The organism is Bacillus sp. MM2020_4 (assembly GCF_011250555.1).
In the GTDB taxonomy this organism is placed as follows: Bacteria; Bacillota; Bacilli; order Bacillales; family Cytobacillaceae; genus Neobacillus.
The window spans coordinates 1-54938 of record NZ_JAANMZ010000023.1 but is presented as its reverse complement, the minus strand read 5'-3'; the positions used below and the strand labels follow the sequence as shown (position 1 = coordinate 54938).

Annotated in this window: 78 protein-coding genes and 1 pseudogene (1 of these 79 running past the window's edge); 70 read left to right on the top strand and 9 right to left on the bottom strand. The window is 37.4% G+C overall.

Annotated elements, in window-relative coordinates; translation table 11 throughout:
• Positions 1-421, top strand: partial view of a hypothetical protein gene (locus tag G6554_RS15065; RefSeq protein ID WP_207343051.1) — the 3' portion only. 152 nt of this gene lie to the left of the window's left edge; 421 of the gene's 573 nt are visible here — the last part of the coding sequence; its start codon lies off the left edge, out of view; the stop codon is at positions 419-421.
• Here G6554_RS15065 and G6554_RS15060 read toward each other — a convergent pair.
• Complete coding sequence (locus G6554_RS15060; RefSeq protein ID WP_166243273.1) at positions 418-1779, bottom strand: recombinase family protein; 1362 nt, start codon at positions 1777-1779, stop codon at positions 418-420. The genes G6554_RS15065 and G6554_RS15060 overlap by 4 nt on opposite strands.
• 58 nt (positions 1780-1837) lie before the next feature.
• Entirely contained in the window at positions 1838-2497 is a 660-nt protein-coding gene (locus tag G6554_RS15055; protein ID WP_242637859.1) for a LexA family protein, read from the bottom strand.
• A 215-nt stretch (positions 2498-2712) separates the two neighbouring features.
• Between G6554_RS15055 and G6554_RS15050 the strand changes: the two genes are divergently transcribed.
• From G6554_RS15050 to G6554_RS14795, 52 genes are all read left to right on the top strand, one after another.
• Positions 2713-2937 (top strand): helix-turn-helix domain-containing protein, encoded by a 225-nt coding sequence (locus G6554_RS15050; RefSeq protein WP_166243271.1) that lies wholly within the window; start codon positions 2713-2715, stop codon positions 2935-2937.
• Between the two features lie 26 nt (positions 2938-2963).
• The gene (locus G6554_RS15045) at positions 2964-3149 is read left to right on the top strand and encodes a hypothetical protein (RefSeq protein ID WP_166243269.1); all 186 of its coding nucleotides are present in this window, start codon (positions 2964-2966) and stop codon (positions 3147-3149) included.
• A gap of 103 nt (positions 3150-3252) precedes the next feature.
• Positions 3253-3630, top strand: coding sequence for a hypothetical protein (locus tag G6554_RS15040; protein WP_166243267.1), 378 nt, complete (start codon positions 3253-3255; stop codon positions 3628-3630).
• Positions 3631-3673: 43 nt separating this feature from the next.
• Positions 3674-3883, top strand: coding sequence for a hypothetical protein (locus G6554_RS15035; RefSeq protein WP_166243265.1), 210 nt, complete (start codon positions 3674-3676; stop codon positions 3881-3883).
• Positions 3884-3992: 109 nt separating this feature from the next.
• The gene (locus G6554_RS15030; RefSeq protein WP_166243263.1) at positions 3993-4304 is read left to right on the top strand and encodes a hypothetical protein; all 312 of its coding nucleotides are present in this window, start codon (positions 3993-3995) and stop codon (positions 4302-4304) included.
• Positions 4304-4483 (top strand): hypothetical protein, encoded by a 180-nt coding sequence (locus G6554_RS15025; RefSeq protein ID WP_166243261.1) that lies wholly within the window; start codon positions 4304-4306, stop codon positions 4481-4483. Before G6554_RS15030 ends, G6554_RS15025 begins: the two co-directional genes overlap by 1 nt.
• Before the next feature lie 4 nt (positions 4484-4487).
• Positions 4488-4739 carry a hypothetical protein gene (locus tag G6554_RS15020; RefSeq protein ID WP_166243259.1) on the top strand — a complete coding sequence of 84 codons (252 nt, stop codon included), beginning with the start codon at positions 4488-4490 and terminating at the stop codon, positions 4737-4739.
• Positions 4740-4746: 7 nt separating this feature from the next.
• Positions 4747-4998 (top strand): hypothetical protein, encoded by a 252-nt coding sequence (locus G6554_RS15015; RefSeq protein ID WP_166243257.1) that lies wholly within the window; start codon positions 4747-4749, stop codon positions 4996-4998.
• A gap of 101 nt (positions 4999-5099) precedes the next feature.
• A complete protein-coding gene (locus G6554_RS15010) occupies positions 5100-5441 on the top strand; it encodes a hypothetical protein (protein WP_166243134.1) in 342 nt (113 codons plus the stop codon).
• An 83-nt stretch (positions 5442-5524) separates the two neighbouring features.
• Positions 5525-5704 carry a hypothetical protein gene (locus G6554_RS15005; protein ID WP_166243255.1) on the top strand — a complete coding sequence of 60 codons (180 nt, stop codon included), beginning with the start codon at positions 5525-5527 and terminating at the stop codon, positions 5702-5704.
• Positions 5705-6040, top strand: a complete 336-nt coding sequence (locus G6554_RS15000; RefSeq protein WP_166243253.1) for a hypothetical protein — start codon at positions 5705-5707, stop codon at positions 6038-6040. It begins immediately after the preceding gene.
• A gap of 16 nt (positions 6041-6056) precedes the next feature.
• Complete coding sequence (locus G6554_RS14995; protein ID WP_166243251.1) at positions 6057-6605, top strand: host-nuclease inhibitor Gam family protein; 549 nt, start codon at positions 6057-6059, stop codon at positions 6603-6605.
• Between the two features lie 2 nt (positions 6606-6607).
• Positions 6608-7195 (top strand): BC1872 family protein, encoded by a 588-nt coding sequence (locus tag G6554_RS14990; RefSeq protein ID WP_166243249.1) that lies wholly within the window; start codon positions 6608-6610, stop codon positions 7193-7195.
• Complete coding sequence (locus G6554_RS14985; RefSeq protein WP_166243312.1) at positions 7192-7899, top strand: AAA family ATPase; 708 nt, start codon at positions 7192-7194, stop codon at positions 7897-7899. The genes G6554_RS14990 and G6554_RS14985 overlap by 4 nt, the downstream gene beginning before the upstream one ends.
• Entirely contained in the window at positions 7899-8375 is a 477-nt protein-coding gene (locus G6554_RS14980; RefSeq protein ID WP_166243246.1) for a DUF669 domain-containing protein, read from the top strand. Before G6554_RS14985 ends, G6554_RS14980 begins: the two co-directional genes overlap by 1 nt.
• Positions 8376-8493: 118 nt before the next feature.
• Positions 8494-8715 (top strand): hypothetical protein, encoded by a 222-nt coding sequence (locus tag G6554_RS14975; protein ID WP_166243244.1) that lies wholly within the window; start codon positions 8494-8496, stop codon positions 8713-8715.
• Position 8716: 1 nt separating this feature from the next.
• Positions 8717-11107 (top strand): phage/plasmid primase, P4 family, encoded by a 2391-nt coding sequence (locus tag G6554_RS14970; RefSeq protein ID WP_166243242.1) that lies wholly within the window; start codon positions 8717-8719, stop codon positions 11105-11107.
• Positions 11108-11345: 238 nt separating this feature from the next.
• Positions 11346-11612, top strand: coding sequence for a primase-like DNA-binding domain-containing protein (locus G6554_RS14965; protein WP_347564317.1), 267 nt, complete (start codon positions 11346-11348; stop codon positions 11610-11612).
• Positions 11600-12028 carry a hypothetical protein gene (locus tag G6554_RS14960; RefSeq protein WP_166243238.1) on the top strand — a complete coding sequence of 143 codons (429 nt, stop codon included), beginning with the start codon at positions 11600-11602 and terminating at the stop codon, positions 12026-12028. The genes G6554_RS14965 and G6554_RS14960 overlap by 13 nt, the downstream gene beginning before the upstream one ends.
• Before the next feature lie 2 nt (positions 12029-12030).
• Positions 12031-12471, top strand: a complete 441-nt coding sequence (locus G6554_RS14955; protein ID WP_166243236.1) for a YopX family protein — start codon at positions 12031-12033, stop codon at positions 12469-12471.
• Positions 12468-13007 carry an ERCC4 domain-containing protein gene (locus G6554_RS14950; protein ID WP_166243234.1) on the top strand — a complete coding sequence of 180 codons (540 nt, stop codon included), beginning with the start codon at positions 12468-12470 and terminating at the stop codon, positions 13005-13007. Before G6554_RS14955 ends, G6554_RS14950 begins: the two co-directional genes overlap by 4 nt.
• A gap of 112 nt (positions 13008-13119) precedes the next feature.
• Entirely contained in the window at positions 13120-13362 is a 243-nt protein-coding gene (locus tag G6554_RS14945; RefSeq protein WP_166243232.1) for a hypothetical protein, read from the top strand.
• 30 nt (positions 13363-13392) lie between these two features.
• A complete protein-coding gene (locus G6554_RS14940; protein WP_166243230.1) occupies positions 13393-13593 on the top strand; it encodes a hypothetical protein in 201 nt (66 codons plus the stop codon).
• A gap of 33 nt (positions 13594-13626) precedes the next feature.
• A complete protein-coding gene (locus G6554_RS14935) occupies positions 13627-13797 on the top strand; it encodes a hypothetical protein (protein WP_166243228.1) in 171 nt (56 codons plus the stop codon).
• A gap of 43 nt (positions 13798-13840) precedes the next feature.
• On the top strand, positions 13841-14149 hold the full coding sequence (locus G6554_RS14930; protein WP_166243226.1) for a hypothetical protein: 309 nt from the start codon (positions 13841-13843) through the stop codon (positions 14147-14149).
• A 44-nt stretch (positions 14150-14193) separates the two neighbouring features.
• Positions 14194-14484: a hypothetical protein gene (locus tag G6554_RS14925; protein ID WP_207343050.1), complete on the top strand. Its 291-nt coding sequence runs from the start codon at positions 14194-14196 to the stop codon at positions 14482-14484.
• Between the two features lie 11 nt (positions 14485-14495).
• Positions 14496-14636: a hypothetical protein gene (locus tag G6554_RS14920; RefSeq protein WP_166243224.1), complete on the top strand. Its 141-nt coding sequence runs from the start codon at positions 14496-14498 to the stop codon at positions 14634-14636.
• A gap of 18 nt (positions 14637-14654) precedes the next feature.
• Positions 14655-14858 carry a hypothetical protein gene (locus tag G6554_RS14915; RefSeq protein ID WP_166243222.1) on the top strand — a complete coding sequence of 68 codons (204 nt, stop codon included), beginning with the start codon at positions 14655-14657 and terminating at the stop codon, positions 14856-14858.
• Between the two features lie 157 nt (positions 14859-15015).
• Positions 15016-15540: a dUTP diphosphatase gene (locus tag G6554_RS14910; protein WP_166243220.1), complete on the top strand. Its 525-nt coding sequence runs from the start codon at positions 15016-15018 to the stop codon at positions 15538-15540.
• Positions 15540-15794 carry a hypothetical protein gene (locus G6554_RS14905; RefSeq protein ID WP_166243310.1) on the top strand — a complete coding sequence of 85 codons (255 nt, stop codon included), beginning with the start codon at positions 15540-15542 and terminating at the stop codon, positions 15792-15794. The genes G6554_RS14910 and G6554_RS14905 overlap by 1 nt, the downstream gene beginning before the upstream one ends.
• A gap of 69 nt (positions 15795-15863) precedes the next feature.
• A complete protein-coding gene (locus G6554_RS14900; RefSeq protein WP_166243218.1) occupies positions 15864-16223 on the top strand; it encodes an organic solvent tolerance protein OstA in 360 nt (119 codons plus the stop codon).
• A gap of 1 nt (position 16224) precedes the next feature.
• Complete coding sequence (locus tag G6554_RS14895) at positions 16225-16587, top strand: hypothetical protein (protein WP_166243216.1); 363 nt, start codon at positions 16225-16227, stop codon at positions 16585-16587.
• A gap of 115 nt (positions 16588-16702) precedes the next feature.
• Positions 16703-17158 carry an ArpU family phage packaging/lysis transcriptional regulator gene (locus tag G6554_RS14890; protein WP_347564316.1) on the top strand — a complete coding sequence of 152 codons (456 nt, stop codon included), beginning with the start codon at positions 16703-16705 and terminating at the stop codon, positions 17156-17158.
• Positions 17159-17186: 28 nt separating this feature from the next.
• Positions 17187-17639: a class I SAM-dependent methyltransferase gene (locus G6554_RS14885; RefSeq protein WP_166243214.1), complete on the top strand. Its 453-nt coding sequence runs from the start codon at positions 17187-17189 to the stop codon at positions 17637-17639.
• 455 nt (positions 17640-18094) lie between these two features.
• A complete protein-coding gene (locus tag G6554_RS14880) occupies positions 18095-18277 on the top strand; it encodes a hypothetical protein (protein ID WP_166243212.1) in 183 nt (60 codons plus the stop codon).
• 313 nt (positions 18278-18590) lie between these two features.
• Positions 18591-18923, top strand: coding sequence for an HNH endonuclease (locus tag G6554_RS14875; protein WP_166243210.1), 333 nt, complete (start codon positions 18591-18593; stop codon positions 18921-18923).
• Positions 18924-18925: 2 nt separating this feature from the next.
• Positions 18926-19180 carry a hypothetical protein gene (locus G6554_RS14870; RefSeq protein WP_166243208.1) on the top strand — a complete coding sequence of 85 codons (255 nt, stop codon included), beginning with the start codon at positions 18926-18928 and terminating at the stop codon, positions 19178-19180.
• A 127-nt stretch (positions 19181-19307) separates the two neighbouring features.
• Positions 19308-19640, top strand: coding sequence for a terminase (locus G6554_RS14865; RefSeq protein WP_166243206.1), 333 nt, complete (start codon positions 19308-19310; stop codon positions 19638-19640).
• Positions 19637-21349: a terminase large subunit domain-containing protein gene (locus tag G6554_RS14860; protein WP_166243204.1), complete on the top strand. Its 1713-nt coding sequence runs from the start codon at positions 19637-19639 to the stop codon at positions 21347-21349. The genes G6554_RS14865 and G6554_RS14860 overlap by 4 nt, the downstream gene beginning before the upstream one ends.
• Positions 21350-21369: 20 nt before the next feature.
• A complete protein-coding gene (locus G6554_RS14855; RefSeq protein WP_166243201.1) occupies positions 21370-22506 on the top strand; it encodes a phage portal protein in 1137 nt (378 codons plus the stop codon).
• Positions 22506-23204 carry a head maturation protease, ClpP-related gene (locus G6554_RS14850; protein WP_166243199.1) on the top strand — a complete coding sequence of 233 codons (699 nt, stop codon included), beginning with the start codon at positions 22506-22508 and terminating at the stop codon, positions 23202-23204. The genes G6554_RS14855 and G6554_RS14850 overlap by 1 nt, the downstream gene beginning before the upstream one ends.
• Positions 23205-23231: 27 nt before the next feature.
• On the top strand, positions 23232-24392 hold the full coding sequence (locus G6554_RS14845) for a phage major capsid protein (protein WP_166243198.1): 1161 nt from the start codon (positions 23232-23234) through the stop codon (positions 24390-24392).
• 12 nt (positions 24393-24404) lie between these two features.
• Positions 24405-24566: a hypothetical protein gene (locus tag G6554_RS14840; protein ID WP_166243196.1), complete on the top strand. Its 162-nt coding sequence runs from the start codon at positions 24405-24407 to the stop codon at positions 24564-24566.
• Positions 24567-24574: 8 nt separating this feature from the next.
• On the top strand, positions 24575-24877 hold the full coding sequence (locus G6554_RS14835; RefSeq protein WP_166243194.1) for a hypothetical protein: 303 nt from the start codon (positions 24575-24577) through the stop codon (positions 24875-24877).
• Complete coding sequence (locus tag G6554_RS14830; RefSeq protein ID WP_166243192.1) at positions 24864-25211, top strand: phage head closure protein; 348 nt, start codon at positions 24864-24866, stop codon at positions 25209-25211. The genes G6554_RS14835 and G6554_RS14830 overlap by 14 nt, the downstream gene beginning before the upstream one ends.
• Position 25212: 1 nt before the next feature.
• Complete coding sequence (locus G6554_RS14825) at positions 25213-25569, top strand: HK97 gp10 family phage protein (RefSeq protein WP_166243190.1); 357 nt, start codon at positions 25213-25215, stop codon at positions 25567-25569.
• On the top strand, positions 25566-25895 hold the full coding sequence (locus tag G6554_RS14820; protein ID WP_166243188.1) for a hypothetical protein: 330 nt from the start codon (positions 25566-25568) through the stop codon (positions 25893-25895). Before G6554_RS14825 ends, G6554_RS14820 begins: the two co-directional genes overlap by 4 nt.
• A 1-nt stretch (position 25896) precedes the next feature.
• A complete protein-coding gene (locus G6554_RS14815) occupies positions 25897-26469 on the top strand; it encodes a major tail protein (RefSeq protein ID WP_166243186.1) in 573 nt (190 codons plus the stop codon).
• 10 nt (positions 26470-26479) lie between these two features.
• Positions 26480-26869 carry a hypothetical protein gene (locus tag G6554_RS14810; protein WP_166243184.1) on the top strand — a complete coding sequence of 130 codons (390 nt, stop codon included), beginning with the start codon at positions 26480-26482 and terminating at the stop codon, positions 26867-26869.
• Positions 26870-27035: 166 nt separating this feature from the next.
• On the top strand, positions 27036-29213 hold the full coding sequence (locus G6554_RS14805; RefSeq protein WP_166243182.1) for a phage tail tape measure protein: 2178 nt from the start codon (positions 27036-27038) through the stop codon (positions 29211-29213).
• Positions 29210-30001, top strand: a complete 792-nt coding sequence (locus tag G6554_RS14800; RefSeq protein ID WP_166243180.1) for a phage tail domain-containing protein — start codon at positions 29210-29212, stop codon at positions 29999-30001. The genes G6554_RS14805 and G6554_RS14800 overlap by 4 nt, the downstream gene beginning before the upstream one ends.
• A gap of 12 nt (positions 30002-30013) precedes the next feature.
• Positions 30014-31669, top strand: a complete 1656-nt coding sequence (locus G6554_RS14795; RefSeq protein ID WP_166243178.1) for a right-handed parallel beta-helix repeat-containing protein — start codon at positions 30014-30016, stop codon at positions 31667-31669.
• Between the two features lie 57 nt (positions 31670-31726).
• Here the strand turns inward: G6554_RS14795 and G6554_RS14790 are convergent, their stop codons facing one another.
• Positions 31727-32437: a hypothetical protein gene (locus G6554_RS14790; RefSeq protein WP_166243176.1), complete on the bottom strand. Its 711-nt coding sequence runs from the start codon at positions 32435-32437 to the stop codon at positions 31727-31729.
• 57 nt (positions 32438-32494) lie between these two features.
• On the opposite strand from G6554_RS14790, the gene G6554_RS14785 reads away from it, so the two are divergent.
• From G6554_RS14785 to G6554_RS14765, 5 genes are all read left to right on the top strand, one after another.
• Complete coding sequence (locus G6554_RS14785) at positions 32495-32668, top strand: hypothetical protein (protein WP_166243174.1); 174 nt, start codon at positions 32495-32497, stop codon at positions 32666-32668.
• A gap of 107 nt (positions 32669-32775) precedes the next feature.
• Positions 32776-34611, top strand: coding sequence for a phage tail spike protein (locus tag G6554_RS14780; protein ID WP_347564315.1), 1836 nt, complete (start codon positions 32776-32778; stop codon positions 34609-34611).
• Positions 34608-34790, top strand: coding sequence for a hypothetical protein (locus G6554_RS14775; protein ID WP_166243172.1), 183 nt, complete (start codon positions 34608-34610; stop codon positions 34788-34790). Before G6554_RS14780 ends, G6554_RS14775 begins: the two co-directional genes overlap by 4 nt.
• 28 nt (positions 34791-34818) lie before the next feature.
• On the top strand, positions 34819-35226 hold the full coding sequence (locus tag G6554_RS14770; RefSeq protein ID WP_166243170.1) for a phage holin family protein: 408 nt from the start codon (positions 34819-34821) through the stop codon (positions 35224-35226).
• On the top strand, positions 35226-36089 hold the full coding sequence (locus tag G6554_RS14765; RefSeq protein ID WP_166243304.1) for a GH25 family lysozyme: 864 nt from the start codon (positions 35226-35228) through the stop codon (positions 36087-36089). The genes G6554_RS14770 and G6554_RS14765 overlap by 1 nt, the downstream gene beginning before the upstream one ends.
• Positions 36090-36506: 417 nt before the next feature.
• Here G6554_RS14765 and G6554_RS14760 read toward each other — a convergent pair whose 3' ends face one another.
• The 5 genes from G6554_RS14760 to G6554_RS14740 form a co-directional block, all read right to left on the bottom strand.
• Complete coding sequence (locus G6554_RS14760; RefSeq protein WP_166243168.1) at positions 36507-36824, bottom strand: helix-turn-helix domain-containing protein; 318 nt, start codon at positions 36822-36824, stop codon at positions 36507-36509.
• Positions 36814-37215: a hypothetical protein gene (locus G6554_RS14755; RefSeq protein ID WP_166243166.1), complete on the bottom strand. Its 402-nt coding sequence runs from the start codon at positions 37213-37215 to the stop codon at positions 36814-36816. Before G6554_RS14755 ends, G6554_RS14760 begins: the two co-directional genes overlap by 11 nt.
• A gap of 319 nt (positions 37216-37534) precedes the next feature.
• The gene (locus tag G6554_RS14750) at positions 37535-37789 is read right to left on the bottom strand and encodes a hypothetical protein (RefSeq protein ID WP_166243164.1); all 255 of its coding nucleotides are present in this window, start codon (positions 37787-37789) and stop codon (positions 37535-37537) included.
• A gap of 11 nt (positions 37790-37800) precedes the next feature.
• Complete coding sequence (locus G6554_RS14745; RefSeq protein ID WP_166243162.1) at positions 37801-38154, bottom strand: hypothetical protein; 354 nt, start codon at positions 38152-38154, stop codon at positions 37801-37803.
• Complete coding sequence (locus G6554_RS14740) at positions 38151-38348, bottom strand: helix-turn-helix transcriptional regulator (RefSeq protein WP_166243159.1); 198 nt, start codon at positions 38346-38348, stop codon at positions 38151-38153. The genes G6554_RS14745 and G6554_RS14740 overlap by 4 nt, the downstream gene beginning before the upstream one ends.
• 335 nt (positions 38349-38683) lie before the next feature.
• Here G6554_RS14740 and G6554_RS14735 point away from each other — a divergent pair, with 335 nt between their 5' ends.
• The 6 genes and pseudogenes from G6554_RS14735 to hpf all read left to right on the top strand — a co-directional run bounded on the left by G6554_RS14735 (position 38684) and on the right by hpf (position 43392).
• A complete protein-coding gene (locus G6554_RS14735) occupies positions 38684-38875 on the top strand; it encodes a hypothetical protein (RefSeq protein ID WP_166243157.1) in 192 nt (63 codons plus the stop codon).
• Positions 38872-40017, top strand: coding sequence for an FtsK/SpoIIIE domain-containing protein (locus G6554_RS14730; RefSeq protein WP_166243155.1), 1146 nt, complete (start codon positions 38872-38874; stop codon positions 40015-40017). The genes G6554_RS14735 and G6554_RS14730 overlap by 4 nt, the downstream gene beginning before the upstream one ends.
• Positions 40001-40651 (top strand): replication-relaxation family protein, encoded by a 651-nt coding sequence (locus G6554_RS14725; RefSeq protein ID WP_166243153.1) that lies wholly within the window; start codon positions 40001-40003, stop codon positions 40649-40651. Before G6554_RS14730 ends, G6554_RS14725 begins: the two co-directional genes overlap by 17 nt.
• Before the next feature lie 159 nt (positions 40652-40810).
• A pseudogene (locus G6554_RS14720) lies at positions 40811-41767 on the top strand (ATP-dependent helicase ComFA); the annotation flags it as partial.
• Between the two features lie 19 nt (positions 41768-41786).
• Positions 41787-42503 (top strand): ComF family protein, encoded by a 717-nt coding sequence (locus G6554_RS14715; RefSeq protein ID WP_166243151.1) that lies wholly within the window; start codon positions 41787-41789, stop codon positions 42501-42503.
• Positions 42504-42843: 340 nt separating this feature from the next.
• Complete coding sequence (gene hpf, locus G6554_RS14710; protein WP_166243149.1) at positions 42844-43392, top strand: ribosome hibernation-promoting factor, HPF/YfiA family; 549 nt, start codon at positions 42844-42846, stop codon at positions 43390-43392.
• A 338-nt stretch (positions 43393-43730) separates the two neighbouring features.
• On the opposite strand, the gene secA is transcribed toward hpf, so the two are convergent.
• Complete coding sequence (secA, locus tag G6554_RS14705; RefSeq protein ID WP_166243147.1) at positions 43731-46244, bottom strand: preprotein translocase subunit SecA; 2514 nt, start codon at positions 46242-46244, stop codon at positions 43731-43733.
• Positions 46245-46763: 519 nt separating this feature from the next.
• Here secA and G6554_RS14700 point away from each other — a divergent pair.
• The 6 genes from G6554_RS14700 to G6554_RS14675 all read left to right on the top strand — a co-directional run bounded on the left by G6554_RS14700 (position 46764) and on the right by G6554_RS14675 (position 54791).
• Positions 46764-48161: a NapC/NirT family cytochrome c gene (locus G6554_RS14700; RefSeq protein WP_166243145.1), complete on the top strand. Its 1398-nt coding sequence runs from the start codon at positions 46764-46766 to the stop codon at positions 48159-48161.
• 27 nt (positions 48162-48188) lie between these two features.
• The gene (locus tag G6554_RS14695; RefSeq protein ID WP_166243143.1) at positions 48189-49358 is read left to right on the top strand and encodes a cytochrome c3 family protein; all 1170 of its coding nucleotides are present in this window, start codon (positions 48189-48191) and stop codon (positions 49356-49358) included.
• Between the two features lie 90 nt (positions 49359-49448).
• Positions 49449-50162, top strand: a complete 714-nt coding sequence (locus tag G6554_RS14690; RefSeq protein ID WP_166243141.1) for a tetratricopeptide repeat protein — start codon at positions 49449-49451, stop codon at positions 50160-50162.
• Between the two features lie 16 nt (positions 50163-50178).
• Positions 50179-51150: a 6-bladed beta-propeller gene (locus G6554_RS14685; RefSeq protein ID WP_166243139.1), complete on the top strand. Its 972-nt coding sequence runs from the start codon at positions 50179-50181 to the stop codon at positions 51148-51150.
• Positions 51151-51265: 115 nt separating this feature from the next.
• Positions 51266-52636, top strand: a complete 1371-nt coding sequence (locus tag G6554_RS14680) for a cytochrome c3 family protein (RefSeq protein WP_166243137.1) — start codon at positions 51266-51268, stop codon at positions 52634-52636.
• A gap of 229 nt (positions 52637-52865) precedes the next feature.
• The gene (locus G6554_RS14675; protein ID WP_166243135.1) at positions 52866-54791 is read left to right on the top strand and encodes a cytochrome c3 family protein; all 1926 of its coding nucleotides are present in this window, start codon (positions 52866-52868) and stop codon (positions 54789-54791) included.
• The last annotated feature ends 147 nt before the right edge of the window (positions 54792-54938 follow it).

The window sequence follows — 54938 nt, the reverse complement described above, 5'->3', positions numbered from 1 at the left end:
GCTCCTCCTTGAAGATATTCCATTCACCCATGAGGAAGTCCAAACACATTATCAAAATGGATATGTTACATACCGTAAAGGAATCGTCTACAATGGAAAACAACCTATTTGCGGACGGTGTGGCAACAAGGACCCAAGGTGGTTTGCCGCCTTTCCATGCTCACGATGTGGCGAAACCTGCCTCTATTGCCGGCATTGCCTCATGATGGGCAGAATCAGTGAATGCACTCCGCTGATGGGCTGGAAGGGCCCGGTGCCTGACACCCTTTCCCCTATGAAGGTATTGGAATGGAAAGGGATACTCTCGGAGGGGCAAAGGGTAGCGTCAAATCATGTGGTGGAGGCCATCCATGCGAATCAGGAGCACCTTATCTGGGCTGTTTGCGTGGCAGGATATGAATACATAATTTTTTTGTATTAAAAATTCCACACGATTTCTACATCTTCATTGTGGATGATAATTTGTTTTATTAACTTTTGAATGACGGCCTGCCTGGTGGGGAAATCCGCAGATTGCAGATCAATCGTATACTGTTTCAATTCTTTATCTGTGAGTTGGATTTCTAATTGTTTTTCTTGTATTTCCTTTTTATTCTGTAGTTGTTTTTTTTCTTGTTCCAGCGCATCGATCTGTTTATTGAGTAATGCAACTGGCATGTTGCCCTCCACATATAAAGCTAAGGTGCGCTCCATTTTTTCATCAACTTTCTTAATCAATTTGTCATAGTTAATTTTTTTTGTTTTACTTTTCTCGGTTTTCTTATCGATTATCGAATTTTGGATTTCATCAATAATTAGTTTTTCTAGCTTATTTCCATTCCAATTTTTATTTGTACATTTTTCAGTGTACTCAGAAGGAAATCTTTTTGCCCTGCATAAATAATAACGGTATTTTTTCTTCTCTCCACTTTTTAGCTTGTCATAATAAAGATATGAAACAAAATTTTCTCCACAGTGCCCACAAATAATTAATCCTGATAACAATGCTTCTTTAGCTTTATGAGCATTATGTCCTTTATGTCTTGATAAAAGCACTTGTACACGGTTAAATTGTTCTTCTGTAACAATCGGATCATGAAGGCCTTTATAATAAGTTCCTGCAAAGCTTACATACCCACAATATAATTTCGCTCTTAATATGTCGTTATAGCGCCTAAATCGCCATACTGGAAACTCTAGTTCCTTTAATATTTCCTGAACCTTAGTAATCGAATGGTATTGTTCATAAAGGTCATAGGTTGTTTTAATATGCAATGCCTCCTCTTCTTTAATAAACAGTTCTCCATTTTCTCCTCTTCCATAACCAGCTGGATCATAATTCCCCCCAGCACTTCTATATCCTTCTTCAGCTCGTTTGATTAACCCCATTCTCATGCGCTCAGCTATCGTCTCACGTTCTAATTGGGCAAATACCGATAATATGCCTATCATTGCTTTCCCAAATGGTGTGGATGTATCGAGAGTTTCTGTGATAGATACAAATTCTACACTGTTTTTTAGAAAATATTCCTCGATTAAATCAAGCGTATCTCTTTGCGAACGAGAGAGACGGTCTAATTTATAAACAACCACTACATCAATATTATTTAAATCAGCTAGCAACCGTTGCAGAGCTGGGCGGTCAGTATTTGAGCCGCTATAGCCTGGATCAATGTAAACATCATAAACTGCCCAACCTTTTGATTTACAATATGCCTCCAAGCGCTCTTTTTGTGATTCTATACTGTAATTTTCAACTTGTTCTTGAGTACTAACTCTAATATATAATGCGGCCCTCATATACAAAATTACCTCCTATTTAATAAAAAAGTTAGTTATCACACCTACCTCTATGTATTTAAAAAGTTAAAACTACTCGTTTTAATTTTCCAATGATGCGGATATTCTTTTTAGGGTCGAGTACAATTGGAGCATAATTAGGGTTTTCACTTTGAAGAATCACATTATCACCAGTTTTGAATACTCTTTTAAGGACAGCTTCATCATCGATTGACACTGCAGCAATCTCGCCGTTTTCTACGTCATATTGTTTTCTAATTAATAACAAATCACCTTCCACAATTCGAGCATTGACCATACTATCTCCCTTAGCTTTAAGATAAAAATATTCGCCGCCATTTAACCATTCTCTTGGTGTAGGTTCGTATCCTTCAATTTCTTCAAACGCAATTGATCCGGCACCACATGAAATTTTTCCAACCACTGGGAGTTTTTTCATAGAATTAGGAGCTGAATATTCACCTTGGTCTTCGTTTACTATATCTTTTGATGATCCAAAACTTGGATCAATATCAGATTTCTCAACTCCAAATGCTTTTGCTAATTTTTCAACATTTCCTGGATGTATTAAAGTTTTACAATTTATGTAATCAGAAAGAGTGCTTTTAGAGATTCCTGAAATCTCACTTGTTTTTATTTGACTCCAATTATTTATTTTCATATAAGTTTTTATATTCTCGGAAATTTTCTTTTTTAGTGGTAAATCACGATCTAACAATTTGGTCCCCTCCACGTATCGTTTCTTATTTATAAGTTACTTAGATTATATCCGAAAAAATACGGAAAGTAAATAAAAAATCCGAAAATAAACGGAATAAATAATACGAAAACTTTATAATATTTATTAAAAATCCGAGAAAATCCGGTTGACATTCCGAAAAATCTCGGATATATTAGATTCAAGCCGAAGTTAACAAGGAGGTGATTACATATATGAAAATCACACTAAGAGCAGCACGGGTGAATGCTGGACTAAAATTAACAGATGCGGCAGCTCTCCTTGGTATTAATAAAGATACACTTTCTAAGTACGAGAAAGATTCAACAAATGTACCAAGAACATTTTTAATAAATGTCGAAAAATTGTATCAGATCCCTCTAGACAATATTTTTTTTGGACCACAATCCGAGTTTTTTCGGAAATTCAAAACTGCATAAGGAGGAGATAGAGAAGGAGGAGCCAAATGATTACAATAACTGAAATGAAAGTGGGTGAATTCCCAGTTCCGGTTCCAGTCGGATTATCAGAGCTACTAAATGGATGTTGGATAAAAGAAAAAAAGCATACAGCTACTGATAACGGCTATGACCGATTGGTTGTGTGCAAAGACGGACAGCTTATTACAAAACTAGTTAAGAGAAAGAATTAACTGTTAACCAAAGCGCTGTTAACCGAGCCAATGACGGTTAGTGATGGAATTGATAGCTAATGAGGCGGTAGCAACGTCAATAAGGATAATGGAGGTCTTAAAAATGAATGATTACATTTTAAAAGCAAGTCGATTGATTGGTGAAATTCAGCAATTGTCCATTTTGGTTCATATGCAAACGGAAATGGGATGTGAAGTTGATTATAGCAGCAACGTTGCAGAAGTAATGTTCTGGTTGGCTCCAACGAAAGAAGCTTTTAAAAAGCGTTTTAAAGATATAGTTCCTGAAGAAATCCTTCACACATCGTTCTATATCAGATATGAAACTTGGAACAATACTGAATCAAAACAACAAAAAACATTAACAAAGCTTTTAAAAATAAAACGCCTGCTGATCAATGCATTGAAAGAAAAAAATATTGATTACGGCACATTGGATTACACGATTGAGACCGTTGAGTATAAGCGGTATGTGATTTGATGCGATTTGGAACCAAATTGTGTCGCAAGAAAGGTGAATCAAAATGGATATAACCAGTTGTCCTCATTGCCATTCTGACGAGGGTTATTATGTAAAAACTCAAATAAAAGGTTTAGCTGAATTTAGATATAAATTCGATGGTAGCTATGACGAGGAACATAATTCTGATATACATGATAGTTTAACTTACACAGATGGTAAGTATGCTTATTGTCGTTCATGTGGAAAAAGACTTTTTAAAGTAAATGATTAATACGGTTTTCGAAACAAAATTAGCCGTAAGGCTTTCCTTTTTACCCACACTGCAGAAATTGGTGAACGAATTTAGGAATAAAAAAATAAAAGAATCATAGGGGGAGAAAATGTTGAAAAAAGTTATGTTGTCGAAAGAAGAAGCTGCCGCATTGGAAAGTGCTCTTGAAGTAAATGGCGGAGAAAAAGGTAGTCTTGTCCACTGGCACGCTCGTGATCTATGGGATGGTGATAGAGCCCCGTTAAATAATTTGGATTTAAATACAGTGTGCTCTGCCTTGTATGTGGGATATGAATTGGAAGAATCGCCGGAAGAAAAGGTTAAGGAGTATTACGACAATCTATTAGTTCCAGATAACAAAATGATAGTCAGGGCAACTTTAACTTTGTTGAATATCAACATCAAAGGAATCAACTGCTAATGCTAGAGAGTTGGAAATCAAGTCTTCCACAATTATCCTATGCTGATTTGCTAAATCTTGTTGAAGATGCTGAACGCAGAATTGGTTCATACGTAGCTGGGGGAAATCCCATTAATGAATATGTTCAAAGGCAACAAGCTTTGCTTGAATTAATCCAGGAGGAGCTTGAGAGAAGGTGAGATATTGAAGGTATTAGTAGCAAAAGAAAATTACGAACAAGTTCGTGAAGCTGAAAAGGTTGCTGGTAAGAAAATTAAGCATTTGAAAATGTATGTTCCAGATTGCATAAATGGTGTTTGGGGAGTATATCAAATCATCCGTTGTTATAAATCTTTTACTAACTACTTCGCCGAAATGAAATTAATTAAAGAGGCAGAAAGTGAAGTTGACGCTCATTTGAAAATGATGGGATTAGTTGATGAATTAAGGAGGTGATACATAAATGGACAGAAAAACGCTTGAGTATATGGAGGAACGAGCGAAAAAAGCGCGTGGAATTGTGAACCGGATTGAAAAATTAAAAAAGGATGCTGCTAAGTCTCAAAGAGCAGATAGGTTCATATTCGACGCATATCAGCATGGAAGTTATGTTGAAACAAAAGATCTACATTTATTAGAAAAAATGAAAATTGCTTTTGAAAAAGCTGTAGTTGAAGAAATAGAAAAGCTAGAACAAGAACTAGCTAAATTATAAGGAGGTGATACATATGAAAATCAAACCTAAACAATGGTTATCGATGTCAGTCCAGGAACGCTTAATCGCAGTTTATTTAGCTTCAAAGGGGGTGAAATAAAATGTCCATTGGTAAAGTAACCGTTTGGCAAATGAGCGAGGAACAACGGCTCGCATACATCGCCAAACACCCTATAGTGCCGACTGAAAGACCAAAAGGTACTAAGTTTTCTAACGTTACAGAAATGCAGTATAAGAAATCTGTGGAAGACAGAGGAAAGAAAAATATGAAAAGGGCCATGGATGCTGTCGATAAAGAACAGCTACACAAATTATTTATGTCTGGTACAAGCATACCGGACATGGCTAAGGCAGTGAATGTCTCATATGCAATCCTTAATAAATATATCAGCCAGCAAAGGAAAATTGATTTGGAAAAGTGGCCATATAGGGCAAAAAAATAAACTCGTGCTGCAACACGAGTCAATAAGTACTTAACAACTTCAGTTTAACAAAGATTTACAAAAAATCAACTGGAGGAATAAAAATGCCATATTTTAATTCGAAGGATCGTACGGTATTCTCTCCACAATGTGATAAGTTGGAGCCGTTTTATAAAGTATTGGAGCAATATCATAAAGCAATTGGTGGCAGTGCTCTATTTGAGGATTTAGTTGAAACCTATGAATATCTTGATTTTGTTCTTAGAGAGAAGGAGGAAAAATAGATGAATATGGAAATTGAAATTCAAAAAATTATTCGTGATAGCTCAACAGATATTGCAGAAATGGTAAAGGAAAATATCAAGAAAGATATAGTTAATAGTCTTACTTGGAGCGTTAGAGAAGAAACATCTAAATTAGTTCAAGAATTCTTTAAAAATGAATTAGCCGGCGAAGTTAAAAATGCTCTTGAAAATGTAAAGCCTCAATTACAGGTTGAACTTGAAAAGGCTGTTGTTAATATTGCTGCTACTGCTGGTAATCAATTAATGGAAAATGCAGCTAAGAATTTATCCCATTCATGGAATGTCCAAAAAATAACTGAAGCATTATTCAAATAAGGGGAGGAATTAAATAATGAACTCATTACAGCAAATCGAACTAATGGAAGTTGAAGAAATTCAGGCGCAGGAAACTAATTTTGAAATTACGGATCTTAACAGCCTTAATTGGGCTTTCCGTAAATTGTCCGCGTTAAAGTCGAAGGAAAAGGAAATCAAACAGGTTGCTGATGTGGAAAGGGAACGTATCGCCCAATGGGAGAGTGGGGAGCTGTCCACAATTTCTAACAGTGTTGAATTCTTTGAAAATATGATTTCCATTTATCATGCTCAGCAACTTGCGGCAGATCCTAAAGCTAAAACCATTTCTACTCCTTACGGCAAATCTAAATCTCGTAAAACCAAAGAAGCACCTGACAAAGATGCTGAAGGTGAAATCCTGCATCACGTTGTTGAAAACGGCATGGATGAATACATCAAAATGAGCCTGAAATGGGCTGATTTTAAGAAATCCGTAAAAATCGTTGAAATATCTGGTGAAAAAGTAGTAGTTGATGAAAATGGACAACTTGTGCCAGGTATGACGGTTAAGCCGGAATCAATCTCCTATTCTGTGGAGGTCTAAAAATGAATGGACATGTACTTTATACAAAAGAAGATTTTAAGGATATGAGCTGGGAAGAATGGGAGGGAAATCGAACAGCTGAATTAGTTTTAGATGGTGGTCTTAATATCTGTAAGATATGTGGCGAATATGAAGCCGGGTTAGACAATCCCTGCCGTCCTCAAAAAAGAGTTAATAAATTGGACAATCGAGAGATTGATAAATTGATTGCTGAGAAGATTTTCGGATGGCAATGGTTCACTAGAACAAATGCTAATTCTTATTGGCTAGGAGCGCCAGAAGAAATCAATTTGGAACCAGATAAATACACAGGTAAGGTTATTCTTTTGTCCGATGAAGAAAGAACGTGGAAAGAATCTGAATGGTTTATGGATGATATTCCACAATATTTTTCAAAAATTGAAGATGCTTGGTTAGTGGTTGAAAAATTAAGTAAAAATAGTGATTTTATTTTATCAAAGGATTGCGACGACTCGTTTTTTATATGCGAATTCCATTTTACTTTAAATGAAGTGTATATAGAAACAGCAGAAACTGCACCATTAGCAATCTGCAAGGCCGCACTAAAAGCAGTAGGAGTGGAGGTATAAAAGTGGAAATAACAAACGGTGCCCAAATTACAACAGATAATTCAACATATCTGATTTATGGTAATCCCGGAATGCGTAAGACTTCTACAGCTAATTATTTGGAAGGTAAAACGCTCTACATCCCGATTGATAAAACTCAGGCTCCATTAGCCGGCAATCCAAATATCGATATTGTAAAATTCGATACTTACGAAGCCTGGACGAATTGGAATCAACTTATGAAAGATTTAGCGACAGCAAACTTATCAAAATACGACACAATTTTCTTTGATAACATTTCAGAGTTAACTAGATCCATGCTTGCAAATTTAGGGAGAGATGGAAATAACAATCGAGTACCTTCTCAAGCAAACTATCAACAAATTGATTTTTTCATAATTGATAGTGTCCGTTTCATTCAAACATTGGGAAAACGTGTTGTATTCACAGCATGGGAAATCACAGACAAATGGGAATTACCTAGTGGTCAAGCTGTAAACCGTGCTTACCCAGATATCCGAATTAAGATATTAAACAACTTTATGGGGTTATGCCAAGTAGTTGCCAAATCGGTTATCAATGAAGAAACCAAAAATTATGGATTCATTTTAGAGCCCTCACCTTACATTGCTGCAAAAAATCAACTTGATAAACGTAAGGCTTGTGCTCATGAAGATATTTTTAAAATTGGTTACGTACCAGAAAAACAAGGGGGAAATAAATAATGTCATTCTTTAAATTTGATGAAGAAAATGCAAGTGTAGCTTTTGAATTGGTGGCAGAAGGAAAGTATGAAGCTGTAATTTTGAATGCTGAAGCTGGTAAAACACAAGCTGGTAAACCAAAACTAACAGTAGATTTCGAGGTTCGTAGTGATGTACCACAAAATCATCAAGGTGCAAAAATACAGTACAACACATTCACTTTCGATCATGAGGTTTCAGTGAAAATTGTAAATTCATTGCTAAAAGCTTGCGGATTTCCACATGGACATCCATTCAATTCAGCGGAAGATATGGCTAAACAGCTTATCAGTAAAAATTTAAAAATAACCGTTAAACATGAGGAATACGATAAAGTTGTTGACGGTGTAAAAGAAAAAAGAAAGGCTGCTAAGGCTAAATATTATGATGCGTCAGATGTAAATCCAATTATGTCAGCTGGTGCAATTACTATCAGCGATGATGATTTACCCTTTTGATGATGACCCATACTTCGGATTAACCGAGTGGGACCTTCAATATTAACTAAATAGAGAGGTTGGTTTTGCCCAGCTTCTCTTTTTTATACCCAAAAATAGAGAAGTGGGGTGAAAATCCATGGCAAAAAGTCCGAAAACAGGCATGATCGGCATTTGGAGTAGTGTTAGTAAACAATTTGTATTCGGTATTCAAGAACCAACGAAATCAAAAGCGATTCGCAAAATTAAAGAAAAAATTGGTCATGATTGGGCTAAATATCGTTTTATTACTAAAAATATCCACGATAGTCACGCTCATATGTTTCGTCAAGGATTGATTTATAAGGATGGAGATAAGTAGGATGGGCAGCACGAAAGAAGATCCATACAATTTTAACGATATTCCTGCTGAATTAAAAGCCCTGCCGCAATGGATTTTGTGGAAAAGTGAGAAGCGCAATGGCAAGCCAACTAAGGTACCCTATCAAGCAAATGGAGAAATGGCACAGGCTAATAACCGCCGCACCTGGAGCACCTTTGCAACGGCTGTTAAGTTTTATCTCCAAGGCGATTATGACGGCATCGGATTTGTATTCAGCCGGCAAGACAATTACATCGGGATTGATATTGATAAGTGTGTAACAGAAGGAAAGACAAATACCTTTTCAACTGAAATTATTGACACGCTTGATAGTTACACTGAATTTTCTCCATCCGGCAAAGGGGTCCACATCATCATCAAAGGTGGTCTTCCACAAGGAGTTATAGGGACTGGTCGAAAAAATACAAAGCACGGTTTAGAAATATATTCCTACGGTCGCTATTTTACCTTCACTGGTAATCGAGAAAATTCAAATGAAATTTATGATCGGACGGATGAACTGGCAGAAGTATTTGAACAATATTTCGATGATAGCGATATCCAAGGCCGGATCAACCTTGCTGAATTTGAAAAAGATGAAATTAAAATTTCAAATGATGCTTTATGGGATAGAATATTTCGCTCTAAAAATGGTGATGAAATTCGGTCATTATTCAACGGCACCTTAATCAATGGTGACCATTCAGCAAGTGATCTAGCATTATGTAACCATCTTGCATTTTGGACAGGTAATTCAGCAACTCGAATAGATACCATGTTCCGGGAATCAGGCCTTATGCGCGATAAATGGGACGTTATCCATTTCAGAGATACGAATGAGACATACGGCGAAAGAACAATAGCAACGGCCATTTCTTCTACTTCTACAACGATATTGGACAATAAGGAGCAATTCGCTGAATTCTCCTTTGACTTCCACAATAGTGATGCTGCAGAAGTTGTGGAAGAACAAAAACCGAAAAAGAAATTCCGTTTAACCGAACTTGGTAATGCTGAACGGATCGCATACGAATATGGCCATGTAATCAAATATGTATCGGACATGGGCTGGTTAATATGGGACGGCAAACGGTGGAAATTGGACACCAAGAAGGAAATAGAACGTATCACTGCTAAAGTCCTCCGGAGCCTTTATAAATCAGAGGATGAAGCTGAAACCAAGTGGGCCAGAATGTGCGAAAGGAGAAATATCCGGATGAATAGCATTAAGGATCTTATGCCATTGGTTCCAGGAGAGCGTGAAGACTTTGACCGGCATAAATATTTATTCAATGTCGAAAATGGAATCATTGATTTGAAAACAGGTAAGTTGCAACCGCATGACAGGGAACTAGGATTAACAAAAATCACAAATATTACATTCGACGATAAAGCGAAATGCCCCGAATGGTTAAGTTTCTTGGATCAAATATTTCAAGGGGATAAAGAACTTGTCGAATACATGCAGCGTTTAATTGGTTATTCACTCACCGGAGAAATTACAGAGCAAATAATGGTCTTTTTAATAGGTGGTGGTTCCAATGGTAAATCGACATTTATTAACACTATCAAAGATTTAATGGGCGAATACGGTAAACAAGCAAAATCAGATACTTTCATTAAGAAAAAAGAGACTGGTGCAAATAACGATATTGCTAGATTAGTAGGTGCCCGGTTTGTTTCAGCTATTGAAAGTGAAGATGGGGAGCAGCTATCTGAAGCTTTCGTTAAGCAGATAACAGGAGGGGAGCCGGTGTTGGCTCGTTTCCTTCGCCAAGAATATTTCGAGTTTATTCCTGAATTTAAAGTGTTTTTTACAACGAATCATAAACCAGTAATCAAAGGTGTAGATGAAGGTATCTGGAGGCGTATTCGATTGATTCCCTTCAATCTGCAGCTACCAAAAGAAAAACGTGATAAAAAATTGCCAGAAAAATTATCTCTTGAAATGCCAGGCATTCTTAATTGGGCGCTTGAAGGTTGTTTGAAGTGGCAGCAGTCGGGGCTTAATGATCCAGCAACTGTTATGAAAGCGACTGGTGACTATAAAGAGGAAATGGATATATTAGGGCCATTTTTATACGAGTGTTGTTTCATAAACGGTACCCAAAAGATTGAAGCGAAAGAACTTTACGAAGTTTACTCCAATTGGTGCTTTAAAAACGGTGAATTTGCATTAAAAAATAGAGCCTTTTACAGAGCTTTAGAAACAAAAGGATATAAACGTGATCGAGGAAATTACAACAAGTTCTGGATTTACGGCATTACTTTGAAAGAAAGAGCAAATGTTACTTTTCAGCTATCAAATGATACTGAAAAAGGCGAAATATTACCGAATAACAGCCATAATTCGAGCGATTCTTCAAAAAGTAACACATTTAAATTTTCTTAAAAGTTAGTCGTACCAAGGGTTTAAGTTACCTTTTATGATATTTTTGTTATTTTTGTTACCAATATCCTATAAAAACAAAAAAATAAAAATAAATATAAGTACTTATTAGGAGCCTTTATGGTGGATTGAGGTAACACAAGTAACACCAATTGCCTTAATCCATTGGGGCTGTAAGGTTTGCGCTGTGTTACTAAATGAAAAATAAGCGTAATTTTAGATATTTTTAGGGTAAAAAACAGTGATTTCAGTAACACGTTTAGTAAAGGTGGTGGATTTTTTTATGGAAACATTTATTAAGGAGAATTTAGAACGAGATATTAAAAATTTCGAACTAACAGAAGGTTTATATAAACGTTATTTGGCATATTGCGAGATTAATAATTTAAAACCATTGGGTAGAAAAGGATTTAGCGCTCGGTTACACAAGGAACGGATTGGGGCACGTTATATATCAAATGGCAAGCCTGCTAGATGGGGAGTGAAGCTACTTCCATGCAAGTACTAATGATTCTAAGTCAAATTTGGAAATCCGGTGCAGATATCTATCTTGATAATAAAGATGATCGGATTGCAATAGATAAACAAAAATTGATTCCGGCTCCTGTTATGCAAGCTGCCGAACAAAACTTTCAAGCCATAGATGATTGGTTCAAGTCCTGGAAGGGTGCCAGTAATGAAAAAGTCACTCTCATGAAAATGGTTCATCAAAGTTGTGGATGGCAACAGAACGAAAAATTAAATAGCTGGCTGTGTGATGATGTTGAATCACTAGATATGTTTTATGACTGGATGGTTGTGCTAGCAAACAACGGATGGAAAGACATATATGACGATTACAGGCAATTTGAAAATGATGAATCTAATAAATTGGCGCATGAATTATACATCCATGCTGTTACATATGCCAAGAAAGGAGCATAAGGATGAAGGAAATAAAGTTTCGAGCTTGGGAAAAGAATCTTAAAGAAATAATTCCTGTGGACAATATAGATTTTGAAAAAAGAATGATAAATACAGGATCTGCATGGCGGCTTTTTGATGAAATTGAATTGATTCAATACACAGGCCTAAATGACATTGATGGCAATAAAATCTTTGATGGCGATATTACAGAAATTGATTTTGGATATGGAGAAGTCAGAAGGTTTGTAGTCAAGATTAAAACAGTCGTTCGTGAAGTTGTTTCTCACCCTAGCTTTTCGGATGAAACAGCAAAAGTTGCTATAACCGGTGTAGTTTTTGAATGGAAGGGGTTTGAATTGTTCCCCTGTGTTGACGGAAATGGAGATCATGATAATGAATCTTTGATGAGAGTCATTGGTAACATTTACGAAAATCCTAAATTACTGGAGGGAGGTCAATGATCTCCTATCATTACACCGATACAGAATTAAACAAGATTTTAAAAACGCTCACGATTGTCATTGATACTCGTGAGCAGGTCAATGGTCATATCCTTGAATATTTACGGCAAAAGGATATTCCTATCAAACTTCAAAAATTAGACACTGGTGATTATGGCTGCATGATTCCGAAAAATGAAGAATTGAGAATTGCCCGCGATATCTTTTTAAATAGCCGGGTGGAACGGAAAGCTCATATAGATGAAATTACCGGCAATTTACAAAAAGATACTCAAACGGCATTTGAAAATGAATTGATTCGCTCAAAGGACATTCCCTTCACTTTAATTGTGGAAGATATCCATGGATATGAAAAAATGCTGAAAGGTGAATATCGTTCCAAGTACAATCCATTAGCTTTACTCGGCAGGCTGAATACTTTCAAGGCTAAATACAATTTCGAAATCGTGTATTTAGATCAAAAATATACCGGCAATTGGATATATCACCATTTTTATTATCAGGCCAAGTATTATCTGAGATCGGGGGCGTTTTAATTGGTTAATAAGCGCAAGCAAAAAAGGCGCCTGAGAAAAGCGATTTCCGGCCGTAAAAAGGACAGGCTTACACGAGCATTCCGAAATTTATTATCGAAACGTGGTTATTTCGATGAGTAATTACTTAAAGAAACTTAAAAAGGAGAGGGTCATTCCTTCTCCTGCCGTAAATCTCAAATTATTGGAGCAATTAGCCTATGACCGTGGATATAACGATGGTGCCGTAGCTCAAAGAAAATTGGACATCGAAAGTGTCGTAAAAATCCTAGATGGCCTTGAAGATATGCCGGGTATTGGTGAGGTAACAGCTAATAAAATTCGATATTTGGTATCTAGTAAGTTTGAACAGAGTTGAACTAAATTGCGACAAAAGGGAGTGAAAATAATGGAGTGGACTGTTGAAGAATTAATTAAAGAATTGCAAAAGGTTGAAGATAAATCCAAAAAGGTTAGATTGTCAGTAAATGACGTAATAAGAAGAAATTTTCACATTAACGATAACCTTGCACCAGTTTTATATTTATCTAATGCAAATGAAAATGGATACAAACCACAAGAAGTGGATTGGTCAGAAATAGGACTTTAATATGTCGTAGTTCGAAGAAAAGAAGGTGAAAAATTGGAAATTAAAATCAATTTTACTCCATCAAATTTATGCCCGTATTGCTTTGGAACAGGAAAACTAAAGGCAATGCAAAGGGCAATGACTCTTAATGGAATTTCAATAAGAATTGATGATACAGAAGTTAAATGCAACCATTGTAAAGGTTCAGGATTATACAAAAAGTAATTCGCACTTCGAACAAAAAACCGTCGTATAGGAAGGAGGAGAAATGATGAAACAATTTTACTATGAATTTAATGAAAATGAGTATTACGGTCTAATTGCAGTGAGTGTAGAAGAAGATGATTTAAAAACAAATCCATATAAGAAAGCAACTGAATTTTACGTTGAATATATTGGGGGAGAAACCGTAGAAGAAGTCTTGGATGAAGCACATCCAAACCTAAGAACTAAAGAATATGCGTTTATGAAGTTTATGTATGCACCAAATCATCTAGATGATAATGTCAAAATCTTAATCGAACAGTTTGAGGAAACAACTAATGGTGTTTTGCTAATTGATGGATCACTAATCTAAGACAGATTACGAAACATATTCAGTCGTAAAAAGGAGTTGTTACCATGCAAAGACCAATTACCAGTCAAATAGTTATCGATGAGTTTGCAAAGATTGTGGATGCCCAGGATGATAAGGGATTGAAAAAGTACCAAACCACGATCGATGAGGCTAAAAATGAAAATTACAATTGGGAACTAATGGCCCTAGAAGAAACTGCCGACTTACAAAAATATTTAGTTAAAAGAATTGTAGAGTTAACCTGTCAGCTTGTGGAAGCAAAGGCTCGGATTAAAGAATTGGAAAGTAAACGGCCAATTGTTAAAAAAGCAAATTACATGGATCTCGACGATTAAGGAGCATTTGTATGAAAACCAAAAAAGTAACATATGGGAATGACAATTATAAAAAGCAACTTGCTGAGTTTATGCAGTCCGTTAACCCTAAGCCAACTCTAGAACAAATTGAACAGTTAAAGCAGCAGTATTTGGCAAAGCGTACCCAATAATAAAAAGGTTGTGATGGCATGGGAATCCTATACAACACGGTCATGCTACAACAAGAATTAAAACGGCAATTTGTAATCGATAAATTAAAAGAACAAGGCATTACACATTCGCAGAATGGCACTAGCATTGAAAATTTATCTTATGATGATTTGAAATACGAGTTAGTTAAGGCTGCTTTTCGTGAGATTGATGCAGAAAACGGAGAAAACACATGGTTTTAGATTTTAGTAAGGCAAGCAAACAACAATTATTAACAATTACCCATTTTGAGGATTGTCCAAATATCTTAAAACATCTAGCAGCTACGGAACTTCTGAAACGTGAAGAAGTTAGATATACAAGAAATTGTGGACGGAAATACGCAGGGAGGAGAGCAAAATGAATTTAGAAAAATTATTTCAAATACAAAAGGTGCTGCGTGATCGTATCGGTTATAACGAACCGGATCACTTTGATAAATTGATTCTAGCATTGCTTGTGGAAGCAGGAGAATGTGCAAATGAGCATAGAGGATTCAAATTTTGGAGCGTAAACCAATTGCCGCATACGTCCGCAGTAAGGGTTCCATGCATGATGGAAGAGGATAAGGAGTTTTATAATCCATTACTTGAAGAGTTTGTGGACAAACTTCACTTTATTCTCGAATTGGGTTTACAAATAAATATTGATACAAGTAAATGGGACATTGGACCAATCATCCACAAAAATATTACCGTTCAATTTATAGCATTTAATCAATCAGTAACAAATTTTTGGTCAGAAGTTTTTGAATATCGCTATGCATTGATATTAGGGACGTTCTTAGGCTTAGGTGAAATGCTCGGCTTTACCTGGGAGCAAATCGAACAAGCTTATCTTGAAAAGAACAAAATTAATCATCAAAGACAGGAGGTCGGATATTGATGAGAGTACAAATTGAAGACAACCTATTTCTTGAATCGGATGACAGGCAATTCATCCTTAAAGAATATACCGGCAAACAGGATAAGGAAGGTAAGGACACATTTAAGATTCTTGGTTTCTATGGAACTATCCAACAAGCCCTTAAAGCTTTCACTAGAATGAAAATTAAACAGTCAACCGCTGTAACTTTATCTGAGTTGGTTTTAGATGTAAATCGAATAGAGGAATATATTTCATCAAAGATTACTGTATAACGTCTGAAATCGGCTGAGAATTCCTTAAAACTATATATCAATCAATCTATTTATAAAGGAGCAATTAAAATGGCAAAAGTACAACTTAATCAAAAGGAACAACATTACGCAGATACTCGCGAAGAAGCAGAGGAAATCGTTTCATCGGCTAGGGAAAATGATTTTCTTCAAATGCATAAGATTACCGAGAAATATAACAAATACGGTCAGTATTTCTTAATTGATTTAACTTACGCTTATCAAACTCCTAAAGAAGTAATGGAAAGCCGTCCGCAAAATGATAATGCTCCAGATGGACAAATGAGTATTGATGATCATGATGGTATTGAGTATTCTGTGGACGGAAATGGGAATGTATCGGTGCCAGATGGTCAGTTATCCATGAATGATGAAGAATCGGATGGAGCTAAGCTTCAGAGGGTGAAATAAGATGGAACAAAGAGACCGATTACAAACAATAAAAGAGTGTGACTTAATTGATGCCATTAAAGGTCTTGCTGGTAAAGCTGAAACTTTCCTTGGGCATGTTAATTTAGACGAAGTAATCGAGGATGTAGATTGGCTAATTGACCAGGCAGAAAAAGTGGAATCATTACAACAGCGATTAGATGCCAAAATAGTGCTAATCAACAACGGCTGGGAAGAAGAACGATATGCTTTGCAGGATAAAGTGGAACGATATGAAAAAGCATTATATATAATTTCTAATGAGTCAAAGGTTAGTGAAGGTTCTGAAAGTGCTGATTTAGTTGCAAATTGCCTTATCGAAGTAGCGAAAGAAGCATTAAGTTAGTACACAATTCGATTCATTTTCCATTAATTTTTAAATAAAAAAATAAAAGCCAGGATTTCTCCTAGCCGTTAAAAAAGTATTTGGTTAATCTATTTTAACATTAGGAGGGGTCTTGGTGGGAGAACAAATGGTATTTATACTTCCTGAAATAGATAGAAAAGCGACACAACATAAAGTGGAGCAACATTTAGAGCAATACAGGCTGTTTAAGTATTTAGCATTCGAAGATAGAGAAGCTTCCATTACAGCAAGTACAGAGGAACGATTTCATGGGCCGACTAATGTAACCAGTGACCAAACTTCCAATATTGCTATTTACAATGTTGATCAGCAGAAATTTAGAGATAATTTTATCTTCCGCACTGAAAGAGCTGTGGACAGACTACCAAAGATGGAGAAGTTTCTTATTCAAGAAAGATACATGTCCAGTGAATCTGAATACTTAACTGATTTTCATGTTTATTATCATAAGTTTCAGCCAGCTGTTTCAGAAAAGACTTATTCAAAAATCAGGTGGAAAGCTTTTTATAAATTGGCTTTAAATTTGAATATTGCTATTACTAAAGATTGAATCAGAAAGCGAAGTAAGGAGGGTGGAAATGGAACGTATTTTAGATGCGTGTTGCGGCAGCCGAATGTTTTGGTTCGATAAGCAACATGAAGATGCTTTGTACATGGATAACAGACAATTAAGTGATACGTTATGTGACGGCCGAAAACTTGAAGTAAATCCGAATGTGATTGCAGATTTCAGAAACATGCCATTTGAAAGGGATTCCTTTTATTTGGTCGTGTTCGATCCTCCTCATTTGTTAAAGGCTGGTGATGATTCTTGGTTGGCCAAGAAATATGGAAAGCTTGGCCAAGATTGGCAGGATGATATTGCACAGGGATTTAACGAATGTATGAGGGTTCTAAAGCCAAATGGCACACTAATTTTTAAATGGAATGAGGATCAGGTACCACTAAAAGAAGTATTGAAATGTTTTGGTCAAAAGCCGTTATTCGGAAACAAGCGAAGCAAGACACATTGGCTTGTATTCATGAAATAGTTAAGATGCATTTCGAATCAAAGACGTAATAAGAAAGGAGAATAGAAATGATTCCCGAAGTTAAAGAGCCACCGATAAAGGTTGTTTGTGTTACTCCAGAAGAATATTTGAACAACAGAAAGAAATAACGTCGTCTTCCGATGAAAGTATGAAAATAGTCCAAAAAAAATCCAAAATTATTCCTAAAAAATTACGGATAAAAGTCGTGTTGTTAGGATTTCAACATGGTAAATTTATATCATAGGAAATTAATTAAGGGACAACCTTTAATAGTTTCCATGGCTTACGGAAATAAGCCTAAGGTTCTAGTAATGAAGCCATTCATTCTAGTTGTGGAAGACGTTACTGTTGTGAAGGCAGTATCGTCTTTTCTTTTTGTCAGAATTTGACGAACGATAGTATTTGTCCATATAGTTCCTTTTGCCCATAATTGTGGGTGGAAGGAGGTGGGGACTATGACTCCATTAATAAAAGAGTGTGAACAATTAGTTGCGAAATTTGGTCACTTACCATTTGATAAAGCTTTACCATTTCTTCAAGAAGGATGGTGGGAGATTGGTAGGAAACATGACTTAACTGGTCCGGAAGTATTTACAAAATATATGGACTGGAAATCAAAACAAAAAGCTAATAAATAATTTTTAAAGCATCCTTTCGAGGGTGCTTTTTATTTTGCGGTGACGGAATAGGTAGACGTATATCATGCGCTGAAAGTGTAGGAGATCCGTGAGTGAACACGCATAAAAAAACTCGTGAGACAGAAAACTCGGCTGTCATGTAAGGTGCAAATCCTTACCCGCAATTATCACAGCATTCCTTTGGAGTGCTTTTTATTTTGGAGAAAGAAGGGTGATGAGGAAATGATTAGAAAGTCTATTCATAAGATTGGCAGTCAAAAGATTACCAGAGTTAGATTCATTGGATTGCTTGTCTATGAGAAGGTAGAGAGAGTTGGCTGAATACAAGACGCGCCAGCAAAAGCGTAAGTTTTATGATAGTCCAGACTGGAAACAAACACGTGAAGAGATAAAGCAGCGTGATAACTACGAATGCCAGGAATGTAAACGGCAAGGAAAAGTATTCATTGACTCATACGAATACAGTGAAGGTGCTAAACGAAAGAAGATTAAGCTGGTCGTGGACCACATCAAAGAACTAGAAGATCATCCGGAGTTAGCACTGGACAAAGACAACCTTGAAACCTTATGTGTTCGCTGCCATAACATTAAACATGGCAGGTCGTTTGAGTATAAACAACCAAAATGGAATGATGAGAGGTGGTAGTGATGAATGCTTTAGATAGACTCATAAAAGCTGAACGGAAAAGAAGATATAAGCGATTGAAGAAAATCAGAAAAGCAAGAGACATGGCAAGTAAGTATACAAAAAGAAATATTACAATATCAAAGCTTGATAAGTTTTTTAATAGCGACCATGTTGATTGCCAGTTTACTGGTTGTTTAGCAAAAGACATTGTTGATTATGAAAATAGAATTCTAGGATTACGACTAAGACCACCAATGCCGAAATCAAAAAATTAAATATACCCCCCGGGTCAAAAAGTTTTAATTTTTTTCATATCGGGGCACCGGTGAGGGGGAATTGATCGTCTAAAAATATTTAAAAAACAAGTCCTTCACATTAGGGGAGGTAGGGGGGAGGGGTAAAATGAAAAAGGTAGAATTAGATGAACTTAGAATCCAGTTGCTGTCCCGAATCGATACGGAGGATCTACTGGAAATAAAGAAGGTAAATGATTTGATTCGGCTGCATGAATTAGATGCTGAATGTGACGAAGTCATTGACCGTGATGGTGTAAGTATAGTTGTTGAAAATGGGTCCCAAAAGTTTATTAAAAGTCATCCCAGTATGAATGAGAAAATGAAAATCAATGCTCAAAAGATCGCGCTTGAGAAATCTATTAAGTTTAAATTAAAAACAGCCCCTGCCCCTGCATCAACAACTGTGGAAGGCAACCTGAAGCGTGGTAGTTTACTTTGATTAGTTATCCGTACATCGAAGAATATATTCGCCAGTGGCAAGAAGGCAAAATTATTTTAAATAAAAGACGTATCAAGCTGCTGAAATTAATTGAACGTGATATATTAACTGCCGATGATATGTATTTCGATAGTGAGCAGATTGAAAATTATATTGCTTTTACAGAGAAATATTATTTTCCGCTGACGCTTACTCAAAAATTTAAAACATGTTTCATTTTCCTTTATTACAAAGATGGCTCTTTAGTATTCGATGAACATTTAGATTATGAAGGCCGCGGGGGCGGGAAGACGGGACGTATTTCTACACTTGCAAATTACTTTATTAGTGATTTGCACGGAATAGATAATTACAATGTATCGGTTGTAGCGAATAGTGAAAAGCAAGCGAAAATGTCATTTACCGAAGTGTTTAATAAAATCGATAAAGACGACAGACTGAAAGGACATTTTCATCATAAAAAAGCTTTGATTGAGGATAGAAACACGAAATCAGTATTCCAATACCATACATCTAATGCGAATACTAAAGATGGTTTGCGAGACGGTTGTGTTATCTTTGAGGAAATTCACCAATATGAAAATTCCTCCACAGTTGATGTATTTACATCCGGTCTTGGTAAAGTTCCGAATCCCCGGATCTTTTATGTTGGTTCGGATGGCTATGTTCGTGAAGGTTTTTTAGACAAATTGCTTGAACGAGCAGATAATTTATTGGATGGTTCTGTTAGTATTCGTGAAGATGGATTTTTTCCGTTTCTCTGTTGCTTAGATAAAGAGGAAGAAATGCACAATCAGGACATGTGGCAAAAAGCGAACTCGCAATTCCATCCACCATTAACAAGTTATGCAACAACGCTGTTAAGGACTGTGATGAAACAATATAACAAATTGGAACACAATCCAGATGGTTATGAAGAATTTGTTACAAAACGTATGAATCTGCCAAAAGTGGACTTAGAGAAAAGTGTAACCTCGTGGAAGAAGATTATGGCCACTGACCAGGAGTATGAACTGGATGTATTAAAGAATCGCGAATGTATTGGCTGTTTGGATTATGCTTCGGTTCGTGATTTTGTTGCGATGGGATTGTTGTTCCTAAAGAATGAAAAATACTTTGTCCCCCGGGAACTGACTCATTCATATGTCTGTAAACCATTTGCCGATAAACACTATGCTTATAGCAAGAAAAAGGCAGAAAACAATAATAAGAAAGACCATCGTAAATTCGCACCGATTCGCGAATGGGAAAACGATGGTCTTTTGTCTGTCCTAAATATTGAAACGATGGATCCACATATAGTCGTTAAATGGTTTGTTGATAAGCGGAATGAAGGTTGGAACATAAAGAAAATAATCGGTGATAATTTTAAGATGGATGTTTTGAAACCTTTATTCATAGCGGCCGGTTTTGAAGTTGAAGTCATCCGGAATCCAGATGCTGCAAGTGGATTGTTAGCACCACGTATCGAAATAGCTTTCCAGAATGAGCAAATTATATTTGGAGACAATCCACTAATGCGCTGGTATACAAATAATGTGCTTGTTAAACGATTACCTAACGGAAATAAAGTATTCAAAAAGAAAGAAGAAGTTAAGCGTAAAACAGACGGTTTCATGATGTTTCTTTATGGTGTGTGGGCATCTAGAGACCTGGACGATTACGATGTCTCAGATGCATTAGATGCTTTAGATACACTTAACTTTTAGGGAGGGGGTGAAAATGTAGAATGGGATTTTTAGATACTGTACTAAGGCGTAATAGTGAGCTTGAAAGTTTATTTGATTTAGATTTTACCTATGAAACAACTCATCGAGCATATTTAAAAAAGATGGCTCTTGAAACTTGTATCAATTTTATTGGTCGCACCATCAGTCAGTCGGATTTTCGCATAATGAAAAATGGAAAACGACAACTCGACGATTGGCATTACTTTTTAAATGTCCGGCCGAACACAGATCAATCAGCTGCAGACTTTTGGCAAAGGTTTGTTTACGAGTTAATCAACGAAAATGAGGTCCTGGTCATACTAACCGATAACAATGATTTATTAATTGCGGATAGCTTTACTCGTGTTGAATATGCGGTTTATCCGGATACTTTTAAAGATGTAACTGTGAAGGACTATACTTTCCAGCGATCTTTTAATATGGACGAGGTCATTTACCTTACTTATAACAATGAGAAACTATCAAAATTCATGGAAGGTATGTTTGATGATTTTGCGGGACTTTACAGTCGAATGATTGAAACAATGATGTTGAGCAACCAAGTAAGAGGGATTGTGGAAGTTGATTCTACTCAATCTCTAGATAAAGAGAAGACTTCGAAGCTACAAAAGTTTATCGATGATTTGTATAACTCATTCAGAAAAAATGTTGTGGCGCTGGTTCCTAAGTTAAGAGGTTTTAGTTACACCGAGGTTGCTAAAGGTGAAGTTAATGGAAAATCTATCGAAGAGATTGTAAAACTTAAAAAGTCATTGATTGACGATGTCTCCAACATCCTAGGCATTCCTAATGCGTTGGTTCACGGGGAACTAGCAGAATATGAAACTAGCATAAGAGCATATGTGAAATTCTGTATTGGCCCATTGGTAAAAAAGATAATGGATGAACTAAATGCAAAGTTAATCGATAAAGATGACTATTTAAAAGGTTCCAGGATTGAAGTAAAAGGTGTAACTGAAAGGGACTTGATCGAGCATTCTGAAGCAGTAGACAAGCTAGTTGCTTCGGGAGCCTTTACTCGAAATGAGGTGCGTGAATTGTTTGGAGCAGAACGTTCAGATGATCCAGAGTTAGACAAATTTGTTATTACAAAAAACTATCAATCCACTGAATCTGTGGAAGGAGGTGAGAAATAGTGAAGCATAAAATCAAAGGTGACATCATTAGTTGGAATTCAAGCATTTGGGATTTTAATTACAAAATGAAATCCATTAAAGAAGACGAGGATATTGAATTAGAAATCAATTCTTATGGTGGAGATGTGTTCGCTGGTATCGATATTATGAATACATTGCGCGGCCATAAAGGAAATGTCACCATCACAATCACGGGTATTGCAGCAAGTGCGGCGTCTATTATTTGTATGGGTGCAAATACTCTCAAGGCTTATTCCAATACGCAGTTAATGCTCCACAATGCATGGACTTATGCTCAAGGAAACGCTAAGCAGTTAAGAAAGATTGCTGATGATCTAGATAGTATAGGTGAATCGGTATTAGCTTCCTATACGAATAGAATTGACGAAAATAAAGCGAAAAAGCTTTTGGATGAGGAAACATACCTATCAGCAAAAAAAGCACTAGAAATGGGCTTGATTGATGAGATTGTGGATGCAGAACCAGAAGAGGTTGAATCTACGATCTTTGAAAATAAAGCAAAAGAATTTAACAATAGTATCAAATCATCTAGTGATACATCAGCTGATATTGAAAAAATCGTTGAATTGGTGGTAGCGAAAATTACTCCACAACTTCAGCAACAACAAAATTCAGAACAAGAACCCGAAAAGCCAACCCCTAAGGTTGCAGCTAAACGTAAAGGGTTCTTTTTTTAATTCACAAAAACAAGGAGGGTCATCTAAATGACTATTAAATTAAAAGGTAAAATGGAAAATTTTAATGCTAAAAAACAAGCTTATATGGATCTAGTGAAGGCAGAAAATTCAACACCGGAGCAAGTGGAAATTGCATTTAACGACATGTTTGCTGCTCTTCAATCTGATTTGTCTGAACAAATTACTTCGGAGGCACGCAATGAAATACATGATGCTCAAATTTTAGCAGCCCGCGGTCAAAATGTATTGACCTCCACAGAACGCAAATTCTTTAACGAAGTAATTGCAAGTGGCGGTTTTGCTGAAGATACTATTTTACCGATCACTACTCAAGAGCGCGTGTTTGAGGATTTAGTATCAGAACACCCTTTGCTTGATATTATTGGTCTGAAAGATTTAGGCGCGATTACTCGATACATCTATTCCGATGCAACAAAGGTATACGCTTGGGGTGCTTTATTCGGGGAAATTAAAGGACAAATTTCTGCAGCATTCCGCGAAGAGCAAATTGGCCAATTAAAACTTACAGCCTTTGCAGTTATTCCGAAAGATATGTTGGAGCTTGGACCTGAGTATGTAGAGCGTTATGTTCGTACTATTTTAGTTGAATCTTACTCTGTTGGTCTAGAATACGGCCTTGTAAATGGTCGTGGTCCTGCTCAAAATGAGCCTATTGGATTAATGAAGAATGTTGACTCTGGGACAGGGGCTGTCACTACTAAAACTTCTTCCGGGACTTTGACGTTTGCACCCTCTGATAAAGGGGAAGTTGTAGCTGGTGAATTACACGATGTGATCAAAGATCTCTCTGTGGACGGAAAAGGAAAATCACGCAAGGTATTAAATAAAGTTGTAATGCTCGTGAATCCTATTGACGCAATTTCCGTGCAAGCTCGTAATACAATTCAAACAGCAAATGGACAATGGGTGACTGCATTACCGTATAATGTACAAACTGTTGAGTCAGAAGAAATTCCGACTGGTAAAGCATTATTCTTTGTAAAGGACGCTTACCTTGCAGCTATTGCTGGTGGATATAAAATCAATAAATTCGATGAAACATTAGCCATTGAAGATGCTCGTTTATACACTATGAAGCAATTCGCTAATGGTAAACCAAAAGATAACAAAACAGCATTGCTTTACGATTTAAACATCCAATTTACAGCAACAGTACCAGCTGGATAAGGAGGACTTTGATTGGCTAAATTCAAAGTATTAAAGGCATTTCGTGATATCCATACAAATGAGATTTATAAAGCTAATTCAGAAATCGAAATGACAGTAAAAAGAGCAAATGAGGTTGAAAAAAATCTTGATAGCTCTTTTTTAATTCGAATTGAAGAAAAAGAAGAAAAGTAGGTGATTGAATGACAATCACAACTGAAATCCTTCAAGAATTTAAAGAGAGGATGCACTTAGGGGATTATGAAGACGATAACCTAAAACGCATCCTTTCTGCGTCTATTGTAGCCTTAAACAAAGCCTGTGGAGACTATGACATAGAAAAAGACGAGGACTTTAAAGAACTCGTATTTGAGCGGTCTAGGTATGTCTATAATGATGCTCTAGAATTCTTCAATAACAATTTTATTAGTCTTATCAATAATTTAGCGATTGGTAAAGCACTTGAAGAAATTGTGTTAGAGGATGATCCCGATGCAACCCTTTAAGTACAATCCCAATTTTAATTCAGGGCAATTTCGTAATCGTATCACTTTTCTTAAGCCAGAAACGGTAGAGGATGAATTAGGTCAAGAAGATACCACCTGGATCGACTATAAGAAAGCCTGGGCAATGATAAAAACAGTTAAAGGCTCTGAGTATGTATCAGCCGGGGCAGAACATGTGGTTATTACATCCCGTTTTATTATCCACTACACGGAGGGTATCACAGCCGATATGAGGATTGATTATAATGGCCGTATCTTTGATATCATTGAGCCACCAATCAATGATGACGAATTAAATAAAACGCTCACTATTTTAGCAAAGGAGCGTGTGTAACATGGCTGGTATAGATGCTTTGGCAGCAGAAATTGCGAGGGAACTTAATCGATACTCTAACCTTGTGGAAGAAGATTTAGAAGCGTCTAAAAAAGAAATAGCAGATGATCTTAAAGATGAACTTAAACAAACTAGCCCAAAGGATACAGGCTCTTACAGAAAAGGTTGGCGCGTTAAGAAGGTTGGAAATACTTTAGTCGTCCACAATAAAACAGACTATCAACTCACTCATTTGCTTGAACATGGTCATGTTAAAAGAGGTGGCGGACGTGTTCCTGCTAAAGTTCACATTCGCCCGGCTGAACAGAGGGCAATTGAAAATTATTTAGACAAAGTAGAGCAGGCGATTAGACAATGACACTCGCTGAATTGAAAAAAATACTTGATGCCGCAGGTTATCCTGTGGCTTATTCGCATTTTACCGCAACTACAAATAATCCAGTACCTATTCCACCATACATTTGTTATTTGGTTGCCTATTCATCTAATTTTATGGCTGACGGAAAGGTCTATAAAAAAATCGATAACGTGCAAATTGAATTATATTCTTCGAAAAAGGATTTAGTCGCTGAGGGGAAACTTGAAAGCGTGTTTGATCAAAATGATATTCCATATGATTCTACTGAAACATACCTAGATTCAGAACAATTATTCCAAAAAATATATGAAGTGAGGTTGATCTAATATGCCAGAAAACAAAGTAGAGTACGGGTTAAGTAAAGTTCATTATGCACCATACACAGTTGCTGGTGACGTTATAACATTTGAAACTCCTATCCCTATTCCTGGAGCTGTCAGTATGACGTCTGATCCAGTAGGGGAATCAACAAAATTTTATGCTGACAACATGGTTTATTATGTCGCTAATAGCAACCAAGGTTATGATGCTAAATTAAATATCGCTAAAATTCCCCAACAATTTGCAATAGATGCCTTAGGGGAAGAATTAGACGAAGTTGATGGCGTGTTAAATGAACTTGCAAATGTGCAAGGTAAGACATTTGCACTTTTATTTCAATTCGAAGGAGATATAAAAGCTACTCGTCATGTTTTATATAATTGCACAGCAAGTAGGCCAAGTTTGAGTGGACAAACCAAGCAAGCAGGCACAGATGTTGCAACAACAGAATTATCATTAACCGCATCTCCCATTGAAATTGGAGATAAATTAATAGTCAAAACTAAAACAACATCGAGCACAACTCAAGCAATCTATGATTCTTGGTTTACTAATGTTTATAAGAAAGCTCAAGTTTAAGGTGATATAAATGGAAAAAACAATCGTAATTGACGGTAAGCAAGTCCGCTTTAAAAGTACCGGCGCCACCCCATTGCGATACAAAGCGCAATTCCACAAAGACTTTTTTGTGGATATTTTAAGATTAAACTCTCTTAAAAAGCTTAATACCGGCGAAGACTTAACGGCTAAGGACATTGAATTAGTTGATTTTGATGTCCTTTATAACATTACATGGGTTATGGCTAAAACAGCTGACGCTACTATTCCAGAGCCTTTGGAGTGGCTTGATAGTTTTGATGTATTCCCGTTAATGGATATTGTTCCACAGGTACAGGATCTTATTGGTGCCTCGTTACAAGCAAAAAAAAAGTCGAATCATCCGGCGAACAACAAGAAATCTCGACAGAAACGTTCCTAGTCCTTTGTAATAGATGTGGACTAACAAATGTAGATTTAGAAAACATGACAATTGGCATGTGCTTGGACTATATCGAGGAATTTATTGAAATGAATAAACCCGAAAATGAAAAAACACGCAAAGCATCTCAAACAGATTTCGACGCGTTTTAAAGTGAGGTGAGATTATGGCAGGGAATATTAAAGGGATTACGGTAGAAATAGGCGGCGATACGGTCGGCTTACAAAATGCCCTAAGAGATGTAAACAAGAAAAGCAAGGATTTACAGTCAGAATTAAAAAGCGTGGAACGGCTGCTGAAGTTTGATCCTGGTAATACCGAACTTATTGCTCAACAACAGCAAATATTAGCTGAACAAGTAGCTAATTCCACTGAAAAGCTGGATCGATTAAGAGCGGCGCAAAGTCAAGTTGAGGAACAATTCCAGCGCGGTGATATTGGTGCTGACCAATACAGGGCATTCCAGCGTGAAATTGTAGCAACAGAAGGGCAATTGAACGGTCTAAGAAGACGATTGTCACAGGTTGGTAATGACAGTTCCGTTACTGAAGTAAGACAAGATATGCAACAACTTGGTGACGATTCCGAGGAAGCTCAAGGGTCTGTAAAAGAATTAGGTGGAGAGTTAGCAGGGCTTGCTGGTGGTTTAGCAGCTGGGTTAGGCATTAAAGAAGTAATTGAAAAGGCATTAGATAGTTCTTCTTTAAACACAAAAATTGATATTTCTTTTCAAGTTCCCGATGAGTCAGTGCAGGCTGTTAAAAATGCACTTTCGAGTGTGGAAGTTTATGGTGTTGAGGCTGAAGGAGCACTTGAAGGAGTGCGCAAACAATGGGCATTAAATAAAAATGCCTCAGATGAGTCGAATGCTGCCATTATTAAAAGTGCAGGCGCAATTTCCGCCGCCTATGGGGAAATTGATTTTAATGAATTAATTCAAGAATCAAATGAAATGGCTTCTAACTTGGGAATGTCTCAAGAAGAAGCACTTGGAATGACTAACGCACTTTTGAAAATGGGATTTCCGCCTGACCAATTGGATATAATCACCGAATACGGTTCACAACTTTCAAGGGCTGGCTATAATGCTCAAGAAATCCAAGGGATTTTTGCTGCAGGGGTCGAAACAGGTACTTGGAACATTGACGTACTTTTAGATGGTTTAAAAGAAGGTCGAATTAAAGTGGCTGAGTTTGGATTTTTAGTACCGGAGGCAATATCTGACATAATTGAAGGTACTGATCTATCTGCTTCACAGTTTATGGAGTGGGGTAAAGCTGTTGCAAGTGGTGGTGAAGGCGGTAAAAAGGCTATGCAAGAGGTAGCGTCTGCCTTATTAAATATTAAAGACGAAACTACGAGAAATGCCCTTGGTGTTCAGATTTTCGGGACACTATGGGAAGAAAATGGCACGAAAATAACAGATACCATATTGAATGCAGAAAAAAATACAGGGGATTTAAAAGCCAATCAGGATTTATTAAACGAATCGGTTAAAGCATTAGACTCGGATCCAGCGGTGCAATTGCAAACAGCTTTATCTAATATGCAAACTTCCCTTACTCCTTTACTTACTGATATAGCAAATATGGTAGCAAAGGTCGCAGAATGGGCGGCGGAAAATCCTACTCTTACGGCTACTATAACAGCAATAGTAACTGTTATAGGTATATTAGTTGGGGTAGGTATGGCTTTAGCGGGAGTAATGGGTATGTTATCGGTTGCATCGATTGCGTTAAACATTGGAATGCTTCCTTTGACGCTTATTATCCTTGGAATAATTGCTGCAATAGCGGCACTCATTGCAATAGGTGTCCTTCTTTATAAAAACTGGGATACTATTAAAACTAAGGCCGGCGAACTTGGACAATCTGTAAAAGAAAAGTTTCAAGATATAAAAGAGGGAATTAAGAGCGCAATTAAGGAAGCTGTTTCATTTGTGGGTGATCAGATTGAAAAAATAAAAGGTTTTTTCAGAGGGTTATCATTGAAATTACCCCATATTAAACTACCTCATTTCGGATTAAGCGGTAAATTTAGTTTATCTCCTCCGAGTGTACCTAAATTAGCGGTAGACTGGTATAAAAATGGTGGTGTGTTCCCAGCAAACAGTCCTAGATTAGTAGGTATGGGGGATGCCAATGTGCCAGAGGCAGCTATACCATTATCTGATTCAGTTTTAGGCAAAATTGCCGGTATGATCAGTGAACATATGGGTGGTAATAGCGGTGTAGTTGTACAGCAAATGATCGTACGGGAAGAAGCCGACATTCAAAAGATTGCAAGGGAACTATATAATCTAACCAAATCAAATGCCCGCGGGAAAGGAGTGGTCATGCTGTGATATTACTTGATGGTTTTCCAATCAGTAAATGGGGTTTACAAATACAACAAGAGCATGATCATCCTGCGGTGCCTGATTTAAGAAGGAAGACAATGACTATTCCTGGGATGGATGGAGAATGGGATTTTGGTTCCGAATCGGGTCCTAAACCTTTTAACTTTCCACTTGGGTTTATCGAATATGACATGTACGAAAAGCAGCGAAGGTTAAATGAATTCGTTGCTTTTTTGTTTGATCATTATGGAAAGCCAAGGGAAATGAAACTATCATTCGACTATGAACCGGATAAATATTATCGGGTGAAAATTGCTAATGGTTTTACTCCGCGAAGGATACATGGTTTTGCTTTTTTCGATTTGCCTTTGATTGCGAGCAAACCACGTAAAAATTTTATTGTTCCTTCAGATGAAATAATAATGGATTCAGACATTCCTGTCATGAGTGATTTATTGTGGGATACAGGTTTTAGCAATAGGAAAATATTTAGTCCACAATCATTTGAAATCATTAATAACGGGACGATTGTAATTCCGTTTTCTTTTCGGATGGAAGGAAGTGGGGATAACATTGCATTTTCAACTAATGGAAAGACTATGACTTTTAGTTCATTTACCAATAAAACATATGAAATCACTGAAAATTATACAGTGAAAGTAAATGGGGTCACTAATTTAACTTCCACAAATGGAGTGTTTCTTGAATTATTTCCAGGTGTAAACACAATCACTGTGGAAGGCAGCAATTTAGATTTAATAATCAGCGAGAGTTTAACTTACCAATATGTATAAGGAGGATGTGAGATGGCAGATGCTCCTAAAATTCTAGGCACGGATAGTTTAAAGCAAACCTATCCTAAATTAAATAGTGCCATTGACAATAGTAATGAAGCATTCAAGAAATCCGCAACAGCTGAAACAAATTCAACTTCTGCTGTTAATACTGCAAATGCAGCAAATGCAAAATCAGATAGTACTCAAACACAGCTTAATGCTGTAGTCAATCGAGAAACTGATTCCGACGCAATGTCCGCCCAGGCAGCAGTGGATGCAAATGGGGTAAATAAGGGTAATTTAAAGCAAAGATTGGACGATGACTACAACGAAGTTACGACGAAGTTGGCCCAAACTTCGACTAATAGCAGTATTGCGTATGTTGAAAAATTCCCCTTACAAATACCTGAAACCGATGACACAGCACGTATTCAAAGAGCAATAGATAGTTTGCCAAACGGTGGACGTATTGTGTTAGGAGGAAAAACCTACAACATTACAGGTATTAATCTCCCATCTAACATTGTTTTTGAAGGGGTTGGCACTAGTGCTACCATCCTTTACAACAATAGTGTAAACGATGCGATTGCAATTAGTGGTACGGCTGGAAGTGAGAAAAAACATATCCTTATTCGGGATTTAACTATCAAAGGAAACAATATAGATAGTGGACATGGTATTAATGCCAAATATGCTACAAATTTGGTTATCCTCAATCATGTGGATGTTATTTATAACAATAAAGGATTTGTTGCTTCAAACTCATGGACGATTCGAGCTGATAAATGTCGTTTTCAATGGAATAGAGACAATGGTATAGACATTAGAAATAACACGAATAATGCGGTGTTTAGAGACTGTTTAATCAATTTTAACTTTGGACATGGATTCTACACATACGGAAATGATTCAGTAGCTTTAATCGAATGTGACGTTGAAGGAAATAGAAAACATGGCGTATTCGGTGAAGGTGGAAATGTATTCAGTATCGAGGGCGGTTACTATGAACAAAACGGACAATTAAACGATGCCACCAATAAATATTCTGATATTGAAATTGGTTCAGCAACATATCCTTGTAAATTTGTTAGCGTGAGATATGTTTATATCAATTCAAAACTTGCTGAATATGCGATTCATGTTGTTGGTGTAACGGTTATGGAAACAAGACGAAATGACATTGTTCAAGCTGTAAGCGGTACAACTACAAAAGGAATCTATATAGAAGCGACTAATATTGATCGTTTCAGCTCTGAATATGACAATTTAGGAACGAATATGACGTTTACTGATTTATCTGGTAAGGGTCAAAGAATCACGTATGATTCAAATGGTAAACGGACTAAAAATTCTAGTGGTAATGTGATTGAACAATTAGATAGAGGATCTGATACTAAACTACTTTCACAACGTTTTCTAAGTAATGGTGCTGCACGTGCAAGTATTGACTTGGAAGTTACAAGCAATGATTTGGTCTTTGGACGATATCAAGGGGCAGTAGGGTCAGAAACATATAAAGAATACGGACGATTCAAGCAAACAGGAGCAATATTTAAATTACCTATCGGGATTGAACTTGTACCAGTTTCAGAAACATTGGCATTAAACAACACGTTGTTTGTTCATTCTTCTGATGGGAAATTGAAGTTTAAGGACGGTAGCGGAGTTGTCAATCCGTTGTATTAACTTCAGACTTGGAAGTGTACTGAAATTGACATAAAAAAGAGGAAGGTTGCAGCCTTCCTAAAGAATTTTTTCTAGATCATATATTACAGTTGGAGCACTTCTGTAAATTCTTTTTAAAGTATTTAAAACAGGTTGATTAATATCTATAAAGACAAAATCATAATCAACAGAACCACTGTAATTAAAATAATCAGGGATGTTGTTTGGATTTTGGAAATCTATAGATTGTCCGTAGTAACTGACCGCACTGACATCATTACTATTTACAATAGTAATACCTCTAATTCCACCACCACCTGGAAATGTGAGATTATCAATATGTGTTGACTGTCTGAATGATTGTTTAGTTAAGTTTCTATGTTTATTATGCTTTGCTAGTTCTCTTAGATGAAATAACCATTTAGGACGTGTTGGAAAAGGTTGATACTTTCTTAAAACATCTACTATATCAGGTCGTTGCTCTAATAAACCAGGGTAGATGTTCTTTATATAGTGATCAAATGCTTTATTTGTATCTCTTAAAGGAAAGTACACCTTTGCTTCTGCTCTACCTAGATCACCTTTTACATGAGGAATGCAATAAGTATTGAAGATATGGTATGCAGCAAAATCTAACGCAGGATTGACCTTATCCAGAAAATCTTTGATCTGAATTTGCAATTCTTCAGAAGCTTCCCTTTGAGTTAAATAGACAGGATAAGAAGATTCAATCTGGTCTAAAAATTGTTTTGCTTGTTTCAAAAGTAAAATGGATTCTCTTAATGACATATGGTTTTTTATCCCTCCTTTCTGCTAAAATTATACAGTAAGGAAAGGATGAGGACTATGGATAAACAAAAAGTATATGAAGTGTTTAATGATTTACTTGAAGAATGGTACTCATTAGAAGTGTGTTTTCCTGATTTATTGGATAAAGATATCAAGGATATTGAGAAGAAGAAGCAGTGCTATATCCAACGTTTTCATGAGGCGTCTGCAATAGTTAAAAATCAGAATTAGTACCCTGTGTAACGGGCTTATTATTTTGCATAAAAAAACCCGCGTATTAACAATCGGGATTAGTTTTAAGAGTCCTTCCACATGGCTCTTTTGTTTTTAGAAAGGCGGTGATTACCATTATTAAAATACTTAACCAGCAACGGCAACCGGTGGCCATTTTAGAAAATGCATATGGGATTGGATATGAAAAAAACTTTAATGAATTGTGGACGGCAACCTTTACACTACCATTGAATGACCCAAAAAACGCAGAATGTCAGCCACTTTTTTTTGTGGAAGTGACTGATCAAGACGAGTATATTGGCTTGTTCCGTATTATCCCAGAAAGTACAGTGAAATCGGAAAGTACAAACGAAGTTAAATATCAATGTGAGCACGTTCTAGCAACTTTGCTAGATGACGTGCTTTTTTTGTACCATCAGAATGATAATTTAACAACAGCAGATAATATTCAATACCTCTTGGACAAACAATCTAAAAAGAATTGGCAAAAAGGCCTAATTAATTTTACAAGGTATTTCTCTTATAAGTGGGAAAATGAAAATGGATTACTTAGTCCAATGTTCTCCATACCAAAGCCTTTTGACATGCCTTATCAGTGGACGCATGATACACAATCTTATCCATGGACTCTAAATTTAGTAGATCCTGAATCGAAAGTAACCTGTGAAATCCGATATGGTAAGAATCAAATATCCATTGAAAGGGAAATAGATCCTTCCGTTGTGTTTAATAGAATTTATGCTCTTGGATACGGTGAGGGAGATAACCAGCTTAACATTATGTCAGTAAATAACGGAATCCCATACGTCGAAGATGCGGAATCAATCGCTAAATACGGATTGCGGTCGTATATATGGGCAGACAAACGTTTTGAGGATGCGCCTACTTTAAAGGCCAATGCGTTAGCTTTATTAAATCAGTGGAAGGTACCAAAAGTGACCTATCGAGCATCAGCTGCAGATATCGCATCCATTACCGGTGAAGACATCCACAAATTGAGAATGGGCCGTGTTGCAAGAATGATAGATGATGATTTAGGCATCTTCGAAGCGAGGATAATAAAAGAATCAAAGTCAGATATCAAAGGTAATCCTGGTGCTATTCAATTAGAAATCGCTAATAAAACGGATGATTTATCAACAACTCAATCTGATATAGAACGCCGACAGCAGATCAATGAACTTTATAGCCAGGGAGCAACGAATATCGATAGCCATGATTATAACGACAATGCGGATCCGGACAACCCGGCAGAAATCACCTTCTATTTACCTGACGAATTGGTAAAAATCAATAAGTTATTGCTATCCTTTAAGACTGATAAATTTAGAGCTTATGAGAGAGCGATTGAAGGAGGTGGGGCAGTAGTTTCTTCCACATCAAGTGGAGGTGGTTCCACTCAAACTAGTTCAGCAGGCGGGCAAGCAACCGTTACAAGTGCAGCTGGCGGTGGGTCACAGGAAACATCATCTAACTTTATTGAATTGCATGATATGACAGGTGTCCCCGAAAATAGTGTTGGTACTGAAAACTGGGGCTATCATAAGCATGAATATGTGATTCCAGGTCACAACCACAACGTGACAATACCAAACCACACGCATTCTGTTTCAGTACCTGCGCACAGTCATAGTGTAAATATTCCTGCGCACACACATGATATTACTTTGCCTGACCATACACATGCTATCCAGTTTGGAATTTATAAATTAAACAAAACTCCGTCTGCAGTAGTAATAAAAATCGATGGTAATACCATTCCTTTCACCGGTACTAGCGGCGATAATATCGACTTAATTCCTTATCTAGCAAAGGATAGTGAGGGTAAAGTCGATCGTGGATGGCATTCGATTACGATTGCACCTAATGATTTAGGACGAATTAATGCAAATATATATACGCAATTTTTCATTCAAAGTCGAGGAGGTGGTTCCTTTTGATTAATCTTAAAATCATCACCCACAGCGGTGGCGAGTATGAAGTTACTGTGGAGGAATATGATGCTGTGCAAGTTAATGCTGATCTAAATAACAACGAAATCAATACTGTAGTTTTTACTAATGTGATTTTATCCAGAATTGATGTAAAAGCAGTGATACCTATTATCGAAGCCGAATAAGGCTTTTTTATTTTGAGGAGGAAAGAGGATGGATGGAAATAAGCTTATCATATTTATTAAAAGTTTTTTTGGAGCAATCGGTACTATTTGGTCTTTTATTGTGGGAGCAATGGGATGGGCATTTCCCACACTTATAATTATGATGGCTGCTGATTTTGTGTCGGGAGTATCTGCAGGTGCTGTCAATGGTGGAGTAAGCAGCGCAAAAGGACGGATAGGATTTGTGAAAAAGGTCCACATTCTAATCATTGTGGGCTTAATTTATTTATTGGAAAAAGGGATCCTTGGTACTCAACATCTTGGTGATGGTGTAACCATTGCTTATATAGTTATTGAATTTATTAGTTTAACGGAGAATGCAGGTAAATTAGGTGTGCCTCTTGGCCCGGTAAAAAACTTTATTACTCTATTAAAAGAAAAAGGAGAGGGTAAATAATGAGTAAAATTATTGATTTATCACATCATCAAGATCCTACAAAAATTAATTATGATCAACTTGCAAAGGAAGTAGAACTCGCAATAATTCGTACTCAATATGGTTCGCAGAAAATTGACTATCATTATAAAACACATCATAATGAGCTCCGCAAACGCGGGGTGTCCACAAATGCATATGCTTGGGTGAGAGGTGTCAGCCTATCCGATATGGCTGTGGAAGCAACAGATTTTTATAACCGCACAAAGGATTTAAACCCTACTGTATGGTGGCTCGATGTCGAGGAACAATCCATGGCTGATATGCGTGCCGGTGTTTCGGCTTACGTTAAAAAACTTCGTAGTTTTGGAGTCCAAAAGATTGGTATCTATATTGCTCACCATTTATATAAATCTTTTAATCTAAATTTTGCTGAAGTGGATGCGGTTTGGATTCCACGGTATGGTTGTAACGATGGTAAGCCACAAACAAAACCAGATTATCCATGTGACATTTGGCAATATACTAGCACAGGGATATTAAACGGATACAATGGTAATTTAGACTTAAATATCCTTAATGGCGGTAAACCGTTGGAATGGTTTACAGGTACAAATACACCGCTTGCTCCAAAGCCTGTTGCGCCTAAACCTGTAGTGACAGCAAAGCCTGCTAAACCTAAAGACATCGTACCGTATCCAGGTCACCTGATTAAGAATGGTAGTCGAGGAAAGGACGTGGAACGGATCCAGCGGGCAGTCGGAGTTAATCCTGATGGTATCTTCGGGCCAAATACAAAGGCAGCCGTAAAGGCTTATCAAAGTAGGCATGGGTTAGTATCCGATGGTATTGTCGGTCCTGCAACCTGGTCAATGATGTTTTAATAGTAAAAAGCCCCTGTCTCGCGTGAGATGGGGGTTTAACCTTTAAATACACCCACATGATTTAGTATTACCACTTTTTAAATTGGAACTGTCCACAATTGAGGTATTCCCGCAATCACATTTGCATTCCCAAAAAGTATGCCGTTTATTTTCTTTGATTTTTGACCTACTTAATACTGTCAACTTTCCAAAACGCTGACCTGTTAAATTAATAACATTTGCTTTTGAAACGTTTATCGGCTTTATGCATCCACAGGATTGAGTGTTTCCACTGCGTAAGCTATCCATAAGGACAACTGTTTCTTTCCCACAATTACACCGACATAGCCAGCGACGCTTTGTGCCGATCTGCTCCTCTTCTTTTAAAACCACCAGGCAACCATAGCGGCTGCCTGTTAGGTCTAGTCGCTTACGCACTTAGTACACCAACTTAAAATCGTTATAATCGATGTCATCAAACCTGTTATCAGTGATAAATTTTTCTTCGTTAAAGCCGATTAAGTCTAATGCTTCATCCACTGATAAACTACGGTTTGTCATAACTTCCCCAACCAAGATATCTTCATAAAATACTTTCGCCATTTTATTTACCTCCAAATTAGTTTTATCTAAGACCCACGTTTTTCCGATTTTTTTACTCTCTAATTTGCCAGCTGCACACATGTTTTTTACAGTACCAGGAGAGAGACCAAGAATTTCAGCGGCCTCCTCCACTCCAATGATGTTATCTAGCATTTTTAATAACCTCAACTACATCACCTAATGTAATTTCTATGTCGCCGGAGTTGATCGCTACGTCATATAGACGAGCGGCTTTCCCAGTTTTATTGTTTGTGCCACGCTTAAAATTTTCGATTACATCTTTTTTAGTCATCATTTTGCCGTTGTAATGATTCTTTTCAGTGCTTAAAAACGACACTTCCAATCCTTCAACGTCATTTACAACAAAGTACATTACACCGTTTTTCTTAGCTACTTCTTGATAACCGATTTCTACTTTTTCCATAGCATTTTTCACGATGCTCCACGCCATTTTCAAAGCCTGGGAAAAATATTCTTTTACTTTTCCTCCAAATTTCTTTTGACCTTCTCTTGCGATTTCCCAAGCTTTTTTCATGACGTTCATCGTTACTTCCTCCTTTTTAATGCGTTATCGCATTTCCTACTCTTATTATATCATGCGTTACCGCATTGTAAACATCTTTTTATAAATTTCTTTTCGACAAATTACGCAAAATAAAAACCCCTCAAGATTGAGGAGTCTTATGGTCGACTATTGCTTGCTTTAATCTCAAGATGGCCATCTCTTTAGCAGCCTCTCTTGTGGATCCGTAACAGTTACAAACGGTTTGATCTTTTGTGCTTGCCATCGCGATAAAGTGATCACCTCGGTCAAATACTCTTACTTTAATACGCTTTTTAAAAAATAACATGGCTATCACGACCTAAAATGGTAAATTATCCGCTGCGTAAAAGGCTTTCAATTGTTCCTGTTTTTCTAATGCTAAAACAGCCTCGGTTATGTCTTCATTTTCGACTAATACCTGTTCCAGCTCACCGCCATACGGTAATTGCTTCTGTATCCATTTCCAAAATTCATAGGCTGCACGTTCTTTTAATTTTCCACGAAGCTGGATCTCGGCACGTTGAAATGATTTGCTACCGACTGATGTGTAGTGGATATGGATGATGACGGTCATTTAATTTCACTCTATTCTTTTTCAAAGATATAATTCAAATCATTCGCACCGACCATTACTTGACCTTTGTTATTATAAGGGATTTTTGCTTTAGCTAATAATTCCCCATTCTTCCCTGGTTTATAAATCCACAGCCAAACTGCATCAACATTCTTACTTTCCTTCTTTACTTCATCAACGATAGTTTTTAGATCACCCTCTTTAGTTGCCTCAGTTTCTACCTTTAAACGAATTGAATCGGAGCTTTCTTTCTTTTCAATAACCTTATATTCCACATCGTTTGAAATATCTACTACTAATATGATTGCTACAATAATAAAAAACGCAACAAACATCCCTAATATAATTTTTAAAGCCTTTTTCATTCCTTTTCCTCCTCGTATAGATCATCGACTTTAACCTTCAAAAGCGTTGCCAATTTAAATGCCTTTTCAATTGTTGGATAGGATCTTCCACTAATCCAGTTTGACAGCTGGGTAGGCGATATTTCTAATACTTTAGCAATGTACTTTTTCTTATATCCTGCTGCTTCGATCATTTCCCCGATACGGCTTTTCATCAGTAAACACCTCTATATTTATATTCTGCTAGTCTTAGTAAATTCCTTTCGAAATATTTCTTTTATAAAAATCAAAATTAAATTTAAAGTACAAGCAATATCTATAATAAATGGGCATAGGCTATTAACAGATCATCCACAAATCATTACTTGATGATTTAAAAAACACTTTTGGATTATTTTCAAATCATCACTATAAGTACACCTGTACAAGAATAAATCCACTAAACAAACAAAAAACAAAATCTGTTAATAGGGAGGCAAAGCCGGACGTCCTGAAGAAGGGGGTCCGAGGGAAACAGAAAAAATTCAAAAAAATGAAGGAGGTAGTTAAAGTGTTATTTGGACCAGGATTATTTATAGCAGCTGGTGCAACAATTATTTGTACAGTTGTTGATAAAACATTTGAGGAGTTTGGAGTCCATTGGCTCGGTACTGCCATTAAGATTGCTTTACCTTTAGCGGGAATGGCTTTAGGTGTTTACTTTTTGGAGACTAATCCAATTGTGTGGTGGTTGTTAAGATGACTTTTTGGCAAGAACTTATGGCAAGAAAGAATCTAATTAAAGCTTTCCGGGCCGGATCTATATATAAAACATTTGGCAGCGATGAAAGAAAAATCTTTCCTAAAATCCACTCAGTACGCACAAGTGAATCATCCACAGAATTTGTTTTTACTCTTCCTACCGGTTTAGATCCATCGTTACTCAAGAAAAATTATTATGCCTTTTTACAAGTCTTTGGAGAACGAATCAAGTTAGAAGGTGAATTTAAAAAGTATGTCCTAAATGTATATCAAAGGGGTGCTGATAAAGTGTTGAAATATAATGCTACAGAAATAAGCAAGTTGGTTACCGTCCACAATCTTGGAGTCATCTGTGGAAGGGAACGCACCGGTGAATATATCACATTCGATTTATTAAAACAGCCTCACATTCTTATTGCTGGAGAAACGGGTTCAGGTAAGTCCACACAATTACGTTCCATCCTTACCACAATGATACTCAATAAAAAGCCATCTGAATTGGAACTTTACCTAGGCGATTGCAAAAAGTCTGAATTCCATATCTTTAGGAAAGTTGAGCATGTTCAATGTGTACTTTCCAATGGTAAAGAAATTGCCAGGATGCTTAGGCACATCAAAAAGGAATTGGATGAAAGAAGTGATCTTACAGAAATGTTTGAGGTTAGTCATGTGGATGATCTACCAGAAGAACATAAGCGGCCATATATTGTTGTCTGCATCGATGAATTTGTGATGCTAAGGAAAGATGAAACTGTAATGGATATACTCACTGAAATTGTGGCCATCGGCAGGACACTAGGAGTCTTTGCTATCCTATCCATGCAACGTCCGAATGCACAAGTATTAGACACAACAATAAGGGCTAATTTGACCGTTTCAATGGGCTTTAAATTGAGGGATAAAATTGAAGCAAGAATTGTTAATACTCCCGATGCCGAAAAGATAGATGTGAGTGGACGGTTTATTATGAACAGCGATAAATTATATGATTTACAGGCTCCTTACTTGGAATTAGAGGACGCTAAGAAACTTTTGAATCCATTTAACATAACCAAGATGCCGGTAAAGGAAGTTAAGCCGGAAAAACCAAAGCAACCTGTATTAACCGAAAAGGACGTGTTCGCTGATGCCGTTGACCAATAGAGATAAGTCCATCATAAAGGACCTCCATAAATTCCGTGTGATGGATCGAGATAGTATTGCCGATTTATATTTTTCTAATGTAAAAAATCCTACCTATGCTGCCAATAGCGTGTTACTTAGATTACTACGTGACGGATATGTACAAAGGTCTACAAAATTTGTCCCTTATGTTTACTTTGCAGCTGAAAATAATATCAAAAAGGATTCCGCAAAGATAAATCATTTTCTAGCCATTCTGAATGTATATAAAGAGCTTAAGCAACTAGGAAACCTTGAAACGTTTTTAGTTGAACCGAAATACGGTAAAAAGGGATGTGCAGAGCCGGATATATTCTGCCAATACAGAAAGACCAATTTCTTTGTGGAGGTACAACGAACACTTTACTCAAATAAGCTAATTGAAGAAAAATTAGATAGATATGTCGAATTATACAATAGCGGAATAATGACTGCTCCATTTCCGCACTTACTCATTCTGTCTGATCAGCGATATGCTATCGATGGAAAATATCCATTTAAAATATTTCAAGCCGAATCATTTACTCAGTTTGAGAAAAGCTTAAAAACCGAAAAAGAAGTGAAGGTGGAAGTGAGACCAGTCAAAACGAAAATAATCTCTAAGGAGGTGATATAGATGTTTAAGGTATTAGTCGAAAAGGTGGAATATAGACTTTGTGAAAAATGTGGAGTATTTAGAAATCCACAATCATTCAAAGCTAAGAAACATACTAGGAAATCATGTAGCAATTGCAGAAACAAGAAATAAAAAATTATGTATTCATAACCTGTGGGTTGCGGCGCTGGGAAAACTGAGGTTCTCTTCGCGGGAATCGAGGCAGCTTTAGCTGCAAAAAAAAGAGTCTGCATTGCGACACCAAGGACAGATGTAGTCCTTGAACTCACCCCAAGGTTAAAGGCGGCATTTCCCCATACAACAGTTGCCTCCCTTTACGGTGGGAGCGAGGATCGCCATCTATACGCACCTCTCACCATTGCGACAACACATCAGCTGCTGCGGTTTTACCAAGCTTTCGACACCATCATTTTGGACGAAGTCGATGCTTTTCCGTACACCGTGGAGGAGTCGCTCCAGTATGCTGCAAAACAGGCACGTAAACCCATCTCAGCGATGATTTATTTGACCGCCACACCAAATGAAAGATGGCAAAAGGAATGCCGCGGTGGCAAAAGAGCCTTTACCACCATCCCCGCCCGATTCCATCGCCACCCGCTACCGGTACCCGAATTTGTTTGGTGCGGCAACTGGCAAAAGCGGCTTCTAAAAAACAAATTGCCGCCGACCATTATCCAGTGGATTCAGTGTCGAATTTTGGAGAATAAACAAGTCTTACTCTTTTTCCCGCATATTCAAATGATGGAAAGGACCCTACCTATTCTTCGACAGATTTCGCCCAACATTGAGGCGGTTCATGCTGAGGACCCCGACCGAAAACAGAAGGTGCAAAAAATGCGGGCTTTAGAGATACCTATTCTATTAACAACTACTATCCTCGAGCGTGGCGTTACCCTTCCGAATATCGATGTTGCCGTCATCGGAGCAGAAGATACCATTTTTACCGAAAGCGCCCTTGTTCAAATTGCTGGTAGGGCAGGGCGAAGTAAGAATCATCCAGAGGGTGTCGTAACCTTTTTTCATTATGGAAAAACCGACGAGATGATTAAGGCAAGAAGGCAAATTGTTACGATGAACCAGGAAGGGGTTAAAAGAGGAATGATTGATAAATATTAGAAAAGGAGCACAGTCCAAAATGAATCTCTTTCAACAAGACTATTGTCTAGTTTGTAATAATGTCATCCAGCCTGACATAGGCTGGAGAGCCATTTTTTCTTTAGAAAAGGAACATTTCCTATGCATTGAATGCGAAGGAAAGCTTGAAAAAATTGATGGTGAGACCTGTCGAATTTGCTGTCGACCTTTTGCCCAGCTCGATGAGAAATTCCGTAAGGGGGATTTGTGCAATGATTGCTTACGCTGGGAGGAGGATCCGGAGTGGCAAGGATTTCTTGATAGTAATCACTCGCTTTTCCACTATAATGAATTTTTAAAAGAAGTCATTGCAAAATATAAATTTCGAGGAGATTATGTACTAGCCAAGGTCTTTGCACCATTTATTAAAGAGGAACTGACAACCATGCATCCGGAAATACTTGCCCCTATACCATTGAGCGATGAACGCCTATATGAGCGCGGGTTTAATCAAGCAGTGGCACTTATTAATGAATCCGGCTATCCCCCCGCACAAATACTTACCCGAATTCACTCAGAAAAGCAATCGAAAAAATCAAGGTCGGAGCGGATTCATCTGCCACAAGTATTTAGTCTTGCCCCGGAAACTAATTTACAAGGAAAAAGCATCATCTTGGTTGATGATATTTACACGACTGGTTCCACATTGAGGCATGCAGCCAAGCTGTTAAAAACGGCAGGAGCTGGGAGTATTCAGGCGCTTACACTTGCGAGATAGGGAAGAGCGGCAAGACGATGCCTTCCCTCCATGCCAGGCAAGCAATTTTCGTTCTTCATGCACCATTTGATGGAATCCCCCATTCATCTTTGCGTCCATTTAACCTATTCTGTGAGCATAGAAGTGGCAAATTGTCCCAATACATATTATAATATATATGAATAACCATTCATTTTAGTAAAAATACCCTATCGTTGTCAAAGGTGGTGTCAAGCATTGTCACTATTTGCCTGTTGTATTTGTCAAAAAATCGACAAAATTTTTGTTCTGATTTAGCAGGATAATCATAGGGCAAAATAGAAATGTATACACAAGCCTTAACAAAAGGAGGAGTCCACTAATGAAATATAACGTTCGTGGTGAAAACATTGAGGTAACTCCAGCAATTAGAGAGTATGTAGAAAAGAAAATTACAAAATTGGAGCGCTATTTTACAGAAGCACCAGATGCAATGGTATATGTAAATCTTAAATTTAATCAAGATAAAACGTCCAAGGTAGAGGTAACAATCCCGTTGCCGCAACTAGTTCTACGTGCTGAGGAAACAAACGTAGATATGTATGCTGGAATTGACTTGATTACTGATAAACTTGAGCGCCAAATTCGCAAACACAAAACAAAGGTAAACCGTAAATTCCGCGAAAAAGGTGATTTCCCTGTAACCTTTGCTAACACTGAGAGCCCAGAAGCGCACGATGTGGATGAAGACGATTTAGAGTTAGTTCGTACAAAACGATTCGATTTGAAACCAATGGATAGTGAAGAAGCCATCCTGCAAATGAATATGCTTGGTCATAGTTTCTATGTATTCACTAATTCCGATAGTAACCGTACAAATGTTGTTTACAAGCGTAAAGACGGCCGCTATGGCTTAATTGAAGCACATTAACATGTTTAAGAACGCCACCCTAAATCAGGGGTGGCGTTTTTTTTCCTACTAATAAACTTATTTGAGATTTTACTGATAAACTAGGAGTATAAATAAACGGAGGTGTCTCTGCTATTTTTCCTAAATTGAATTTGTTCAACTGAAAAATGGCCCTCCCTAAGGAGCCAGAGTTATCCCCAAGTGGATAACTCTATTTTTATGGTGCTTTTCCACAAAGTGGCGGGAGATATCCACAAATACCACAAGTTCTGTCCTAAATTATCATAATTGACTAAATTTATGAACATATACACAAAAGAGCCAGCGATTCGCAGTTCGCTGGCTCTTCCCACTCCTATTTATTTCCCCATCCCACAGCAGTTCTTATATTTCTTGCCACTACCGCAAATACATGGGTCATTACGGCCGACATCAAGTTGTTTCACTTTCGGCTTTTTCTTAACAGCTTCGCCGTCTTCTTTCGGGTTCACCGCTTGACCTTTTGCCACTTCTTCACGCTCAAGATTGCTGCGGATTTCAGCCTTCATGATGTACATCGCTGTTTCATCCTCGATGGATTGAATCATTGCCTCAAACATGGCAAATCCTTCATGCTGGTATTCACGAAGCGGGTCAATTTGTCCGTACGCACGCAAATGAATGCCTTGGCGCAGCTGATCCATGGCATCGATGTGATCAATCCATTTGGAGTCAACTGCCCTTAACGTAACCACTTTTTCAAATTCGCGCATTTGCTCAGGGTAAAGGATCTGCTCTTTCTCCTCATAACGCTCATTCACTTTTGCCAAAATGGTTTCGACGATTTCTTCTGGGTCTTTGCCCTTCAGGTCATTGACTGTAATGTCCCCTTCGTGAAGCAAGGCACCATGTACATATTCGACAATTGCTTGTAGATCCCAATCCTCCTCATCCTCATGACGTGACGCATGGGCATCTACATTTCGTTGAAGTGAATTTTGAATCATTTTTTGAACGATTTCGCGAAGATTTTCTGACTCTAATACTTCATCACGCTGGGAGTAAATAATTTCGCGCTGCTGACGAAGGACATCGTCATATTGCAATAATTGTTTACGGGCATCAAAGTTGTTGCCCTCAACACGTTTTTGCGCAGATTCAACTGCACGCGATACCATCTTACTTTGAATGGGCTGGGTATCATCCATTCCAAGTTTTTGCATCATCGCCTTCATATTGTCGGAACCGAAGCGGCGCATCAATTCGTCTTCCATTGATAGATAGAACTGAGTAATACCAGGGTCACCTTGACGTCCGGAACGTCCACGAAGCTGGTTATCGATCCGTCTGCTTTCGTGGCGCTCAGTACCGATAACGGCCAGCCCGCCTACCTCAATAACCCCTTCACCAAGCTTAATGTCTGTACCACGGCCAGCCATGTTAGTTGCGATCGTAACGGAGCCACTGTGGCCTGCTTGGGCAATGATTTCAGCTTCTCTTTCATGGTTTTTCGCATTCAAAACGTTATGAGGAATCCGTTTTTTTGTTAAATAATTTGAAATCAACTCGGACGTTTCAATTGCCACGGTACCAACCAAGACTGGCTGACCCTTTTGATAACGCTCCGCAATGTCTTCGACAACGGCACGAAATTTTCCGTCCATCGACGCGTAAATTAAATCGGCACGGTCGTCACGAGCAATCGGCCTGTTAGTTGGAATCACAATAACATTCATATTGTAAATATTGCGGAATTCTTCTTCTTCCGTTTTGGCTGTTCCCGTCATCCCTGATAATTTTTCATACATCCGGAAATAGTTTTGGAACGTAATGGTTGCCATTGTCATACTTTCGTTTTGGACTTCGAGTCCTTCTTTTGCCTCGATCGCCTGGTGCAGCCCTTCACTATACCGACGGCCCTTCATTAATCGCCCGGTAAATTGGTCAACGATAACAATTTCGCCTTCCTGCACGACATAATCAACATCAAGATGCATGCTGACATTTGCTTTAAGGGCCTGATTAATATGATGGTTTAGGGTAACATGCGCCATATCAAACAGGTTTTCAATGCCGAAGGCTTTTTCGGCTTTACTGATTCCTTCTTCTGTGAGCATAACGCCCTTCGTTTTTTCATCATACGTATAATCGGTTTCCTTTGTCAGCATCCGCACAAAGGCATTTGCTTGAATATAAAGGACAGCCGATTTTTGCGCCGAACCGGAAATAATCAGCGGGGTACGCGCTTCATCAATTAAAATCGAGTCAACCTCGTCAATGACGGCGAAGAAGAGCGGGCGCTGAACCTTTTGCTCTTTATAAAGCACCATGTTATCACGGAGATAGTCAAAGCCAAATTCATTGTTTGTTCCATACGTAATATCGCAGGCATAGGCAGCCTGCTTTTCGTCCTTATCCATGCTGTTCAAATTTAAGCCAACCGTCAAACCTAAAAATTGATACAGCTCACCCATTTCAGTGGCGTCACGGCTTGCCAAGTATTCGTTAACAGTAACAACATGAACGCCTTTGCCGGAAAGAGCATTCAGATAAACCGGCATGGTCGCTGTTAAGGTTTTACCTTCACCAGTCTTCATTTCTGAAATATTCCCTTCATGGAGAGAAATCCCCCCCATTAGTTGAACATGGTACGGATATAAGCCAAGGACACGGCGGGCACCTTCACGAACAATCGCAAATGCTTCAACAAGCAGGTCATCCAAGGTTTCGCCTTTTTGATAGCGCGCCTTGAACTCTTCTGTTTTTTCCCGTAGCTGATCGTCTGTTAACCTCTCTGTATCAGCAGCAAGGGCATCAATTTTCGTCGCAAGCTTGTCTAACCTCTTCAGCTCACGTTTGTTCAGATCAAACACTTTATTTAAAATCCCCATCATCTGATGAACGCTCCTTTTTACCCGAGACTAAGTAATTATTTTTTTAAAAATTTCTTATCAAAAAATTCGATGATTTCCCTTATCATCTTACCATTTCCACATTACAGTGACAACAATGTTGGCAGGAGTGGAAAAATTGTCATTCTACTATTATAAATCTTTGGTTTGGATTGTTCGAATTTTAGTCAAATATGACAGATTGGTGGCGTTTTAGCTGAGAATATAAGGTCAATTGGAGAATATGCCAAAATGAACTCCTAATGTATGAATAAATGTTGGTGATTTTGAATAAAAATGCAACCATTCCATTGTTTTCACTACTTGAACAGTACTAACTTATCCCTTTGTTAACAACGTTTCTATGTTGCTTTTAGAAGAAATGGGGACTTTTGTCTATATGAAAAAATATTCACAAATTGTACATTGGAATATACTCTCACAATGTTAGATACTACCCTTAGAGAGGTAAATATGGAAAATAAATAGAGAAAGAAATCCAAAATGGGAAGGGTGAGTTAAGTGGCCATTTGGGGGAAAAAGAAACCTAAAGATACAGATCCCGAAACGAGAGAAGATAGAAAAAAAGTTGGCCTGATTCGCAGACTTTGGCAAAAATTTAGAGCTATTGACTGGAAGAACCCAGTTAACAGGTGGAAACTCCTATTCGTTTCCCTTGTTGGCTGCATTGTTATTTTTGGCGGTGGGTATGGAGTACTTTCTTTAACCAACTCGCCTTCATTTTGCGCCAGCTGTCATGAAATGGCACCGGAGTATTCCACATATACTGCCAGTGCACACAATAATATTTCATGTGTTCAATGTCATATCAAACCTGGGTTTGTTAATATGGTAACCCACAAAATGAAATCGATGAAAGAAGTGTATTACCACGTTACAGGAGTTCCTGAGCAAATTGTTCAAACAGAAGAAGAAGCTGTTTCAAATGAAAACTGCTTACAATGTCACTCCAAAAACCGGCTTGTCACGGCATCTGGTGACTTAAAGGTTAACCATAAAGGACATATCGAAGAAGGTATACCTTGTATTTCCTGTCACGTTGGTGTGGTTCACGCGAAAATAGTTACCCGAGGGATTAATACTGAAGATGTTCGCGGCCATTGGACAAAGGAAAATGCTGAAAAATTAGTGGAAAAGAAATATTTACGACCTAACATGGGATCCTGTATTGACTGTCATGACAAGGTAAACAACGGTGAAAAGCCTTGGGAAGATGTTGCTTATAACGTACCGCCAAATCCAGAAGAGGTGGAGAAAAAGCTTGAAGAAAAAGCAATAGAAACATCCGGTGAAGTTGCAACAGAGAAGACAAATGAAGGCGTAACGACAGAAGAAAAAGAAGCAGAAGCATTAGCAGCACATGATCAAAAAACACAAGAAATCATTTTACAAGCAATTGGTAAGCAACAAAAAGATGTTAAGCTTTCGATGGCCTGTGAAACGTGCCATAAAAAGATTAAAGTTCCTAAAAACCACAAGGTTGAAGGATGGGCAGGGAACCACGGCGGAGATGCTATTCAACAGCTAGATAAATGTGTTAACTGTCACCAGGATTCCAAATGGGTCAGAGAAATTCCTAAAGAAGATATCATGTCCCTGCTAAAAATGGGCAATCAAAAAGAAAAATATGTACCGAATATGACGCTTGTTAAAGACCAAGCAAGAACGAATAAATTCTGTAGTGCCTGTCACGCAGATCGTCCAGAAAGCCATGGTGAAAGTAATCAATGGCTGACCGGGCATGCTGATAAAGCAAAAACAAGTGATATGAAAGCCGAATGTTTTGTCTGTCATGATCGTGACAAGCCAAAAGCTGATTCTACTGATGCAAAAGCACCTACAGATGTTTATTGTCAATATTGTCATAGAACTGGTTTTAAATCAGATGTTAAGAATTAATATATTTTAAACTGGAGGGACGCATTTATGGTAGAAGAAGAAAAGACGCGGTTGGACCCTCCTCGTTATCGCTATAAATTAATAAAGATTATGACGCTGGCATTGTTTTTCTTAGTCATCTTCCTCGCACTTGGGTTCTCTGGGCTAAAGGCTACCTCTAGCTCAGGGTTTTGTTCATCTTGTCACGAGATGAAGCCAGAGGTCTATACATGGAAAGCCTCCACTCATAGTGAAGTGGATTGCACAAGTTGTCATACTAATCCAGTGTTGAAGGAATTAGCGAAAGATAAATCGAAAGAGGCAGTTGAAAATTTAATAAAGCAAACGTCATCCACATCTGCTGCACCAATCCGAATGATTGGTGAGGTCCCAGATAGCGCTTGTAAGTCATGTCATGACGTTTCTAAAAGGGATGTAACACCTTCCGGGGATCTGATTATTCCACACGATAAGCATATGGATAAAGATATTGAGTGTTCTCAATGTCACAGTGGTGTGGCCCATGGGAAAATCGCGGATAGAAAAATGACATACCAAACTGACCTGGATAAATGGGATGAAGAAATTGGAAAAGAAGCGATGGCTGATTTGAAGTTTACTCGTCCAGACATGGATACTTGTATGGAATGTCACAAAGCTCGGAAGGTTTCAACTGAATGTAAAACCTGCCATACAACAGGCATGGTTCCTAAAAATCATAAAGTAGACAATTTCAAGACCAAATCTCATGGTTTACTAGCCGGGGAAGGAATCAAGGAATGTAATGAGTGTCATAAATACATGTCCTCTGTTGACCTAGAAGGGTATGAAGAAGGTTCAGCGCTAAATAAGTATTTAAACCAATCCAGCAAACAACAAGCCAAGGATCAGTACGATTATGCAAAAGAAAATACGTTCTGCGTGGATTGCCATAGCAAGCGTCCCGCTAGCCATGAAAATAGTTTTATAAGTAAGCATGGTGATCTTGCCAAGGTAAATCAACAAATGTGCACAGCATGCCATAGTATTAATGGAATGTCCACTCCAAGTACGAATCAAGTAAATTGTTCTTCGTGCCATCAGAGTTCACATAGTAAAAAGAATCCAAATTGGAAGGATATACACAAAATTCCAATTGCACCAGATCAGAAGCCTTCTGAGTTATGCTACACATGCCATGTGAAAGATAGGTGCACAAGTTGTCATAAGGATAATTGATTAGTTTAAATATCTATCATTCTTATTCTTAAAATTTAATAGAAGGCGTTAATATCTTTCGAGGATTTCACAAAAATAGGAGGATATACTATGGAAGCGCAGGAGCTATCAAATCATAATGAAGAGCAATCACGAACTGAAAATATAAATAAAATGAAACCAAATCGATTACCAAAACTTCAATCATTTCTCATCTTATTTATTACATTGGCTATTTGCTTAATTGGCGGTTATTTTATCAGTGACAAATATTTATGGCCAGATGCAGATGAACAACATTTAATTGATCAAACGAACTATTACAAAGATTTAGTAGATGCAAAACCCAATGATCCAGAAAATAGGGTGAATCTTGGCTATACGTATTATCTTCGAGGCAACAATGAAGAAGCGATTAAACAATTGAAAATGGCACTCGACCTCGATAAGAAGAATTTTGGAGCCTACTTTAACCTAGGTTTAACATATTTAAACGAAGAGCGTTATAACGATGCGCTGAAACAGGCACAAAAGACAGTTGAACTCGCTCCCCAAAATTATAAAAGTAATTTATTGGCGGGGATGACCTATCGCCATCTTAAAATGTACAAAGAATCTCTAAAGTCTTTGCAAGATGCGCTGAACTTAAGTCCGATTAATACGGACGTCATAAATGAACTAGGAAAGTTAGCAGAAGATCAGGAGAATTTTGACGAGGCTGAAAAGCTTTATAAAGAGGCATTAAGTTATGATCCTCTCTATAAACCGGCAAATGAGGGTTTAAAGAGACTTGCAGCAGAAACTAAAAAGAAGGACAACAAATAAAAGGGGATGACTACTTTTGAAAAAGAAAACTTTATATCTATCGATGAGCGCTATTGTAGTACTTTCCGTTGCCTTTTTTGCAGCCATCTATTTCTTTAATTTACAAAACAAAGTAAAACCATATGTAGCTTCGATCGATAAGAGTGGTCCTCCAGAAATCACCCAATCTTTTTATGGTGATTTTAGTGACCCTCTCAAAAAACCCATGGATGTTGTAAAAGCGAACGATTATATTTACGTAAGTGATGCATCGGGAAGGAAAATTCAAGTCTTTGATCAGGCTGGAACACCCATATTCAAATTTGGAAAGACAGGAAACAAGGAAGGCGAGTTTAATTTTCCGTATGGAATTGCCGGAGATCAAAAGGGAAATATTTATGTAGCTGATCTTTACAATGGTGATATTTCTATTTTTGATGCTAAAGGGAAATTTATAAGTTACTTCAAAGAAAAGGATGAAAAAGATAAAGTCATTACGTCGCCTGGTGGATTACGGATTTTTAAAGATAAACTATACGTAACGGATATTAAACAGAATAAAGTGTTTATCTTTGATTTAAGTGGAAAAAAATTAATGGAAATCGGTGGGCCAGGTAATAAAGAAGGACAATTTGTTGCTCCTAATGCTGTAACAATAGATAAAGATGATTATATTTATGTTTCAGATTCTGGAAATAATAGAGTCCAAGTTTTCGATAGTAAAGGAAAATTTAATAAAATTATTAATGGATCGATAGATGGAAAAGGAGATACGCTCTTTCTTAATCCGAGGGGTATTGCAGTGAATTCCCAGGGAACAGTTTATATTGTGAATAGTCTTTCCCATAACATCTATGCTTTTGATAAAAATGGAAAGCGGGAATTTGAACTAGGTGGTATGGGAACGGATAAAGACAGATTTAACCTCCCTAATGGCTTGTTTATTGACAACAGAGATACATTATTTGTCACAGATACAGTGAATCAACGGATTTCAGAGTTCAATTAAATCAATCATTCTTTTTAAGGGGGTGATGAACAAAAGTAAGATTTGTTGAATACCTAAGAAGAAGTAGAAAAAAATTAGAGAGAGAAAGAGAGAAAAAAATGGGAGGTTTTTTGGAATGAGCAAGATAAGAATTAGTTTATCCACCATCATGACGTTAATTCTAGTAAGCTTGTTTAGTATTGTAGCATCTGCTGCTGCAGCACCAAATGCTGGTATTCCAGTTGTTACATCTAGTAATTCTGTTTTACTTGGTCAAGATTATACACTTACTTGGACCAAGAATGGAAGTAACAATGTAGATAATTACAAAATAATTTGGGATGGTGGAGATGTAGTAACATTAGATAATGCTACCTTATCCTATACTGTAACAGCTCCTTCTCTTGGGGTTCACCGTTATGAAATTTGGGCAGCTGCTACGACTAATGGTGATTCTCAACATTACAGAGGTACAGTAGAAGTGGTTAAAGGTGATAAAGTAGTAAAACTTCCAGAATCCGTCAATAATGAAATTGGCAATGACGGAAATCCTATGACACATAATAATACTCACGGAAATTTCCAAAATAACACTGCCTCTTGTGCAAACTGTCATAGTGCTCACAATGGCGGCAATGATATGTTATTAAAATACCAAAGCACAGAGTTAGACATGTGCATGTCATGTCATGACGGAACGATGGGATTTTATAATGTTGAAGTAGAAAGTTCTGCAGGGGTTTTTGACTTCGATGGATCTCACAAAAGCTCTTCCATGCATAATGTAAGATCAGATGTTAAAATTGGTCAGGCTCCTGGTGCAGTTACTAACGTATCAACCGGAGAATTAGAATGTTCAAGCTGTCACAATCCACACGGTTCTGTAAACGATCGTTTAATCTCTGAAAAGGTCCAAACAGGAGCTGGAACAACCACCACTGTAGCGTGGGCAGGAGATGCAAATATTGGCGTTAAACAAATTGCTCTTAATTTAATTGAAGACCCAGCATATGCTGATTTTAATGCTAGTACAAGTGGGATTAAAATTATGAAAGCAAAAGGTGCCTCGACAAGCACTGAAATAACAAACTACTCTAAATTCTGTGCATCTTGTCACGATTCTTATTTTGCTAGCAGAAGTGGAGGAAAAGTTACTAAAACAACTGATCCATTGCATGGATACACGCACAGTACTAATAGTGGCAGTGCTGGTAGAAACTGTGCATCTTGTCACTATTCGCATGGTACATCTATTGATACAATGAAAGACTCAGCTGGGTTAACGGTTGCTGATTATGTGGCTAAAGGCTGGGATCAAACAAAAGCCGAAGCATATATGGAAAACGTAACTGGCACATATGATAAAACTACTAATGGTTATACAACTAACCCAAGTTCAGCACTAAAGAAATACACAAACAACGCGGTATGTTTAGCATGTCATGCTAAAGATGTTGCTACACCTGGAGTTGCAGGTGCAGATTACAACGGAAAACCTGCAAAATAAAAAAGCTAACAAATAGCCCTACTATTTGTTAACTTTGAATGAATTTTACCTATATTTAAGTAAACAAGGTAGTAATAGTAATTATTGCTACCTTGTTCTATTATTGCAGGCTACTGGCAAATTGTCAAAAAGATTTAACTTAACGACGATAATTAATGTTAATTCAGTTGATATAATAAAAAAAAAGCCCTTTTTTCGGTAAAAATGGTTTAGGAAAAGGATGAATATAATGAAAAGGAAGCACAACAATCGAAGGCTAATTTCATACTTTGTTATTTGGAGCGTTATATTAAGTTCCTTCCTTTTGTATTCTCCTGATGACGTTGTTCTTTCAGCAACAGGTGTTCCAGAAATAAAGATCCTTACACCAGAAACAGATTCCGTAGTAAAAATTTCAACGGTTAAATTTATAGGAAGAATTTCTGATGATCAAACGACACCGGATAAGCTTCCAGTAAAAGTATTTGAGCAACAAGGCGATTCACAGCAGCCTATTGATATTACAGATGAAGGCAAGCTTACGATAACGCCACAAGATCTATATGCGGACTTCTCTTTTTCAAAGGAATTTAGTGAAGGGGTTCATACCTTAACTTTTGTAGTTAGTGATGGGGAATTTAGTAATCAATTTGATCTGTCCATTACAGTTCATACTGCTGAGACCGAACAGTCTAATGTTACTAAGGCACCTGATAATAACCTAGCATCTCAGGGGCCGTCTTCTAATGAGAAGACCAGTACAGATCAAGTATCCACCATGGTTAGCAAAATGAGTCTGTTCAGTGAAGAGACGGATAGACCTTATATGTATAAAATGTATCTGATTCCAAAAGATGTTGTGGATGAATATAAGCCTCTAGATGAAGGTGTACTATGGGAAACAGAACCTGATTACTTCCTTCCAGTTGAAGATATGACACGTGTTCCTTTGGATTACATATTATTAATAGATGTTAGAAGTACAGAAGGGTTAACTACTAGTAAACCTTTAATAACGGTATCTGATGATTTTAAAGGAACACCCAATTTCATAAAGAGCGTTGGGCTGTCAAATGGCATGAAGGCTAATATTTATACATTTACTCCTGAGAAGCTTCTGCCAAAAACAACTTATAATGTATATCTAAATCCGGAATTTTCAAATGAATTAGGAGATAAACAAATCATTCCAAGATTTCTTAAATTTACAACCGTCAGTGCCAGTCACCAGGATGTGGACGATTTTGAAAATCTAGCTGAATTGCCTGACAGTGCTAGATCATTAGATTTTAATATTCATGGAAATTATTCGAATGTTACCAATGCCTGCTCATACTGCCATAGTACACATAACGGAAAGAGCGATAAGCTGGAGGGGGGGAAATTTGGTAATAGCGAAGAAAATTTGTGTATGGCGTGTCACGATGGAACAACTGGAACGATGATTGCACCGAAGGTTGTGGACAATACAAATGAGCTTAAAACTAATCAGCATGATCAAAGCTCCGGCAGCACATGTACTAGCTGCCATAACCCACATACTTCAGGGACAAAGGAAAATCCCAATAGTTTTAAACCAATTTCCGATACAGATAGTCATATTCGAACGTATAAGAAAGCTAGTACGGCAACGGGAAATGCAGATGATTATTCAGTATGTTTAAGCTGCCATAATGGGTCAAAAGATGAAAAAAGCCAAAAGGTGATTACTGATATTAACCAATATTACAGTGATTCAATTTATATTAATCAATCTGGACACAAGATAAAAGCTACGGCTGATAGTGGGAGTAATTTAGATGGCCAGATTCCATGTGCGGAATGTCATGACACACATGGTTCCAATAATATAAAAATGATAAGAGGTGAATTGGGTAATATAAAAATTTCTGATGATAAGGATAAGTTTATTTCATCCGGTATTGAGTGGAATGCTGAGAATGAACGAGAATTCTGTAGCAAATGTCACAATGGATCAACCCAGATTTACGGAGTTACTGGTAAAGCGATCTATGATAAGGAATCTGGTTTAGCAATTAATCCAGATATCCCTGACCATAATAAGGGTACTAAAAATGGGGAAAAAGCTTGTTCTTCTTCTACTTGCCATAGTAATGGTGGGGAAAATGCCTTTAGGGAAGCTGCACATTCACCAAAAAAAATAACGAATCCATAAAAAAACGAGCGGAGACACACGAGGGCACTGAAAAAGTCCACCTAAAAAATGTAAAAAGGGTATAATACCTCATTCATTGAGGGAATTATACCTTTTTTGCTGTATAATTATAGTATCAATTTTAACGGGTGGGTATTATGATACAAA

Excerpts from the sequence above, each read along its gene's own strand:
- G6554_RS14765 (WP_166243304.1), top strand. The coding sequence starts at position 35,226 with ATGAGTAAAATTATTGATTTATCACATCATCAAGATCCTACAAAAATT.
- G6554_RS15060 (WP_166243273.1), bottom strand. The coding sequence starts at position 1,779 with ATGAGGGCCGCATTATATATTAGAGTTAGTACTCAAGAACAAGTTGAA.
- G6554_RS14940 (WP_166243230.1), top strand. The coding sequence starts at position 13,393 with ATGGAGTGGACTGTTGAAGAATTAATTAAAGAATTGCAAAAGGTTGAA.
- G6554_RS14805 (WP_166243182.1), top strand. The coding sequence starts at position 27,036 with ATGGCAGGGAATATTAAAGGGATTACGGTAGAAATAGGCGGCGATACG.
- G6554_RS14695 (WP_166243143.1), top strand. The coding sequence starts at position 48,189 with ATGGTAGAAGAAGAAAAGACGCGGTTGGACCCTCCTCGTTATCGCTAT.
- G6554_RS14750 (WP_166243164.1), bottom strand. The coding sequence starts at position 37,789 with ATGACCGTCATCATCCATATCCACTACACATCAGTCGGTAGCAAATCA.
- G6554_RS14905 (WP_166243310.1), top strand. The coding sequence starts at position 15,540 with ATGAGAGTACAAATTGAAGACAACCTATTTCTTGAATCGGATGACAGG.
- G6554_RS14675 (WP_166243135.1), top strand. The coding sequence starts at position 52,866 with ATGAAAAGGAAGCACAACAATCGAAGGCTAATTTCATACTTTGTTATT.
- G6554_RS14995 (WP_166243251.1), top strand. The coding sequence starts at position 6,057 with ATGAACTCATTACAGCAAATCGAACTAATGGAAGTTGAAGAAATTCAG.
- secA (WP_166243147.1), bottom strand. The coding sequence starts at position 46,244 with ATGATGGGGATTTTAAATAAAGTGTTTGATCTGAACAAACGTGAGCTG.
- G6554_RS15025 (WP_166243261.1), top strand. The coding sequence starts at position 4,304 with ATGCTAGAGAGTTGGAAATCAAGTCTTCCACAATTATCCTATGCTGAT.
- hpf (WP_166243149.1), top strand. The coding sequence starts at position 42,844 with ATGAAATATAACGTTCGTGGTGAAAACATTGAGGTAACTCCAGCAATT.
- G6554_RS14830 (WP_166243192.1), top strand. The coding sequence starts at position 24,864 with ATGCAACCCTTTAAGTACAATCCCAATTTTAATTCAGGGCAATTTCGT.
- G6554_RS14690 (WP_166243141.1), top strand. The coding sequence starts at position 49,449 with ATGGAAGCGCAGGAGCTATCAAATCATAATGAAGAGCAATCACGAACT.
- G6554_RS15045 (WP_166243269.1), top strand. The coding sequence starts at position 2,964 with ATGATTACAATAACTGAAATGAAAGTGGGTGAATTCCCAGTTCCGGTT.
- G6554_RS14785 (WP_166243174.1), top strand. The coding sequence starts at position 32,495 with ATGGATAAACAAAAAGTATATGAAGTGTTTAATGATTTACTTGAAGAA.
- G6554_RS14870 (WP_166243208.1), top strand. The coding sequence starts at position 18,926 with ATGAATGCTTTAGATAGACTCATAAAAGCTGAACGGAAAAGAAGATAT.
- G6554_RS14795 (WP_166243178.1), top strand. The coding sequence starts at position 30,014 with ATGGCAGATGCTCCTAAAATTCTAGGCACGGATAGTTTAAAGCAAACC.
- G6554_RS14885 (WP_166243214.1), top strand. The coding sequence starts at position 17,187 with ATGGAACGTATTTTAGATGCGTGTTGCGGCAGCCGAATGTTTTGGTTC.
- G6554_RS14745 (WP_166243162.1), bottom strand. The coding sequence starts at position 38,154 with ATGAAAAAGGCTTTAAAAATTATATTAGGGATGTTTGTTGCGTTTTTT.
- G6554_RS14865 (WP_166243206.1), top strand. The coding sequence starts at position 19,308 with ATGAAAAAGGTAGAATTAGATGAACTTAGAATCCAGTTGCTGTCCCGA.
- G6554_RS14990 (WP_166243249.1), top strand. The coding sequence starts at position 6,608 with ATGAATGGACATGTACTTTATACAAAAGAAGATTTTAAGGATATGAGC.
- G6554_RS14925 (WP_207343050.1), top strand. The coding sequence starts at position 14,194 with ATGCAAAGACCAATTACCAGTCAAATAGTTATCGATGAGTTTGCAAAG.
- G6554_RS15050 (WP_166243271.1), top strand. The coding sequence starts at position 2,713 with ATGAAAATCACACTAAGAGCAGCACGGGTGAATGCTGGACTAAAATTA.
- G6554_RS14975 (WP_166243244.1), top strand. The coding sequence starts at position 8,494 with ATGGCAAAAAGTCCGAAAACAGGCATGATCGGCATTTGGAGTAGTGTT.
- G6554_RS14825 (WP_166243190.1), top strand. The coding sequence starts at position 25,213 with ATGGCTGGTATAGATGCTTTGGCAGCAGAAATTGCGAGGGAACTTAAT.
- G6554_RS14845 (WP_166243198.1), top strand. The coding sequence starts at position 23,232 with ATGACTATTAAATTAAAAGGTAAAATGGAAAATTTTAATGCTAAAAAA.
- G6554_RS15035 (WP_166243265.1), top strand. The coding sequence starts at position 3,674 with ATGGATATAACCAGTTGTCCTCATTGCCATTCTGACGAGGGTTATTAT.
- G6554_RS14855 (WP_166243201.1), top strand. The coding sequence starts at position 21,370 with ATGGGATTTTTAGATACTGTACTAAGGCGTAATAGTGAGCTTGAAAGT.
- G6554_RS14680 (WP_166243137.1), top strand. The coding sequence starts at position 51,266 with ATGAGCAAGATAAGAATTAGTTTATCCACCATCATGACGTTAATTCTA.
- G6554_RS14970 (WP_166243242.1), top strand. The coding sequence starts at position 8,717 with ATGGGCAGCACGAAAGAAGATCCATACAATTTTAACGATATTCCTGCT.
- G6554_RS15010 (WP_166243134.1), top strand. The coding sequence starts at position 5,100 with ATGTCCATTGGTAAAGTAACCGTTTGGCAAATGAGCGAGGAACAACGG.
- G6554_RS15015 (WP_166243257.1), top strand. The coding sequence starts at position 4,747 with ATGGACAGAAAAACGCTTGAGTATATGGAGGAACGAGCGAAAAAAGCG.
- G6554_RS14915 (WP_166243222.1), top strand. The coding sequence starts at position 14,655 with ATGGGAATCCTATACAACACGGTCATGCTACAACAAGAATTAAAACGG.
- G6554_RS14910 (WP_166243220.1), top strand. The coding sequence starts at position 15,016 with ATGAATTTAGAAAAATTATTTCAAATACAAAAGGTGCTGCGTGATCGT.
- G6554_RS14810 (WP_166243184.1), top strand. The coding sequence starts at position 26,480 with ATGGAAAAAACAATCGTAATTGACGGTAAGCAAGTCCGCTTTAAAAGT.
- G6554_RS14900 (WP_166243218.1), top strand. The coding sequence starts at position 15,864 with ATGGCAAAAGTACAACTTAATCAAAAGGAACAACATTACGCAGATACT.
- G6554_RS14950 (WP_166243234.1), top strand. The coding sequence starts at position 12,468 with ATGATCTCCTATCATTACACCGATACAGAATTAAACAAGATTTTAAAA.
- G6554_RS14960 (WP_166243238.1), top strand. The coding sequence starts at position 11,600 with ATGCAAGTACTAATGATTCTAAGTCAAATTTGGAAATCCGGTGCAGAT.
- G6554_RS14945 (WP_166243232.1), top strand. The coding sequence starts at position 13,120 with ATGAGTAATTACTTAAAGAAACTTAAAAAGGAGAGGGTCATTCCTTCT.
- G6554_RS14715 (WP_166243151.1), top strand. The coding sequence starts at position 41,787 with ATGAATCTCTTTCAACAAGACTATTGTCTAGTTTGTAATAATGTCATC.
- G6554_RS15040 (WP_166243267.1), top strand. The coding sequence starts at position 3,253 with ATGAATGATTACATTTTAAAAGCAAGTCGATTGATTGGTGAAATTCAG.
- G6554_RS14980 (WP_166243246.1), top strand. The coding sequence starts at position 7,899 with ATGTCATTCTTTAAATTTGATGAAGAAAATGCAAGTGTAGCTTTTGAA.
- G6554_RS14725 (WP_166243153.1), top strand. The coding sequence starts at position 40,001 with ATGCCGTTGACCAATAGAGATAAGTCCATCATAAAGGACCTCCATAAA.
- G6554_RS15005 (WP_166243255.1), top strand. The coding sequence starts at position 5,525 with ATGCCATATTTTAATTCGAAGGATCGTACGGTATTCTCTCCACAATGT.
- G6554_RS14730 (WP_166243155.1), top strand. The coding sequence starts at position 38,872 with ATGACTTTTTGGCAAGAACTTATGGCAAGAAAGAATCTAATTAAAGCT.
- G6554_RS14790 (WP_166243176.1), bottom strand. The coding sequence starts at position 32,437 with ATGTCATTAAGAGAATCCATTTTACTTTTGAAACAAGCAAAACAATTT.
- G6554_RS14815 (WP_166243186.1), top strand. The coding sequence starts at position 25,897 with ATGCCAGAAAACAAAGTAGAGTACGGGTTAAGTAAAGTTCATTATGCA.
- G6554_RS14880 (WP_166243212.1), top strand. The coding sequence starts at position 18,095 with ATGACTCCATTAATAAAAGAGTGTGAACAATTAGTTGCGAAATTTGGT.
- G6554_RS14835 (WP_166243194.1), top strand. The coding sequence starts at position 24,575 with ATGACAATCACAACTGAAATCCTTCAAGAATTTAAAGAGAGGATGCAC.
- G6554_RS14920 (WP_166243224.1), top strand. The coding sequence starts at position 14,496 with ATGAAAACCAAAAAAGTAACATATGGGAATGACAATTATAAAAAGCAA.
- G6554_RS14755 (WP_166243166.1), bottom strand. The coding sequence starts at position 37,215 with ATGAACGTCATGAAAAAAGCTTGGGAAATCGCAAGAGAAGGTCAAAAG.
- G6554_RS15030 (WP_166243263.1), top strand. The coding sequence starts at position 3,993 with ATGTTGAAAAAAGTTATGTTGTCGAAAGAAGAAGCTGCCGCATTGGAA.
- G6554_RS14760 (WP_166243168.1), bottom strand. The coding sequence starts at position 36,824 with ATGCTAGATAACATCATTGGAGTGGAGGAGGCCGCTGAAATTCTTGGT.
- G6554_RS14955 (WP_166243236.1), top strand. The coding sequence starts at position 12,031 with ATGAAGGAAATAAAGTTTCGAGCTTGGGAAAAGAATCTTAAAGAAATA.
- G6554_RS14895 (WP_166243216.1), top strand. The coding sequence starts at position 16,225 with ATGGAACAAAGAGACCGATTACAAACAATAAAAGAGTGTGACTTAATT.
- G6554_RS14930 (WP_166243226.1), top strand. The coding sequence starts at position 13,841 with ATGATGAAACAATTTTACTATGAATTTAATGAAAATGAGTATTACGGT.
- G6554_RS14740 (WP_166243159.1), bottom strand. The coding sequence starts at position 38,348 with ATGAAAAGCCGTATCGGGGAAATGATCGAAGCAGCAGGATATAAGAAA.
- G6554_RS15000 (WP_166243253.1), top strand. The coding sequence starts at position 5,705 with ATGAATATGGAAATTGAAATTCAAAAAATTATTCGTGATAGCTCAACA.
- G6554_RS14820 (WP_166243188.1), top strand. The coding sequence starts at position 25,566 with ATGACACTCGCTGAATTGAAAAAAATACTTGATGCCGCAGGTTATCCT.
- G6554_RS14770 (WP_166243170.1), top strand. The coding sequence starts at position 34,819 with ATGGATGGAAATAAGCTTATCATATTTATTAAAAGTTTTTTTGGAGCA.